Genomic DNA, 56,383 nt, shown 5'->3' with positions numbered 1-56,383 from the left:
CACGTAACTGGAAGCTGGCAGATGCGGTGTATTTAAACCCAGAGCGCCCTGAAATTAAGGACGCAACGGGCTAACAACTGGAGGACCAAGGCGACAGGTACCTTGACACGTACCGAACGCCCCAAAAGTAACCAAAAGGTCTTGCCCCACCATTCGGTGCCTCGCCCAGGCTCGGCATGCCCTCACTCCGGCATTGCTCCGGGGGCCCGCCGCCATCGGCCATCCATGGCCGGGGGCGGCTACCGCGGCATCCTTGCCGCGGTGCCCCCTGCACAATACCTGCGTTCGGCCTCTGGGAAAGGGGCAGACAGATCAAGATCAAAAGCCAAAGCAACAGCAACAGCAACAGCAACAGCAACAGCAAGATCAACAGCTTCGCGAGCAGGCTCGCTCCCACAGTTGGACTGGGTACATCCGGGGGAAGATTGGTCGGTTGACAGGCCGCCATCGCAGCGATGCGGCGACCCGACAAGCCAGCTCCCACAAAAAATCAGAGCACATCCGCTCTGCTTTTCACCACTCAACAGGTCGAGCGTTAGCTCGCCTGCAGCTTTTGATCTTGACGCACCGCCCCCTCGAGAGGCTTCGTTCCGGTTCTGCGCAGTGGGCAACCCGGCATGGATGCCGGGTTAGCCGCCCCCGGCCATGGATGGCCGATGGCGGCGGGCCCACGGAGCAGGACCGGAGCGAGGGCATGCCGAGCCCGGGCGAGGCACCGAACGAAAGGGGCAAGAGCCCTTTGGTTACTTTGGGGCTTTTCCAAAGTGACTCGCTGTAAGAGCGAAACCGCCAGCCGCCGTTACCGCAGCAACGGATATGCACCCAAACCCCAAACCCCAAACCCCAATCACCCCTCCGAATACCTCCTCATTCACCCACAACCCATATCCCCTCCAGTTAACAAAACATAACGTGGCGTCGATTGTCAGACCTTTCCAAACCCCGATAGGATAAGCCAGCTTCCGAAGGGGCGCTCTGGATTGCGGGTTTCAGGACTATGCTTCTGAATAGGGCAATCCCGGCGAGCACCCCTTACGGCGCCCTGAAAGGTTGAACGACCTAACAATAATAATGGGGGAAGGTCTATGAGTGAGCCTGTCATGGGTGTGAGTATTTGCCGCCCGCTGGCGTTACGCAGGTTCGCGTTGCTGGCTACAGCGCTCTCGCTGTTGAGCTGTGCCGTACTTTCGGCGCCTGTGTTGGCCGCCGCCGCACCAGCCTCCGACGTGGTTTATTCCGTTGAATCCGCCAAGGCCAGCAAAGGCCTGATGCTCGATGTCGTGCACGCCGGCAAACGCCTGGTGGTGGTCGGCGATCGCGGGCACATTCTGTATTCCGACGACCAGGGCGCGACCTGGACCCAGGCCAAGGTGCCGACCCGGCAACTGCTGACGGCAGTATTTTTTGTCGATGACAAACACGGCTGGGCCGTCGGCCATGACGCGCAGATCCTCGCCAGCGAAGATGGCGGCATCACCTGGACCAAACAATTCGAAGACCTGAAACGCGAATCGCCGCTGCTCGACGTCTGGTTCAAGGACGTCAACAGCGGCTTTGCCGTGGGCGCTTACGGTGCGTTGCTGGAAACCACCGACGGCGGTAAAAACTGGGAAGACGTCAGCGACCGCCTCGACAACGAAGACCAGTACCACCTCAACGCCATTGCGGCGGTCAAGGATTCCGGCATTTTCATCGTTGGCGAGCAGGGCAGCATGTTCCGCTCCAGCGATGAAGGGCAGACCTGGGAAAAGCTTGAAGGCCCGTACGAAGGTTCGCTGTTCGGCGTGATCGGCACCGCGCAACCGGCCACGTTGCTGGCCTACGGGTTGCGGGGCAATCTCTACCGCTCCACGGATTTCGGCAGCACCTGGGAGCAGGTCGAGCTCAAGGCTGCACGGGGCGCGCTGGAGTTCGGCCTGTCCGGCGCCACGCTGCTCGACGACGGCTCCATCGTGATTGTCGGCAACGGCGGCAGCATCATTCGCAGCAGCGACGACGGCGAAACCTTCAGCGTGTTCAACCGCCCGGATCGCATCTCCGTCTCGGCGGTCACGGCGGCGGGCAACGGTAATCTGATTCTGGCAGGCCAGGGCGGCGTTCGCGTCACTTCGCCAACGGGCGCAGAGAATGGAAAAAACGGGTCGTCCAAATGAGCCGGGCAAATAATAAGAAGGCGGGTCTATGACATCCTTAAGCACTCCTCATCAGGACAAGGCGACGTTTCTTGAACGCCTGATCTTCAACAACCGCCCGGCGGTGATCGTCATCTGCCTGCTGGTCAGTGTTTTCCTGTTCTGGCAGGCGACGTTGATCCGGCCGTCCACCAGTTTCGAAAAAATGATCCCGCTCGAGCATCCGTTCATTGAAAAAATGATGGAGCACCGCAACGATCTGGCGAACCTGGGCAATACGGTACGGATTTCCGTGGAAGCCACTGATGGTGACATCTTCTCCAGGGAGTACATGGAGACCCTGCGCCAGATCAACGACGAGGTGTTCTACATCTCCGGCGTCGACCGTTCCGGCCTCAAGTCGCTGTGGAGTCCGAGCGTGCGCTGGACCGAGGTGACGGAGGAGGGCTTCGCCGGTGGTGAAGTGATCCCCCAGAGCTATAGCGGCTCCCAGCAAAGCCTCGACCTGCTGCGCAATAACGTGCTCAAGTCCGGGCAAGTCGGGCGGCTGGTGGCCAACGACTTCAAGTCGAGCATCGTCGACATCCCGCTGCTGGAGTCCTACCCGGACCCGCAGGACCAGGGCAAGTTGCTGGCACTGGATTACCGCAAGTTTTCTCACGAACTTGAAGACAAGATTCGCAACAAGTTCGAAGCCCAGAACCCCAACGTGAAGATCCACATTGTCGGGTTCGCCAAGAAGGTCGGCGACCTGATCGATGGGCTGGTCATGGTGGTGATGTTCTTCGGCGTCGCTTTCGTCATTACCCTGATTTTGCTGTACTGGTTCACCAACTGCATGCGCAGTACCGTGGCGGTGTTGAGTACGACGTTGGTAGCGGTGGTCTGGCAGCTCGGCCTGATGCACTTCTTCGGCTTCGGGCTCGACCCGTACTCGATGCTGGTGCCGTTTCTGATTTTCGCCATCGGGATTTCCCACGGCGTGCAGAAAATCAACGGTATCGCCTTGCAGTCCAGCGAGGCGGAAAACGCGCTGACGGCAGCACGCCGCACATTCCGCCAGCTGTTCCTGCCGGGGATGATCGCGATCCTCGCGGATGCGGTGGGCTTTATCACGCTGCTGATCATCGACATCGGGGTGATTCGCGAACTGGCCATCGGCGCGTCGATCGGCGTGGCGGTGATCGTGTTCACCAACCTGATCCTGCTGCCGGTAGCCATTTCCTACGTCGGTATCAGCAAACGCGCCGTCGAGCGCAGCAAGAAAGACGCGCACCGCGAGCATCCGTTCTGGCGCCTGCTGTCGAACTTTGCCAGCCCGAAAGTCGCACCGATCTCCATTGCCCTGGCGCTGATCGCCTTCGGTGGAGGCCTCTGGTACAGCCAGAACCTGAAAATCGGCGACCTCGACCAGGGCGCGCCGGAACTGCGTCCGGACTCGCGTTACAACAAGGACAACAGCTTCATCATCAACAACTACTCCACCAGTTCCGACGTGCTGGTGGTGATGGTCAAGACCAAGTCTGAAGGTTGCTCGCGCTATGAGGCCATGGCACCGATCGACGAGCTGATGTGGAAGATGCAGAACACCGAAGGCGTGCAGTCAGCGATCTCGCTGGTGACCGTGTCCAAGCAGATGATCAAGGGCATGAACGAGGGCAACCTGAAATGGGAAACCCTGTCGCGCAACCCGGACGTGCTGAACAACTCCATCGCCCGTGCCGATGGCTTGTACAACAACAATTGCTCCCTGGCGCCGGTGCTGGTGTTCCTCAATGACCACAAGGCCGAAACCCTGGACCGCGTTGTGCATTCGGTGCAGGACTTCGCCAAGGAGAACAACAAGGAAGGCCTGGAATTCATCCTCGCCGCCGGTAACGCCGGGATCGAAGCGGCCACCAACGAGGTGATCAAACGCTCCGAGCTGACCATTCTGGTGCTGGTGTACATCTGTGTCGCAACCATGTGCATGATCACCTTCCGTTCCTGGGCGGCGACCTTGTGCATCGTGCTGCCGCTGGTACTGACCTCGGTCCTTGGCAACGCGTTGATGGCGTTCATGGGCATCGGGGTGAAAGTCGCGACCCTGCCGGTGGTGGCACTGGGCGTGGGGATTGGCGTGGACTACGGGATCTACATCTACAGCCGTCTGGAAAGCTTCCTGCGTGCTGGCCTGCCGCTGCAAGAGGCGTACTACCAGACGCTGAAGTCCACCGGTAAAGCCGTGCTGTTCACCGGTCTGTGCCTGGCGATCGGCGTGTGTACCTGGATCTTCTCGGCCATCAAATTCCAGGCCGACATGGGCCTGATGCTGACCTTCATGCTGCTCTGGAACATGTTCGGCGCGTTGTGGCTGCTGCCAGCGCTGGCGCGGTTCCTGATCAAACCAGAGAAACTGGCGGGGCAGAAGGGCAACTCGCTGTTCGCTCACTGACCGGTCGCTGAAACAACAAAGCCGCAACCAAGGTTGCGGCTTTTTTTCATCTCAAACTTCACATCAGTCCCTGTGGGAGCGGGCTTGCCCGCGATTGCGGCGGATCATTCAGCATCTATATCGACTGACACTCCGTAATCGCGGGCAAGCCCGCTCCCACAAGGTTCAGTGGTGGTTATGAGGGATCGGTGCCGAGCACCACATTCAGTGCACTGCGCGCATCGTCGAGTTGCACCAGCGTCGCATGCCGCGCGCCCAGCGCATCACGATTCTCGATGGCGGTCAGGATCGCCTTGTGCCGCGGCAACGCCAGTTCGTGCAGATTCGGCCGTTGGTTGGAGTGCTTCAAGGCTTCGGCAATCGCCACCGACAACATGTTGCACAGGTTTGCCAGCAAGTCGTTGTGGGTCGCGTCGGCGATTCGGCTGTGGAAATCCAGGTCTGGTTGCAGCAAGGCTTCGGGTGTCGGCGCCGCTTCCATGCGTTGGTAGGCTTCACCGATGGAGGCGATGTCTTCCTCGGTGGCGAACTGCGCGGCCAACGCGGCGACGGCCGGTTCGATGATGCTGCGCACGCTGGTCAACAGATCAAAGAATTCATTTTGCGGGCTGCTTTGCATCAGCCAGTGCAGCACGTCCGGGTCAAGCATGTGCCATTCCTTACGCTGCTTGACCACCGTGCCGACCCGCGGACGGGAATACACCAGGCCCTTGGCGACCAGCACTCGGGTGGCTTCGCGCAGGACTGGCCGGCTGACCGCGTATTCCTCGCACAACAGGGCTTCGGCGGGCAGTTTGTCATCCGGCTTGAAACGTCCCGAGACGATCTGCATGCCCAGTTCCTGGACGATGCGCGAGTGCATGCTTTTGCGGTCGGAGGGTTTGCGGTAATCCATGGGGAACGGCGCGATCCTGTGCGATGGAGGTGCTGCGCATGATAGCAGGCGCGGCGAGGACGGTCGCCAGAGCAAGCACGGTCCTGAGTCAGATGAAGATCAATATGTGGGAGCGGGCTTGCCCGCTATGGGGCCATCACGTTTAACATTGATGGCGACTGATCCACCGCTATCGCGGGCAAGCCCGCTCCCACAGGGGTTGTGGTGATTAGTGAGAGTGACGCGGTACTTCGGATCCTCGGCACCCCACGAGGAAGTCGAAGTCGCAGCCCTGATCCGCCTGCAACACATGGTCGATGTACAGCTGGCGATAGCCGCCCACCAGCAACTGTTGCGGCGGTTGCAGGTCGGCCATGCGCGCCGCGAGTTCGGCATCGGGGATGTCCAGGTGCAGACGGCCGCTGGCACAGTCGAGTTCGATCCAGTCACCTTCCTTCACCGCCGCCAAAGGCCCGCCGGCGGCGGCTTCCGGTGCCACATGCAAGACCACCGTGCCGTAGGCGGTGCCGCTCATACGTGCATCGGAGATCCGCACCATATCGGACACGCCCTGGGCCAGCAGCTTGGCCGGCAACCCCATGTTGCCGACTTCGGCCATGCCCGGATAACCCTTGGGGCCGCAGTTCTTCATCACCAGAATCGAGTTGGCATCCACGTCCAGCTCCGGATCGTTGATCCGCGCCTTGTACATGTCGAAGTTCTCGAACACCACTGCACGGCCACGGTGTTGCATCAATTCGGCACTCGCGGCGGAGGGCTTGAGCACCGCACCCAGTGGCGCCAGGTTGCCGCGCAACACACAGATGCCGCCGTCGGCGCGGATCGGGTTGTCGAGGGTGCGGATTACTTCGTCCTGGCCGTAAATCGGCGCGTCCCTGGTGTTCTCGCTGATGGTTTTGCCGTTGACGGTGAGGGCGTTCGGGTTCGGAATCAGGTTGGCTTCGCCGAGGCGACGCAGCACCGCGGGCAAGCCGCCGGCGTAGTAGAACTCTTCCATCAGGAAGCGCCCGGACGGTTGCAGATCGACGATGGTCGGCATGCCACGACCGATGCGGGTCCAGTCATCCAGGTCCAGCTCGACACCGATGCGCCCGGCGATGGCTTTCAGGTGGATCACCGCGTTGGTCGAACCGCCGATGGCAGCGTTCACCCGGATGGCGTTTTCGAAGGCTTCCTTGGTGAGGATTTTCGACAGTTTCAAATCTTCGCGAACCATCTCCACCGCGCGCATGCCGGACATGTGAGCGAGTACATAACGGCGCGCATCGACCGCCGGAATCGCCGCGTTGTGGGGCAGGGAAGTGCCGAGTGCTTCGGCCATGCAGGCCATGGTCGAGGCCGTGCCCATGGTGTTGCAGGTGCCGGCCGAGCGCGACATTCCGCCTTCGGCCGCAAGGAAATCATCGAGGGTGATGGTGCCGGCCTTGACCTGTTCGCTGAGCTGCCAGACCACCGTGCCCGAGCCGATGTCCTGGCCCTTGTGTTTGCCGTTGAGCATCGGCCCACCGGTGACGACGATCGCCGGCACGTCGCAGCTGGCCGCGCCCATCAGCAGCGCCGGGGTGGTTTTGTCGCAGCCGGTGAGCAGCACCACGCCATCGATCGGGTTACCGCGAATGGCTTCCTCGACGTCCATGCTCGCCAGGTTGCGGGTGAGCATGGCGGTGGGGCGCAGGTTCGATTCGCCGTTGGAGAACACCGGGAATTCCACCGGGAAGCCGCCCGCTTCGATCACTCCGCGTTTGACGTGCTCCGCAATCTGGCGGAAATGCGCGTTGCACGGGGTCAGTTCCGACCAGGTGTTGCAGATGCCGATGATCGGCTTGCCGTGGAACTGGTGGTCGGCGATGCCCTGATTCTTCATCCAGCTGCGGTACATGAAGCCGTTCTTGTCGGCAGTGCCAAACCATTGGGCGGAGCGCAGGGTGGGTTTCTTATCAGACATGATCGGCTCTCTTATTGTATGACTATATTGTTCTAGCTATGGCGTAACATAAGCGCTATTCCGGGTGTTTGGAAGTGTTGTTGGTTAAATAGTATTACTATATAGTTGATTTCAACGGAGGGATGGCCCTGGTGGTATTCCGTGAGAGGCGTCCCCCGAGGTTCTATAACAACAACAATCGGAGACCGAACTCATGAGCCAGGAACTGCGGCTTATCCGTCGCATCACGCTGAAACTGATTCCCTTCCTGATCCTGCTGTACCTGATCGCCTATGTGGATCGCTCCGCCGTAGGGTTCGCCAAGCTGCACATGGGCGCTGACATCGGCCTGGGCGACGCGGCTTATGGGCTCGGTGCCGGGCTGTTCTTCATTGGCTACTTCCTGCTGGAAATCCCCAGCAACCTGATGCTCGACCGCTTCGGCGCTAGGCGCTGGTTCGCGCGGATCATGCTCACCTGGGGCGCCATCACCATCGGCATGGCGTTCGTCCAGGGACCGAACAGCTTCTATGTGATGCGCTTTCTGCTCGGCGCGGCCGAAGCCGGGTTCTTTCCGGGCGTTCTGTACTACATCACTCAATGGTTCCCGATTCGTCATCGCGGCAAGATTCTCGGGCTGTTCATCCTTTCCCAGCCTATCGCGATGATGATCACCGGCCCGGTGTCCGGCGGCTTGCTCGGCATGGACGGCATGCTTGGGCTGCACGGTTGGCAGTGGCTGTTCATCGTCATCGGTACGCCAGCGATCTTGCTGACCTGGCCGGTGCTGCGTTACTTGCCGGACGGCCCGCAACAGGTGAAATGGATGGACCAGACGGAGAAGGACTGGCTCACCGGCGAGCTGAAAAAGGACCTGGAGGAATACGGTCAGACCCGTCACGGCAATCCGCTGCATGCGCTGAAGGACAAACGGGTGTTGCTGCTGGCACTGTTCTATCTGCCGGTGACCCTGAGCATCTACGGCCTGGGTCTGTGGTTGCCGACGTTGATCAAGCAGTTCGGTGGTACGGACCTGGTGACCGGGTTCGTGTCGTCGGTGCCTTACATCTTCGGGATCATCGGTTTGCTGATCATTCCGCGCAGTTCCGATCGTTTGAATGATCGCTACGGCCATCTGGCGGTGTTGTATGTGTTGGGCGCTATCGGTCTGTTTCTCAGCGCCTGGCTGTCGGTGCCGGTGCTGCAATTGGCGGCGCTGTGCCTGGTGGCGTTCGCGCTGTTTTCCTGCACGGCGGTGTTCTGGACCTTGCCGGGGCGCTTCTTCGCCGGCGCCAGTGCGGCGGCGGGGATCGCGTTGATCAACTCGGTGGGCAACCTCGGCGGCTACATCGGCCCGTTCGTGATCGGTGCGCTGAAGGAATACACCGGCGATCTGGCTTCGGGGTTGTACTTCCTGTCCTGCGTGATGGTGTTCGGCCTGGTCTTGACCGGCGTGGTTTATCGGCTGCTGGAGCGTAAGCATGTGCTGCCGGCCGATGAATTTGCGGCCAGTGCGCGTGGGGCCACCCGCACCTGACACGAAATAAGCGCTCACCACCGACCCTGTGGGAGCGGCGGTGCGACGATTCGACTTGCCCGCGATTGCAATCTGCCTGGCACATCAATGGTGAATGTGCCGCCGTCATCGCGGGCAAGCCCGCTCCCACAGGGTCCTGCGTTGTTTTGAAGTTTTGCGTTAACTGGAGAAAATCATGCGTTTAGTTCAGTTCGAATTGAGTAACGGCGAACGCCGCGTCGGTGTGGTCGAGGACGGCCTGGTCCGCGAAGTGCAGAGTGCGCGCTCGGTGCGGGATCTGGCGCTGGCGGCGATCGAGGCGGGTGTCAATCTTGGGCAACAGGTTAAAACCCTGGGCCTGGGCATCAGTCACGACTATTCAGCGCTGCTGGCCAATCTGCAAATCCTGCCGCCGCTGGATCACCCGGACCCGGCGCACATGCTGGTCAGCGGCACCGGTCTGACTCATCTGGGCAGCGCTTCGGCCCGGGACAAAATGCATCAACAGGTCGGCGACGAAGCCGCCATGACCGACACCATGCGCATCTTCAAGTGGGGCGTGGAGGGCGGCAAACCGGCGGCAGGGCAGGCCGGTGTGCAACCGGAGTGGTTCTACAAGGGCGATGGCAGCATCGTCGTGCGACCGGGTAAACCGTTCCCGCTGCCGCCGTTCGCTGAAGACGCTGGTGAAGAACCTGAACTCAGCGGCCTCTATGTCATCGGCCACGACGGCAAACCGTATCGCCTCGGTTTCGCCGTGGGCAACGAGTTTTCCGATCACGTGATGGAGCGCAAGAATTACCTTTACCTGGCCCATTCGAAACTGCGCAGTTGCAGCTATGGCCCGGAACTTCGGGTCGGTGAATTGCCTCGGCATCTGGCAGGCACCAGCCGCATCCTGCGCGCCGGCGAGGTGCTGTGGCAGAACGAGTTCCTCAGCGGCGAAGCGAACATGTGTCACAGCCTGGCAAACCTTGAGTATCACCATTTCAAGTACAGCCAGTTCCTGCGCCCCGGCGACGTGCACATTCACTTCTTCGGCACCGCGACCCTGTCCTTCGCCGACGGCATTCGCACCCAACCGGGTGATGTGTTCGAGATCAGCCAGGCCGAGTTCGGCGCGCCGTTGATCAACGGCATTGCGCCCGTTGAAGCGGCGTTCGAGCCCGGCACCGTTGGCACACTTTAAGGAGACACCCATGACCCGGATTCTTGGTCACAACTACATTGGCGGTCAGCGCAGCGCTACCGGCACCGTCAAACTCCAGAGCGTCGACGCCAGCACTGGCGAGGCTTTGCCCCACGATTTTTATCAGGCCACCCTTGATGAGGTCGACGCCGCCGCGAAGGCTGCCGCTGCTGCGTACCCGGCCTATCGCAGCCTGAGCGCTGAGCGCCGCGCGCAGTTTCTGGATGCGATTGCCGATGAGCTGGACGCCCTGGGCGATGAGTTCGTGGCGGTGGTCTGCCGCGAAACGGCGTTGCCGGCGGCACGGATTCAAGGTGAGCGTGGTCGCACCAGCGGCCAGATGCGTTTGTTCGCCAAGGTGCTGCGGCGCGGTGATTTCTATGGGGCGCGGATCGATCGGGCGCTGCCTGAGCGCAAGCCATTGCCGCGTCCGGACCTGCGTCAGTACCGCATTGGCCTGGGGCCGGTTGCGGTGTTTGGTGCGAGTAACTTTCCGTTGGCGTTTTCCACGGCTGGGGGTGACACCGCTTCAGCCTTGGCCGCCGGCTGCCCGGTGGTGTTCAAGGCTCACAGTGGCCACATGGCAACTGCTGAATGGGTGGCTGACGCCGTGATCCGCGCCGCCGAGAAAACCGCCATGCCGGCCGGTGTGTTCAACATGATCTTCGGCGGCGGGGTGGGTGAAGCGCTGGTCAAGCACCCGGTGATTCAAGCCGTCGGTTTTACCGGTTCGCTGAAGGGGGGCCGGGCGCTGTGCGACATGGCTGCGGCACGTGCGCAGCCGATTCCGGTGTTCGCCGAGATGTCGAGCATCAACCCGGTGATCGTGTTGCCGCAGGCGCTGGAAACTCGTGCTGAAAGCGTCGCCCGTGACCTCACGGCTTCGGTGGTCCAGGGGTGTGGTCAGTTCTGTACTAATCCAGGGTTGGTGATCGGCATTCGTTCGCCGCAGTTCAGCGCGTTCGTGCAACAGGTGGCCGGGCTGATCGGCGATCAGCCGGCGCAAACCATGCTCAACGCCGGCACATTGAGCAGCTATGGCAAAGGCCTGCAGAAGCTTCTTGCACATCCGAACATCGAGCACTTGGCCGGCGGCCCACAACAAGGCAGTCAAGCCCAGCCGCAACTGTTCAAGGCGGAAGTGAGCCTGTTGCTCGATGGCGATGAAGTGCTGCAAGAGGAAGTATTCGGCCCGACCACGGTGTTCGTCGAAGTGGCGGATCAGGCGCAACTCAGTGCCGCGTTGAATGGCCTGCACGGACAGCTGACGGCAACCGTTATCGGTGAGCCGGCGGACTTCGAACGCTTTGGTGAGCTGACGGCATTGCTGGAACAGAAGGTCGGACGGATCCTGCTCAACGGCTATCCGACCGGTGTGGAAGTTTGCGATTCGATGGTGCATGGCGGGCCGTACCCCGCGACTTCCGATGCGCGCGGCACCTCGGTGGGCACCCTGGCCATCGACCGTTTCCTGCGCCCGGTGTGCTTCCAGAATTACCCCGACAGCCTGCTGCCGGAAGCGTTGAAGAATGGCAATCCGCTGCGCATCCAGCGCCTGGTCGATGGCAAGCCGTCCCGCGATGCTCTCTAACGGTGAGCGTAAACCCTGTGGGAGCGGGCTTGCCCGCGATAGCGATCTGGCAGTCACTGCGATGTTGGCTGTACTGCCGCCATCGCGGGCAAGCCCGCTCCCACAGGGACCAGTGGAACGATCCTTTAGTGCATGAGCTATCATTGCGGCTTTCCCATTCAAAGATTGACTGCCATGACTGCCGTAACCAACACCTTGATCGAAGCCCTTGAACACTGCGACATGTTGGAGATCGACGGGCTGCACGCCTTCGAATTTTCCCTCGATGAAGACGATAACCTGCACATCGAATGCATGGACGGTCGGGCGCTCAAGCGCTGGGAGTTCAGCGTGGCGCAGATCGCGGCGGCGACTTTCGATCCTGGCTTGAAGAGCTGGATCATCACCGGTGATTCCGGCGAGCACCGGCTGGTGCCCATGGAAGCGTTCGGCGGTGGTGACGACGACGAGGACGAAGCGAATGAGGATGCGTAACTTCTGGCCACTGTTGATCGCCGGCAGCGTTGGCGCGATGGGCGTGCAAGCAGCGCCGGTCGACAGCTACGAGTTGCTGGTGGGGTCGTACACCGCCGGCCAGAGCCAGGGGATTTATCGCCTGAACTTCGACAGCCGCACCGGGCAGATCGACGCCAAACCCCTGCAAGTGGTGAAGAGCGCCAACCCATCCTGGCTGACCGTGTCCAAGGATCAACAGCGCCTGTTCGCGGTCAACGAAAACGGCCCCGGTCAGGCCGATCCGGTAGGGCGTGTCAGCAGCTATGCGATCGACCCCAAGACCCATGAGCTGAGCCTGATCAATCAGGTGCAAACCCTGGGCAACGAGCCGACGCATTCGAGCGTCAGTGGTGATGCCAGCCATTTGTTTGTCAGCAACTACTCGGTGGCTGAAGACCCGGGTGGCACCCTGGCGGTGTTACCGGTGGGCGCCGATGGCACGCTCAAACCGGTGGTGCAGATGAGCAGTCACCCGTCCAGCCGGGTCAACCCCGAGCGGCAGATGTCGGCGCACGTGCATTCGGTGGTTTCTTCGCCGGATGGCCACTACGTGTTTTCCAATGACCTGGGGGCGGACAAGATCTTCGTCTATCGCTTCGACCCCAAGGCCAATCCGGAGCTGCCGCTGACCGCCGCCAAACCTGCATCCGTCCAGTTGCCACCCGGCAGCGGGCCGCGACACTTGCTGTTCAGCGCCGATGGCAAACACGCCTGGCTGACCATGGAAATGAGTGCGCAGGTGGCGGTGTTCGACTATAAGGACGGCAAACTCGAGCAAACGCAGTTGGTCGATCTGGCGGCGGGTCTGCCGACATCGGGCAAGGCTGCGGCTGCGCTTCACGCCTCGGTCGATGGCAAGTTCCTGTACGTCAGCAACCGTGGCACCGCCAATCAGTTGCTGGTGTTCGCCATCGACCCGGCCACCGGCCACCTCAAGGAGCTTCAACGCCGCTCGGTGGACGGTGATCACCCGCGCGAGTTCAGCCTCGACCCCAGTGGCAAGTTCGTGCTGATTGCCAACCAGAAGAGCAACCAGATTGTCGTCGTCGAGCGCGATGCCAAGACCGGTCTGTTGGGCAAAACCGTGCAGAAACTGCCGATGGATGCCCCCAGCGATCTCAAGTTTCTGCTGCGCCAATAGGCCGCAGGCCCCGGTTGATGGGGCCTGCAACCTTCTATTAATGAGACTGATATCGGCTAATGCTACAAAGCATTTCAAGGCGCCGACCCTCGGGAGTTAAGTTTGCTTCACGGCCCAACCGGGCAAGCAAACCAACTGAATCGAGGAATACCGCCATGAACTTCAATCTCTTCTCTGTCATCGCCGCTTCCGCTATCTCCGCGACCGTTGCGCTGCCCGCCAGTGCCAACGTTGAAATCAGCGACAAAAAATCCCACACCCAAAGCTACACCCAGAAATACCTGCAACAGAGCGCCAACTTCTACGCCGCGCTGGATCACAAAACCCAACACTGAAATGTCAGCCCTGCACCTTTTATGCAGGAGCGAAGTCACTTGCCGATCGACCTGTAAGGCGTCGAAAAGCCCCGAAGTGATGTCGCTCCTGCATAACGTGTTTACGACAGCATCATATTGCTATCAATGTATTGCTTGATATCACATGGCCATGAGTTTAAATTTGACGCTGATTTTTTGACTCCTTCCCCAATAAGGATCGACAGCATGGCGATGCGTCTGGCAGTGGTTCTCCTGTTTCTCTATTCCACCCCGATTCTGTCGGCTGCCGAGCCCGTTTCCAACGAGCCTGAGGCGGCCCGCGAGCGCTTGATGAGCTTTATCGAGGACTGAAACACGCTGGGTTCATGATCAATAAAACTGATAGCTACTATGCATAAAGGTCGCTAGTTATCTTCTGTTTTTTGATCGATTCTGTGGGCACTGAAACATGCCCACGGAGAACACCATGGCCAGCGCAATTCTCACTTCTGCCAAACACGGCGCGTACCTGGCCATTGGTCTTTACTTGGCCATGGTGTTGCTCGTCAGCCTTTCCACCCAATTGCAACACAGCCTTCAAGCACCGATTCAGGTCGCTTATCCCGGTATCCAGTTCGAACACCGCGCTCAAAACGCGGTGGTTGATGACGCCGACGTGGCGGGAGTGGCAGGGGCATGAAAGGACGCGGACTCTGGGTCATCGCCTTCCTGGCGTTCATGACCAATGGCGCTTCGTTGTTGGGGATCGGGCAGGGCTCGGCGGGGTCGGTGGCACGCGCCATCGAATGCAACCACAACATCGCCCACAACATCCAGACTGCCAAGGCCCTGGAGCTGCTGGCGGGTAATCCGCCGAGCAAATCCAATAGCGAATTCTTCGGGCCATTCCAGGTGGATTGCTCGGCGTTGGGGATGTGCTCGGTATTGGCCTGAATCCCCAGCATATGAGGTCAATTGTGGTGAGGGGGCAAGCCCCCTCGCCACAATGGAATGCTCTTACTTTTGTTTTGCCATCACGCCGGTAAACAACTCTGACTCCAGAAACCGCTGCAACCACGCCTGCAATCGCACATAAGGCGTCTGCCCAAACCACTCGCGATCCACATGGGCGAATTGCCGCACGAATGGCATCACCGCGATATCCGCCAGGCTGGGGTGCCCGGCCAGCAGGTAGTCGCGTCCCTCCAGCAATTCATCCAGTTTGCGCAAGAACACCTCGCCCTCGGCGCGATAAAACGCCATCGGCTGCTCGGGATAGCGTTCGGCGTACTTGTAGCGATTCAGGTGCACCTTGAACACTTGATCGTTCTCTTCGATCAGTGCGGCGCTGCGTTGCTGTCCTTGCGGATCATCCTTGAGCAACCAGTCCTGCGGATCGTTCTGCGCCAGCGCCCAGCGCATGATTTCCAGGCTCTCATCGATCACCCGCCCATCCACACTCAACACCGGCACTGTGCCTTTGCTCGACAGCGCGAGCATTTCGGCAGGTTTGGCCTTGAGGCTGACCTCGACGATATTCACCTCAACCCCTGAATAGCGCAGGGCCATGCGTGCGCGCATGGCATAAGGGCAACGGCGGAACGAATACAGCGTATTCATTTCACCTCCAGCGTACTCAGGCCGTTGCCTTGGCGGTGGACCTGAATCTGCACCGGAATCCGTTCATGCATTTCCTGCACATGGGAAATCACCGCGACCTTGCGCCCTTGCGCCTGCAAGCCGTCGAGGGCGTCCATGGCCAATTGCAGGGATTCCGGATCGAGGCTGCCGAAGCCTTCGTCGATGAACAGCGATTCGATTTTCAGCGTGCTCGACGCCATCGACGCCAACCCGAGCGCCAGGGCTAGTGACACCAGGAACGTTTCGCCGCCGGACAGCGAATGCACCGAGCGCAGTTCGTCGCCCATCTCGGTGTCCATCACCAATAATCCGAGCATGCTACCGCCACGTTTCAGGCGATAGCGCCGCACCAGTTGCCGCAACTGAACGTTGGCGTGATGCACCAGCAGGTCGAGGTTGTAGGCCTGGGCGATTTTGCGGAAGGTGTCGCCGGTGGCCGAACCGATCAGCGCATTCAAACGTGCCCAGCGCTGGTACTCGGCGTAGGCATTGGCGATCTGCTGCGCCAACGCCTGATTGGCGTTCTGCCGACGCTGATCCTCGGCTTGTTCGGCGCGCAATTCGGCGCAGCGGTGTTCGCTGGCGGCGAACAGGCTTTGCAGCTCGGCAAGCGCCGTGGCCAGTTGTTCGGCGTGCAGATTGCCGTTGTGCTGCGCCTGATGATCGAGCAAGCGCTGGTCCCGCTCCTGCAACAGCACCTTGGCTTGCTCGATGGCTTTCTCGCTTTGCTGCAACTGCTGGCGTAGTTCGCTGACCTGTTGATCATCGACGCTCAATAGATCTTCCAGTCCGCCGTCGTCCAGCTCTGGATGCTGCGCGCGCCAGTCGGCGATCTTGCCGCTCAACTCGCGGTCTTCGGTTTCCAGGGCCTGCGCACGTTCCTGCTGTGCCTTGAGCTCGGCGGCCAGCTGCACCAACCCCGTGCGCACGGTTTGCAGTTCCTGGTTGGCCGTCGCTTCGGCACTACGCGCCTGCTCGACGGCCTGATCCAGTTGCTGCTGCCACTGTTCGGCGCTGGCGTGTTCGCCCAGCAGCTGAGTCAGTTTTTCCTGGCAAGCCTGTTGCTGTCCGGCCAGCGCGGTGAACTGCTGTTGTGCGGTGTCCAGTTGCTGGGTGCGGGTCTGCTGTTGGTACTGTTCTTTGTCCAGCGTCTGCTGGCGTTGTTGCTGTTCACCGAGTTCATCGCGCTGCTGGTCGAGTTGTTCCAGGCGCTGGGCGATCTGCCGGTCGAGCTGCATGAAGGTCGCGGCGGGTTCGTTGCGCAACGCTTCGAGCGTCTCGGCTGGCAGCAGGGTGCTGAACGCCGTCAGTTCTTCGTCCAGGCGTTGGCAATCGCTGCTCAACTCGCGTTGCTGGTTGAGCAGGTGTTGTGTCGCCTGTTGGTTCGCGGCTTCGGCGCTGCGCAGTTGCTGCGCCAGGCGCGCGGCATCCTGTTGCAGGGTGAGCAGGGCGGTTTGCCGGTGTTCGTCTTGCGTGATGCTCTGGTTCAACTGACTGCTTTGTTGGGTCAGCCAGGCATCGCGTTTGCTTGCGTCCTGGGCCAGCAGTTGAGCGGACAGCGGGTGTGCTTCGAGGCTCGGTGTCAGGCCTTGTTGCTGAGTCGCGAGCTGTTCTTGCTGCTGTTTAAGCTCTTTCAGTTGAGCGATTATTCCGCTGTATTGTGCTCGCAGATCGATGACTTTTTCATTGAGTAGATCGACGGCTTTTTTGGCGTTCGCCTGCTCGTTTTCATCGTGACGACCCAAGCTTTGCAGTAGTGCTTCTGGCTGGTGGTAAGGGTGCTCGGCACTGCCACATACAGGGCAGGGCTGATCGTCCTGCAGTTGTTCGCGCAATTGTTCAACGCTTTCGCTGCGCGCAAGTCGCTGACGCTCCAGCAGTTCGCGGGTGACGGTCAGGGTCTGTTCGGCAACTGCCAATTCAGCCTTTGCTTCGCCACCTTCGCGGGTTAAGCGATCTCGTTCTTGCAGCGCTACCTGTTGCCGCTGTTGCAGCTCGGCGCCACGCTTGTCCAGTTCCTGCTGGCTGGCCCACAGTCGCGTCAGCTCTTCAAAAGCCCGCAATTGCTTGCGGTTGTCCTGAAGCAAACTGCCGAGAATCTGAATCTGCTCGGCCACTGCCTCGGGCTCGGCGCCGGCCTCTTTGTACAGCACCTCTAAGCTCTGGCGTTGTGTGGCCAGTTCCTCGGCAGCGCGGGCGGCGCTTTGCTCCAGAGCGGCCAGTTCGGCCTGACCCTTGTTCAGGCGATTGCCGATCAGCATCAGTTGTTGCAGACGATCGCGGTAGGCGCTCCAGGCATCGCTCAGCGGCGCCAGATGAGCACTTTGCTCAAGCTCCCCGGCAATCCGCTGCAACCGTTCGGCGACCTGTTTCTGCTGGTCGAGCAAACCCTGAATCGTGCCCTGACCCTGAGTGCAGGCCTGTTCCGCCTGCTGCTTGAGGTCGGCGCTGAGGGTGGCATCCTTGACCAGACGGGCGAGGGTGCTTTGCTCTTCGAAGGCCTGACGCAGCAGTGGCGCGCTGGCGGTGTGTTGGCTTTGCGCTTGGGTCAGCGCCGTTTGGGCGGTGCTCAGGCTCTGTTCGAGTTGAGTCTGTCGTTCGGTCAGCCCGGTTTGCTGTTGCGTGTGCTGCTGAATCTGCGCCGCCAGCGGTGTGAGCTGGGCGGTGAGTTCGGTCCTGCGTGCGAATTGATGCCGTTGTGGGGCCAATTGTTCCAGGCGGGTCAGCTTCAAGCGCTCGCCGGCCAGATTGTTCCAATCTTGTTGGGCGCAGTGCAGTTGCTCGGTGGCGCTCTGTTGCACGTCCTGCAACCGGCTCAGTTCCTTGAGCCAGGTGTGTTGCAACTCCAGCTGTTTGAGCTGTGCCTGCTGGACCTTGAGTTGCTGCTGGGCATCGTTGAAACGCTCATCAAGCTCGGCCCGAGCTTCGGGGGAAAGCGGCGTGACCCCGGTGGCCTGATCCTGCAACAGCTTATGGGCTTCGCGAGCTTCTTTGGTCTTGTCGAAGGCGCGGCGACCGAGGCGGGTGTACAGCGCCGTGTCGGTGAGCTTTTCCAGCAGCTCGCTGCGGTCGTTGTCGTCCGCCTTGAGGAAGGCGCTGAACTCACTCTGGGCCAGCAACACGGCGCGGGTGAACTGTTCGAAGTTCAGGCCCAGCGCGGCTTCGAGCTGAGCTTTGTATTCGCCTTTCTGGCTGGCCAGCAGTTGATCCTGATCGATGTCGCGCAGGCTCTGACGACTGGCTTGCAGTTTGCCGCCGGCCTTTTCCCGAGCGCGATTGGCCTCCCAGCGAGCGCGATAGCGGCGACCGTCGATGCCGACGAAATCCACTTCGGCATAGCCTTCACCGGTGCCACGACGCAGCAAGGTGCGCGGGTCGCCGGTGCCGATTTCGCCATCGGCGTCGGGGACCTTGGCATCGCGACCGGTGTTGTTCAGGCGCGGCACGGCGCCAAACAGCGCCAGGCACAGCGCGTCGAGCAGGGTGCTTTTACCGGCGCCAGTGGGCCCGGTAATCGCAAACAAGCCTGCACTGGCCAAGGGCTCGGCGGTGAAGTCGATCTCAAACGGCCCGGCCAGGGAGGCGAGGTTTTTCAGGCGGATCGCGAGGATTTTCATGGCTGCTCGCTCTCCATCTGCACGTCCTGCAACAGCTCGGCGAAGTCCTTGAGCGTTTGCTCGTCGACCTCGCTGCCGTAGCTGTCCTGCCAGGCACGACTGAACAGTTCCTGGGGCGTGAGCTGATCCAGTTCGATCAAAGTGGCGCCGTCATCGACGCCCTCACGGCTGCCGTTGCCGGCGTATTCGGCGGCAATCCGCACCAGCCGCACGGCCTTGCCCTGCAGGGCCGTTTCCACTTGGTGGCGCAGGTCCGGCTGCGGTTCGTCGAGACGCACCCGCACTTCCAGCCACGGCTGGCGCTGGATATCGGCCAGCAGGTCGATGTCGGGCAGGTCGGCCAGTTGCAGCAGGACCTCCGCCAATGGCGCGGGGCCGAGGCGTTGCAAATGGACGGAACGCGGAATCAGACGTGGTTCGACGCTGACCAATGTTTCGCCATCGAGTTGAATGTCGAGGATCTGATGCTGGTAATTGATCTCGGAGAATGACAACGGAATCGGCGAGCCGCTGTAGCGGATGCGTTCTTCGCCGTTGACCTTCTGCGGTTTGTGCAAATGCCCCAGGGCTACGTAGCTGATACTCGGTCCGAACAGGCCGGCGGGCAGGGCTTCGGCATTACCGATGATCAGGCTGCGCTCTGAGTCTTCCGACACCGAGCCGCCGGCCATGTGCGCGTGGCTGATGGCGACCAACGCCTGGCCCGGTTTGCGCTTGGCGTTGGCCGCTTCGATCAGCCATTCGTGAACCTGACCGATGCCGCGCAAGTAGTTATCGCCCAAATGCGCGCCGGTCACTTCGGCGGGGCGCAGGAACGGCAGGGCCAGGCACCAGGCAACGATTTCGCCGCTGGCATCAGGCAACGGCAGCAACAGGCGTTCGGCATCCAGTTGACCGTCATCGAGCCACAGCACGCGACCGAGGGCGTGGGTGCGCAAGCGCCGCATCAACGGCGCGGGCAGTTCGATTCGTGAGCCGGAGTCGTGGTTGCCGGCGATCATCACGATGGTCAGCAAAGGCTGCTGTTCGTGGGCGCTGACGATGAAGTCGTAGAGGCGTTCCTGGGCTTTGACCGGCGGGTTGACCGTGTCGAAGATATCGCCGGCGATCAGCAGCACATCGGGCTGATCCAGCTTCAGTTGCCGCAGCAGCCAGTCGAGAAAGCAGGCGTGCTCGAAATCGCGCTCCTGGCCGTGGAGGTTCTGCCCAAGGTGCCAGTCGGAGGTGTGAAACAGACGCAAGGCGTACTCCGCAACAAAATAAGGTGATGGCCGCGAGGAAAATGATGGCGGCTAAAGAGGGGAGAGTTTACTGGCAAAAGGTCGGGAATGTAGAAGGCTGCGATCTTTTGATTTATTTGGGATAGAGCGGTGGCAACCCAGTATCGCCAACCAGGTCTTGAACCCCTTCGGCCGTCGGGATTGCACGAATCGCGCGCCAGAGATCCTCGCCTTGCCAGTACTGGCCGGTTTCGCTGTAGAGCGCGCCATTCAGGCCATCGAGGGCATCGGACAGCGGCACGAAGCGCGCGGCCATGTCGGCCAGGGTTTCCGGCTGTTGCCGGGCCCAGGCGTCGAGGGCCTGCCGGGTGGCGTGGGGGTCGTTGGCCTGGCAGGCGCGTTTGAGGTCGTCGAGCAGGGTGCGTGGGCTCGGGCCGGTCTGCGCCGCCCGCAGGATCGCCGGTTGCGAGCGGGCGCGCCACCAGAGGCCGAAGCCCAGCAGGGTGGTGCAGGCCAGGATCACGGTGCTGAGCTTCCACCACAGGGCTTCGCTGGTGGCGCCGGGCATCACCTGCGGGCCTCCCGCCGGGGTGTCGACGATCAGGCTCGGGTTGCTCGCCACTTGCAGCGTGCGGGCCGGCAGGCTGCTGTGCTCCAGGTGATCCTCGAAGGTGTTCCACCAGACCACTTCAACGCTCGGCAAATCAATGGCGCCGGTGCGGGTCGGCACCAGGGCTTCGCGGTCCTCGCGACTGCCGATCAAGCCGCGTTCGCCGCTCTGGTTGCTCAGCACCGGTTGATCCGGGTAGCGCCGCAGGCCGTTGATTTCGGTGGCGGGCAACGGTGGCAGTTGGGAACTGGCGAGGCCTTCGGCGTTCAAGGTCAGGCTGCGGGTCAGCGAATCGCCGACCTGCGCATGATCCGGTTCCGGGCTCCAGCTTTCGCCGAGGCTCAGGCTGCGGGCCGGCAGCCAGGGAACATCGGCTGGGTAAGTAGCGGGTTTGGCCTTGACCGTCAGCGGGATCTCGGCGGAGCTGACGCGCATCAGCTTGCCCGGTTTCGGCCCTTGGGGTGTTGCGTCCTGGGACGGCTGGGTATCGACCGGCGTGGCACTGAACATCTGCGCCGGAATGGTCAATACGCCGCTGTGCTGCGGGTAGATCGCGTAGCGCATTTCGATCACGCCATGGCGCAAACCGTTGATGGCTTTCTCGTAGGTGCGCGGCTCGCCCAGCTGTTCGATGCGCGCATCGGGAATCTGCAACGGGGTCAGGCTGCTGTCGTCATACAGGGCGACTGAATGGTAAATGCGCAAGGTCAGGATCGCCTGAGCCTGCACATAGACACTGCTCTGGTCGAGGCTGGCTTCGATGAACACCGATGCCAGGGTGTTGCGGATGTTCTGGGTTTCACTCTCGATCACCTGCACGGTAATCGGCTGGCTCTGGGCGTCGCCCAGTTGCAGCGACGGAATCACCACGCTGCCGTTCTGCCGGGGCAGCAGGGTGATGATCCAGCGGGTGGTCGCCTGAGTGTTGCCGTTGAGGGTATTCAGTTGGTTGACCTGGCGGGTGCCGCGTACTTCGAACAGCGGCTCCAGCGGCGCCAGGTCGGGTTTGCCAAACTGGGTCACGTCGTTGGATTCCAGGGTCAGTTCGACCGTCTCCCCGGAGTTCAGGCGACTGCGATCGACACTGGCGACCAGCCCCGCCGCCTGGGCCTGAACGGTGCAGAGCAACAGGGCGGGCAGCAGTGCGAGCAAGAAGGCGGTGAAGCGGGTCATCGAGTTTTTCCCTGATCCTGATGTTGTTGCTGTTCGTACCAGAATTTGCGTCTGAGCAGTTCTCCGGGGTCATCCGGGATCTTGCGCAGCCATTGCTCCAGCGCCTGGCGCTGTTCGCCTTCGAGCCTGTCGCTGGCCGGTCGCCGTGGTGGCCTGGTGCTTTGTTCATCCTCCAGCTCGCTGCCCGGGACTTCATTGGCGCCCGGTTGCGGTGGCGTCGTGGTCGGCTTCTCGGCGTCCGGGGTGGTTTGCTCGGCGTCGGCTTTCGGCTCGCCATTGCTGGGTTGGGTGGCGCTGCCCGGCGGTGGTTCCTGGGTGATGGTTTCAGTTTTGCCATCGGCGGTTTTTTCCGGCTCGACAGGCGGCGCTGAGGTTTTCTGCTTGAGCAGGCTTTCCACCAGTGCCTTGTTGGTCAGGGCCGGGCGCATATCCGCTTGAAGTTCCAGTGCTTGTTCGTAAGCATCCAGCGCTGCTTCCAGTTCACCACTTTTGGCCAGGGCATTGCCACGATTGTAGTGGGCGTGCGCATCGTTGCCTTCGGCAAACCGCTGGGCGGCGCCACTGAAATCGCCGGCCTCATAGAGCGCCACACCCTGCCATTGCGGATCTTCGAAATGCAGTGCGGCCTCGGCCGGGCGTTTTTGTTTGAGCAAATGCAGGCCCTGCTGATCGGGTCGCAACCACAAGTCTTCGAAATCGAAGGCGTAACTGGGTTGTGGCAGCAGGAACAGCAGCGGCAGGCAGAACAGCCAACCGCGGCGTCCGGCGCAGGCGGTCAGCAATAACAGCGGCAACAGCAGCCAATACCCCTGATCGGCCCAGGTGTCGAGACGCAACGTCTGGCCGTCGTTACGCAGATCCCGAGGGCCGTCGAGCAGACCGAGGCCGCGCAGGTCGGCATCGTCCAGGCGCGCCTGGCGATAACGTCCGCCCACGCCATTGGCAAAGGCTTTCAGGCTGGGGCCGTCCAGACGGGGCACCAGAATCGCGCCCTGGTCATCCTTGAGGAAACTGCCGTCGTCCTGCGCGACCGGCGCGCCTTCGGCGGTGCCGATACCGAGCATCAGAAATTGCGTGGACTTGTCGTCCAGCGCCTGACGAATCCCTTGACGCTCCTGTTCCGTCAGCGACGAACCGATCAGCAGGACCCGGCCCTGGCCGAGGGCGCCCTGATCCAGCAGCGCCAGGGCCTTGGTCACCGCCAGATCGGCACGATGACCGGCCTGAGGCATCAGCGACGGCTTGAGCGCATCCAGCAGATTGCGGCTGGTCGACAGGTCATCCGACAGCGGCACCAAGGTGTGAGCGCTGCCGGCGTAGACGACGATGGCGGTCTGCGCATCGCTGCGGTTTTGCAGCAGGTCGAACAGTTTGCGCCGGGCCTGTTCCAGCCGGTTCGGCGCAACGTCGGTGGCGAGCATTTCCGGGGTCAGCTCGAGCAATACCACCAGCGGGTCGGCGGGTTTCTGGCTGGTTTGTTCCACTCGCTGCCAACCTGGCCCGAGCAGAGCCAGCACGGTCAGCACCCAGGCCAGGCCCAGGGCAACCCACGGCAGTTTGCTTTCGCGACCGCTGCCACCACTGAGCAACGCGGCATGGAAGGCCGGTGGCAGAATCATTTGCCAGCGGCCGGCGCGTTTCTGCCGGTGCCAGAGTTGCCAGAGCAACCAGCCCAGCAACGGCAACAACAGCAGCCACCAGGGGCGGAACCAGTGCGGCCAGAGGGCAATCATCGACGCCTCCGCAGACGCAGGCGTTTGAGCCGCTGACGCCAGTCGGGCAGTTGCTTTTGCAGAAACCGCTCTTTTGTAAACAGCTCCTTGGTAAACAGCCGTTGCAACGGGTTATCCGGCCAGCGCTCGCGGATCACCAGCAGCATGCTCAACAGCAGCGCCATCGCCAACGGCCAGTGATACAACGCCTGGGCCGGGCGGGCCTGAGTGGGTTGCTGGGTCACCGGTTCCAGTTTGTCGAGGGTGCGCTTGATCGCCTGCAATTCCTGGCCGTCGTGGGCGCGGAAATACTGGCCACCGGTGGCTTCGGCGATGGCTTTCAAGGCGGGTTCGTCGAGGTCCAGGCTCGGGTTGGTGCCCAGGAAGCCCAGGGTGCCGCTTTGTTCCGGATCGGCACCGATACCGATCGGGTAGATTTTCACGCCTTCATTAGCCGCCAGGCGTGCGGCGGTCAGCGGATCGATTTCGCCGCCGTTGTTGGCGCCGTCGGTGACCAGAATCAGCACGCGGCTTTGTGCCGGGCGCTGGCGCAGGCGTTTGAGGGCCAGGCCGATGGCGTCGCCGATGGCGGTGTTCTTGCCGGCGATGCCGATCCGCGCTTCGTCGAGCCACACCCGCACGGTGTGTCGGTCGAAGGTCAGCGGCGCTTGCAGATAGGCCTGACTGCCGAACAGGATCAACCCGACGCGATCGCCGTCGCGACTTTCGAGAAAATCACCGAGCAAATGCTGCACCAATGACAGTCGGCTGACGTCTTCGTCCTGCCACTGCATGTCGGGAAAATCCATCGAGCCGGACACGTCCACCGCCACCAGCAGGTCGCGGCCACTGGCGGCAATCGGTAGAGGGTCGCCGAGCCATTGCGGGCGCGCCGCGGCGATCAGCAGCAACAGCCACAGCAAAATGAACGGGGCTTGCTGGCGCCAGGCCGGCAGGTTGGCCCGGGCGCGGCGGCGAGCGAGGCCTTCGAGGTCGCTGAGGAAGCTGACCTTGAGCGCCGGCTCGCCACTGTCGGCCACCGGCAGCAGCACCCGCATCAGCCAGGGCAGCGGCAGCAGGGCAAAGATCCACGGCCAGGCGAACTCAAACATGTTTGCGAATCCAGGTGTCGACGGCTTGAGTCAGGCCGGCGATGGCTTTGTCGTCGAGTTTGCATTCGGGTTTGTAGGCGCCTTCCACCAGCACCATCCAGCGCGTGAGGCCGGCGGCCGGGCAGCGGTTGTCGAGGAACGCCAGCCATTTGCGCCCGTTAAGAGTATGGCTCTGGCTGTAGGGGTAATGGTTGCGGCACAGGCGTTTGAGCAAGCCGTTGAGTTGCTGCAGCCAGGCACCGGCCGGGGCGCCGTCGTAGGGCTTGGGCATCCGGGCGAGCTCGGCCAGGGCGGCGAGACGCACCGGGTCCAGCGGTTGTTCGGCGCGCACGACAGGGCGCTTGTTCGGGATGAAACGGCGCAACTGCCACAGGCCGAAACCGATCAATGGCAGCAATAACAGCAGCAGCCACCAGCCCGGCGCCGGTGGCCAGAAGCCGATCGGTGGCGGGGAAATCAGCGGTTGCAGTTGATCGAGGCTGCTCATCGACCTTTCCCCGGACGTTGTGGGTTCAGGTATTCGCGCAATTGCTCGACCATTTCGCTTTGGGTGCTCAACGGCATCAGCAACACCCGCAGCTTTTGCGCCAGCAGCTCCCAGCGGTCGATGCGCGCTTCCGCTTGTGCGCGATAGGCCTGGCGCAAGTCGAAATTCAGCGTGTCGAGTTCCAGCTGCGCACCCCGTTCCGCGAAGCGTAAAAGCCCCGCGGCGGGCAGGGCGTGATCCAGCGGATCGGACACGGGCAGCAGCAGCAGGTCGCAATGGCGCGACAACAGGCTCAGTTGCTGCTCGGCACCGTCCGACAACGCGCGTTCGTCGCAGATCACGATCACCAGGCTGCCGGGGCGCAATACTTCCCGGGCGCGGCGCAAGGCAATGCCGAAGGCGTCGCGGTCCGGCTCGCGTTCGGTGTGCAGCGACTGATTGACCCGCACCAGCCGGTTGAGCAATTGCAGCAGGCTCTGTTTGCTGCGTCGCGGTTTGATCTCGTAGTGCTCGTCGTCGCCGAACACCAGCCCACCGACCCGGTCGTTATGGCCCAACGCGGCCCAGCCAATCAGGCTCGCCGCCTGGGCGGCGAGCACCGACTTGAACATCAGCCCGGAGCCAAAAAACAGCCGGCAGCTCTGTTCGACCATGATGAAGATCGGTCGCTCGCGTTCTTCATGGAACAGCTTGGTGTGCGGTTCCTGGGTCCGGGCGGTGACACGCCAGTCAATGCTGCGCACGTCATCGCCGGCCTGATAGACCCGCACCTGATCGAAGTCCACACCGCGCCCGCGCAGTTTTGAGTGGTGCAGGCCGATCAGCGGGCTGCGCTGGCTCGGCGTGGAAAACAGCTGGACTTCGCGCACGCGATGGCGCATCTCGATCAGCTCGGCGAGGCTGACACGGATGCCCGGCTCGGGCGGCAGGAGGGCGTTCATGGGGGTCAAGCGACGGCTACGACGTCGAGAATCCGCTGGACCACCCGGTCCTGGTCGATGCCAGCGGCTTCGGCTTCAAAGGAAAGAATGATGCGGTGGCGCAACACATCGAACAGCACCGCCTGAATGTCTTCCGGGCTGACGAAGTCGCGACCGGCGAGCCAGGCGTGGGCACGGGCGCAACGGTCGAGGGCGATGGAGCCGCGCGGGCTGGCACCGTAGGCGATCCATTCGGCCATTTCCGGGTCGAACTTGGCCGGGATGCGTGTGGCCATGACCAGTTGCACCAGGTACTCCTCCACGGCGTCGGCCATGTACAAACCGAGAATTTCCTTGCGCGCGGCGAAGATCGCCTGCTGGCTGACCCGGCGTTCGGGTTTGGTTTCACCGTGCAGCGCTTCGCCGCGGGCCTGTTGCAGAATCCGGCGTTCGACGGCGGCGTCGGGGAAGCCGATTTTCACGTGCATCAGAAAGCGGTCGAGCTGGGCTTCGGGCAACGGGTAGGTGCCTTCCTGCTCGATGGGGTTTTGTGTGGCCATGACCAGAAACAGCGGCGACAGCTCGTAGGTGCTGCGCCCGACACTGACCTGGCGTTCGCCCATGGCTTCGAGCAGGGCCGACTGGACCTTGGCCGGGGCACGGTTGATTTCGTCCGCCAGCACCAGGTTGTGGAAGATCGGGCCTTGCTGGAACACGAAGCTACCGGTTTCCGGGCGATAGATTTCCGTGCCGGTGATGTCGGCCGGCAGCAGGTCGGGGGTGAACTGGATGCGATGGAACTGTGCTTCGATGCCTTCAGCGAGCTCTTTGATGGCCTTGGTCTTGGCCAGCCCCGGAGCGCCCTCGACCAGCATGTGGCCGTCGGCGAGCAAGGCGATGAGCAAACGCTCGATGAGTTTTTCCTGGCCGAGAATCTGCGTTGAAAGAAAGGTTCGCAGCGCGAGCAGCGCTTCACGATGTTCCATCGATGACTGTTCCTGGAAAGGGTGACCGAAGACGTTCGAATAACGCCAGGGCTAGGGGCGTTACTTTAATCCATCGCGGGGGGCGCCGACTAACGGCATTTTGTGCAAAGTGCGGGAATTGTTGGGTAAATCTGTTGGAAATTTGTAGGCGAGGGACAGGGTGGTGATCTGGCTGGCCTCATCGCGAGCAGGCTCGCTCCCACAGGTGACCGGGTTCTCATATGAAAATGCGATCAAATGTGGGAGCGAGCCTGCTCGTGATGAGGCAGGTTCAGGCACCCGAGATTCCAAGGCTTAGAGCTGGCTGATGTAAGTGCCGGTACCTTTAAGGATGTTCTGCAAGGTCTCTTCCACTTCAGCCAGATCGCCAGCATCGGTACTGTGCAGGATTTCCAGCGAATCATTGCCATCCAGCGCATCGGCGTCCACGGCGGCGATTTCGATCAGCAGGCGGTCAGGGCTGAGGGTGACTTTCACGCCATCCAGGGCCGAAGGCTTGTCGTGGAAGATGATCTCCAGCTCGTCCTCATCGGGAAAGCGGCTCATCAGGAACAGTTCGCCCTCGGCACTGGTGCAGCAGAGCATGGCCAGATTGTCTTCTTCGTCATCGCACGGGTTGACGATCAAGAGGTCGGTTGTCATTTGCATGGGAAAATCCTGGCTCGGCGAGCGTGGTGAACGCGACAAAAGACAATTCTGCCAGCCCTCGGAAATTTCTGCTCGACTGAGTGTCAGAGGATGTGTTGTGAATATCCGATGCGTTCCAGTCATTTCTGGTACGCAAGTGCCGTAAAACCGGGCATAAAGCCCCCATTTTCCTGCACGACTGCTAGTGTTGTTCGAGGCACATGCCGCGAGTTACGTACCGATGACCGAATATGTCGCAGCGCTGCAAGCACGGCCCTTGCCGCACTCGTTAAGCTGCGCAACGGATGAGCACCCGTAAGGGCATTGTCGATGGCTGCGATGGTAGCTTCGAGAGGGTAGCCCGGCAGTTGTTTTTGCAGATGCCCATTCAATGGAAGGTGAATGTGACCTGAGTGTCTCGTCCAGCTTCACCCACCTGTCATTCTGTTTCCTCTGCCCGAGATTCAGGAACAGGGTGACGGATTGCCCCGAAAGGGGTTTGCACGCGACGCTTCCATCAATAACAAGCCCAAGCGGAGTACCACAGATGGCGTTCTTCACCGCAGCCAGCAAGGCCGACTTCCAGCACCAACTGCAAGCGGCACTGGCGCAGCACATCAGTGAACAGGCACTGCCACAAGTGGCGCTGTTCGCCGAACAATTCTTCGGCATCATTTCCCTCGACGAGCTGACCCAGCGTCGGTTGTCCGACCTCGCCGGCTGCACCCTTTCTGCGTGGCGCCTGCTTGAGCGCTTCGATCACGCGCATCCGCAAGTGCGCGTCTACAACCCTGATTACGAACGCCACGGCTGGCAGTCGACCCACACCGCGGTTGAAGTGCTGCATCACGATCTGCCGTTCCTGGTGGACTCGGTGCGTACCGAACTGAACCGCCGCGGCTACAGCATTCATACCTTGCAAACCACTGTGTTGAGCGTGCGTCGCGGCAGCAAGGGCGAGCTGCTGGAAATCCTGCCCAAGGGCACCCAGGGCGAAGGCATTCTGCAAGAATCGCTGATGTACCTGGAAATCGACCGTTGCGCCAACACGGCCGAACTCAATGTCCTGACCAAAGAGCTGGAGCAGGTTCTCGGTGAAGTCCGCGTCGCGGTCGCCGATTTCGAACCGATGAAAGCCAAGGTCCAGGAGATGATCGAAGGCATCGACAACAGCCAGTTCATCGTCGACGCCGACGAAAAATTCGAAATCAAGAGCTTCCTGGAATGGCTGGTGGGCAACCACTTCACCTTCCTGGGCTACGAAGAGTTCGTGGTGGGCGAGGACCAGAACGGCGGTCACATCGAATATGACCAGAACTCGTTCCTCGGCCTGACCAAGCTGCTGCGTGCCGGCCTGACCGTCGATGACCTGCGCATCGAAGACTACGCCGTCAACTACCTGCGCGAACCGACGCCGCTGTCGTTCGCCAAGGCTGCACACCCAAGCCGTGTACACCGTCCGGCCTACCCGGATTACGTGTCGATCCGCCAGATCGATGCCAATGGCAAGGTCATCAAGGAATGCCGTTTCATGGGCCTGTACACCTCGTCGGTGTATGGCGAAAGCGTGCGGGTCATTCCTTACATCCGTCGCAAGGTCGAGATCATCGAACAGCGTTCGGGCTTCCAGGCCAAGGCTCACCTGGGCAAGGAACTGGCCCAGGTGCTTGAAGTGTTGCCGCGCGACGACTTGTTCCAGACCCCGGTGGACGAGCTGTTCACCACCGTGATGTCGATCGTGCAGATCCAGGAACGCAACAAGATCCGCGTGTTCCTGCGCAAAGACCCGTACGGCCGCTTCTGCTACTGCCTGGCCTACGTGCCGCGAGACATCTACTCCACCGAAGTGCGCCAGAAGATCCAGCAAGTGCTGATGGATCGCCTGAAAGCCTCTGACTGCGAGTTCTGGACCTTCTTCTCCGAGTCCGTGCTGGCCCGTGTGCAATTGATTCTGCGCGTCGACCCGAAGAACCGTCTGGACATCGACCCGGTTCTGCTGGAAAAAGAAGTGGTGCAGGCCTGCCGCAGCTGGCAGGACGACTACGCGAGCCTGGTGGTCGAGAGCTTCGGCGAAGCCCAGGGCACCAACGTGCTGGCCGATTTCCCGAAAGGCTTCCCGGCCGGTTACCGCGAGCGTTTCGCCGCCCACTCGGCTGTGGTCGACATGCAGCACCTGCTGAGCCTGAAAGAATCCAATCCGCTGGTGATGAGCTTCTATCAGCCACTGGGTCAGGTCTCCGGTCAGCGCGAGCTGCACTGCAAGCTTTATCACGCCGATACCCCGCTGGCGTTGTCCGACGTGTTGCCGATCCTGGAAAACCTTGGTCTGCGCGTGCTGGGTGAGTTCCCGTATCGCCTGCGCCACAACAGCGGCCGTGAGTTCTGGATTCACGACTTCGCGTTCACCGCCGCCGAAGGCCTGGAACTCGACATCCAGCAACTCAACGACACCTTGCAGGACGCCTTCGTCCACATCGTGCGTGGCGATGCCGAGAACGATGCCTTCAACCGTCTGGTACTGACCGCCGGCCTGCCATGGCGCGATGTGGCGCTGCTGCGTGCTTACGCCCGTTACATGAAGCAGATCCGTCTGGGCTTCGACCTGGGTTATATCGCCAGCACCCTGAACAACCACACTGACATCGCTCGCGAGTTGACCCGGTTGTTCAAGACCCGCTTCTACCTGGCGCGCAAGCTGGCCAGTGACGATCTGGAAGACAAGCAGCAACGTCTGGAACACGCGATTCTGGCGGCACTGGACGATGTCCAGGTGCTGAACGAAGACCGCATCCTGCGTCGTTACCTGGACCTGATCAAAGCGACCCTGCGGACCAACTTCTACCAGACCGACGCCAACGGTCAGAACAAGTCCTACTTCAGCTTCAAGTTCAACCCGCACCAGATTCCAGAGCTGCCGAAGCCGGTTCCGAAGTTCGAAATCTTCGTTTATTCGCCTCGCGTCGAAGGCGTGCACCTGCGTTTCGGCAACGTGGCTCGCGGCGGTCTGCGCTGGTCCGACCGTGAAGAAGACTTCCGCACCGAAGTCCTGGGCCTGGTAAAAGCCCAGCAAGTGAAGAACTCGGTCATCGTGCCAGTGGGTGCGAAGGGTGGCTTCCTGCCGCGTCGCCTGCCACTGGGCGGCAGCCGTGACGAGATCGCGGCCGAGGGCATCGCCTGCTACCGCATCTTCATCTCGGGCCTGCTGGACATCACCGACAACCTGAAAGACGGCGCGCTGGTACCGCCGGCCAACGTCGTGCGTCATGACGACGATGACCCGTACCTGGTGGTGGCGGCGGACAAGGGCACTGCGACCTTCTCCGACATCGCCAACGGCATCGCCATCGACTACGGCTTCTGGCTCGGCGACGCCTTTGCGTCCGGCGGCTCGGCCGGTTACGACCACAAGAAGATGGGTATCACCGCCAAGGGCGCGTGGGTCGGCGTACAACGCCACTTCCGCGAGCGCGGCATCAATGTTCAGAAAGACAGCATCACTGTAGTCGGTGTCGGCGACATGGCCGGTGACGTATTCGGTAACGGCCTGTTGATGTCCGAGACGTTGCAACTGGTGGCCGCGTTCAACCACCTGCACATCTTCATCGACCCTAATCCGGAGCCTGCCAACAGCTTCGCCGAGCGTCAGCGCCTGTTCGACCTGCCGCGTTCGGCCTGGTCGGACTACGACACCAGCATCATGTCCGAAGGCGGCGGGATCTTCTCGCGCAGCGCAAAAAGCATCGCGATTTCCCCGCAGATGAAAGAGCGCTTCGACATTCAGGCTGACAAGCTGACCCCGACCGAACTGCTGAACGCCTTGCTCAAGGCGCCGGTAGACCTGTTGTGGAACGGCGGTATCGGTACTTACGTCAAAGCCAGCAGCGAAAGCCACGCCGATGTCGGCGACAAGGCCAACGATGCACTGCGCGTGAACGGCAACGAACTGCGCTGCAAAGTCGTGGGCGAGGGCGGTAACCTCGGTATGACCCAATTGGGTCGTGTCGAATTCGGCCTCAATGGTGGCGGTTCCAACACCGACTTCATCGACAACGCCGGTGGCGTGGACTGCTCCGACCACGAAGTGAACATCAAGATCCTGCTGAACGAAGTGGTTCAGGCCGGCGACATGACCGACAAGCAACGTAACCAGTTGCTGGCGAGCATGACCGACGAAGTCGGTGGTCTGGTTTTGGGCAACAACTACAAGCAGACTCAGGCACTGTCCCTGGCAGCCCGTCGCGCCTTGCCGCGAATTGCCGAATACAAGCGTCTGATGAACGATCTGGAAGGTCGCGGCAAGCTGGATCGCGCCATCGAGTTCCTGCCGGCCGAAGATCAACTGGCTGAACGCGTCGCGGCGGGCCATGGCCTGACCCGTGCCGAGCTGTCGGTGCTGATCTCCTACAGCAAGATCGACCTCAAGGAAGCGCTGCTCAACTCCCTGGTGCCGGACGACGACTACCTGACCCGCGACATGGAAACCGCTTTCCCGCCGACCCTGGTGAGCAAGTTCTCCGACGCCATGCGCCGTCACCGTCTGAAGCGTGAAATCGTCAGCACTCAGATCGCCAACGATCTGGTCAACCACATGGGCATCACCTTCGTTCAACGACTCAAAGAGTCGACCGGCATGAGCCCGGCGAACGTGGCAGGTGCTTATGTGATCGTGCGTGACATTTTCCATCTCCCACACTGGTTCCGTCAGATCGAGGCCCTGGACTACCAGGTCTCCGCTGACGTGCAACTGGAGCTGATGGACGAGCTGATGCGTCTGGGCCGCCGTGCTACACGCTGGTTCCTGCGCAGCCGTCGCAATGAGCAGAACGCTGCCCGTGACGTCGCACACTTCGGTCCGCACCTGGCGGCGTTGGGCCTCAAGCTCGACGAACTGCTGGAAGGCCCTACCCGCGAAGGCTGGCAGACCCGTTATCAGGCTTACGTCGCGGCTGGCGTACCTGAGTTGCTGGCGCGCATGGTTGCAGGCACCACTCACCTGTACACCTTGCTGCCGATCATCGAAGCTTCGGATGTGACCGGCCAGAACGCAGCGGACGTGGCCAAGGCCTACTTCGCCGTGGGCAGCGCGCTGGACATCACCTGGTACCTGCAACAGATCAGCGCCCTGCCGGTTGAAAACAACTGGCAGGCCCTGGCCCGTGAAGCGTTCCGCGATGACGTCGACTGGCAACAACGTGCGATCACCATCTCTGTCCTGCAACAGGGCGACGGCACCCAGGACGTGGAAACACGCCTGGCGCTGTGGATGGAAGAGCACGAAGGCATGATCGAACGCTGGCGCGCCATGCTGGTGGAAATCCGTGCCGCCAGCGGCACTGACTATGCCATGTATGCGGTGGCCAACCGTGAGTTGCTGGACCTGGCGTTGAGCGGTCAGGCGGTGGTGCCTGCCAATGCCAATGCCAACGCGACTGCCAGCGCCGAGCTGGAGCCGGTTGCCTGATCAGGCGTTGAATGAAAAAGCCCCGTCTCGAAAGAGATGGGGCTTTTTTTTGTCTGAAGGCTTTGTGGTAATCGACTTCGATCATCAAGGCTTTTTTGCCGGGGGCGTTTTTCAGCATCTGGTCCTGCAGGATGGTGACTTTTTCTGTCGGGGCTGCGGTTTCGTGGGCGAAAGCCGAGGCTGAAACGCACAGCGTCAGGGCGGCGAGAGGGGCAGCAAAAAAACGAAGCGCATTCATGGTTGATTACCTGAGGTGGTGAGTCGTCAGGGACCACAGTAGGGCGCGCTATCGGGCAATCAAACAGCCAGTTTTCGGGAAGGTGAGGGGGCCAATCACAGAGCGCCGCAGGGCTAAAGGGCGATGAACTGTGGCGAGGGAGCTTGCTCCCGCTGGGTTGCGCAGCGGCCCCCAAAACCGCTGGACGCGCAGGACCAGGCAGACTGCGTTCGCCGGATTTACGTCTGCTGCGCAGACGAGCGGGAGCAAGCTCCCTCGCCACAGGTGTTTGTCAGACGATTGGAAAACTGTCGAAGTCGACGGCGTTGGCCAGTCGGTTGTCGATCAGGCCGATAAAGCCTTGCGCTTCAGGGCAGTTGAAATGCGCCTGCATGGCCGCTTCCGATTGCCAGCGAGCGCTGACCGTCCAGCAGGTGTCGTCCTCGGGGCAGCGGTCGACCATGTAGGAGTCACAGCCCGGAAGTTCGCGCAGGGTATCGACAATCTTTTGCAGTTGCTGACCCAGTTCGTCCGAGCGGCCGGCGGCAGCCTGCACCTTTACGGTGTTGATCACTTCGTTGGGCATTGTTCACACTCCTGAATCAGGCCGGACGAATCCTGCTCATTGAGGGATAACGCCCATCAAGGATAGGCCTGCCCCCCCAGGCCGCCAATAGCCAATCGCTGGATAAAGCCGCAGACCAATCTGTCAGCCGACCTGCTGCAGAATGTCCCGCAAACGGTCCAGGGCGATGTCGATGTCCAGGGTTTCGATCGCCCCGAACCCCAGGAAAAGCCCGGCCCGTGGCGCTTGTTGGTAATAGAAACCGTCCAGGGCATAGAGCCCCACTTCGACTTTTTTTGCCAATTCGATCACCAATGGAATATCCACCGGCACTTTGCACAGCACCGCCATGTGGAACCCGGCCGTGGTCGGCACCGCCTCGAACCACGGCGAAAGGTCGCCCGCCATGCGCGCCAGAATCCGCTCCCGGCGCCCGGCGTAGATCGTATGGCAGCGCCGGATGTGCTTGAGCAGGCAGCCCTCGGCGATGAACTTGGCCAGCGCCCATTGGGGCAGGGTGGAGGTGTGCATGTCGGTGAGCTGTTTGGCGCGGATCACCGCTTCGAGAATCGCCGGCGGCAAAATCGCATACCCGAGCCGCAACTCTGGCAACAGGGTTTTCGAGAAGGTGCCGACGTAGGCAACGATGCCGCGCTGATCCAGGCTTTGCAGCGAGTTGGTGGGCCGGCCTTCGTAGCGGAATTCGCTGTCATAGTCGTCCTCGATGAGGATCGCCCCCAGTTCGTGGGCGCGCGCGAGCAGGGCTTCGCGCCGGGCCTGGCTCATGGGCATGCCCAAGGGGAACTGGTGGGACGGGGTGACGTAAATCAGCCGGGTGCCATCGGGAATGTGCTCGACCTGAATGCCTTGCGCATCCACCGGTACGCCGACCACCGTCGCGCCATGGGTTGCGAATAACAGACGAGCGGGCGGGTAACCGGGGTCTTCCATGGCCACGAGGCTGCCCGGTTGGGTCAACACCCGGGAAATCAGGTCCAGCGCCTGCTGCGCGCCGTTGCACACCACCACGTCCTCGTCCTGACAATTGACCCCACGGGAAAACGCGATGTGCCGCGCGATCGCATTGCGAAGCGCCGGCAAGCCTTCGGGCAGGCTGTAGAAGCCCTTGGAACCGGCAATCTGGCGCAAGGCATGGGAAGTGCAGCGGCGCCAATCGTCCTGCGGAAACTGGCCTTTCCCGGTGGCGCCACCGATGAAATCGTAACGCAGCGAGCCTTCCAGCGTCGGGTGGCGCAAGAATGTTGGCAGGTTGCGCCAGCTTTCAATGACCTCAAAGCTGGCCAGCTCCGAATGACTCTGCTTGCGGACGATTTTCGCCGCCCGGGCATTGACGTAAGTGCCTTTGCCGATCACCCCGGTGAGGAAGTTTTCGTAGGTCAGTTGTGCATACGTGTCGGAAATGGTCTTGCGCGAAATTCCCAGTTGTTCAGCCAGCAAACGGCTGGGCGGCAGCTGCGTCCCGGCTGCCAGACGGCCGGACTCGATGGCGCTGCGCAGTTGCCGGTACAACTGGCCTGCCAGGTCCTTGCGGCCGTTGATGACAACATGAAGTTCCATACCGGCGGGGCTCCTGGGCGTTGAGGCGACTGTGCGTCGCGCCAGATTACCCGCATGCACGGCCGTGCAGAAGTTGCGTGGGCGAAAAACCTCCGATTGGCCTTTTACCGGGCGGTCCACGGCTTTTTCGTCGAATTGGACCTGTGACGATCGTGGGGCAGCCTCTACCTTGGAGTCACCTATCCTATCCGCGAGGTCGCCCCATGAACTCCCGCCTGGACTACTACAACGCATCGCCCAAAGCGATGAAAGCCATGATCGCCATGGAGGCCTTGACCCGCGACCTGAGCATCGAGCCGGCCTTGTTGAACCTGATCAAAATCCGTGCCTCGCAGCTTAATGGCTGCGCCTTCTGCACCGACATGCACTCGGTGGACGCGCGCCGTTTCGGCGAGACCGATCGCCGGCTGTATGCGGTCGTGGTCTGGCGCGACAGCGGCTTCTTCAGCCCTCGGGAGCGGGCGGCCCTGGCCTGGACCGAAGCGGTGACCCTGCTTGCGGAAAGCCATGTGCCCGATGACGTTTACGCACTGGCCCGGGCGCAGTTCAGCGAAGGCGAACTGGTTGACCTGACTATGGCCGTCAGCACCATCAACAGCTGGAATCGTCTGGCAGTGAGTTTTCGACAAGCGCCCGGCGGTTGATTCAAGCCCGCTCCCACAGGTTCCGCGCCTTGGACGGCTGATCCGTTTTTTCCGGCTGTCACATCAGGTTCATGAACGGTCAGCAGGATGAACGCTCAAGGACAGATCGACAGACAGGGAGTCATCAATGTCATTCATGGAATCCACCGGGCGTCAGGGCGTGGCCGAGTACCGTTGGCCGGTAGAACAGAACCCATCCTTGCACTCACGGATAGCCGGAATCGATCCGCTGCTGGTGCAGTCTTTCAGGGTCAGCGCCCGTTGCGGCTGTTTCATGCAAGCGGCCCGCAGCCTCAACATCAAGTCGACCCAGTTGCGTAAACATTTGGCGCAACTGGAAGCACAACTGCAGTGTTCGCTGTTCAGCCATTCGGGCAATGGCTTTGCCCTCAGCCGCGACGGTTTGCAGCTTCAGGCGCAGTTGATTGCCCTGGCCCATGAACGCGATTTGCCGGTGATCGAACAGCCATTGATTCGCTTGGCCGTCGCCGAGTCAATCTTGCATGACATCCTCGGGCGCGACCTGGTCTCGCTGCTGCGGCGCAATGCCAGCGTGCGCCTGGACATCATCTCCCTGGATAGCGAACTGTCCCTGCAAGCCATCAGCGCCGATGTGGTGGTGTGGCTGGCGGGCACCGATTCGCCGTTGCCAGGCCCCAGTTTCGCCGTCAGCGAGCCCCGGCGACTCGCGCGGCTGGACTATCTGCCGCACATCGCCAAGCGTTATTCGCGGGTCGCGGCCCGGCCGGACAGCCTGGGTGACTTGGCCGATTTCATGTTGGTGCAATGGCAGCAGCACCGCCAGGTCGCCGCCTTCGGGCCGTGGAACAGTCTGCTGGAGCAGCGCCTGGCGGGGGTGGTGCAGTTGCATTCCTATGAGCTGATGCTGGAGATGATCCGTTGCAGCGCCTGCATCGGTTTGCTACCGCACTACATGAGCCAGTTCGACCGGGGGTTGTTGGCGTTGCCCGGGCTCTTCCACCAACCGATGCAGCGCCAGGTGTGGATGGCGGTCAATGCCGACTCCCGGAATGAGGCCGAAGTGCAGGGGATCGTCGAGCTGATCCACAACACCTTCAGTGAGCGGCGGGAGTGGTTTGAGTAGCCTGCCATCAAGATCAAAAGATCGCAGCACTGCGGATCCAGAATTGACACAGATCCATGTGGAAGCGGGCTTGCTCGCGAAAGCGGTTATTCAGTCGACATGGATGTTGAATGACACACCGCATTCGCGAGCAAGCCCGCTCCCACATTTCGATCTCGCCACTCATGGGGATCGCGGTTTAGAGTGATCGGCCACACACCGATCAAGGACGAACACCGCCATGCCCGACCACGACCCCGCCATTCACCTCGAACGTTTCAACGAATCCCACATCGAGGGCATCACCGCGCTCTACAACGATCCGGCCGTGGCCCGGCAGGTGCTGCAAATGCCGTTTCAGTCCACCGAGGTCTGGCGCCAACGCCTGATGGCGGACAACGAACGCGCGGTGAAACTGGTGGCGCTGCACCAGGGCTCGGTCATCGGCAACATTGGCCTTGAGCAGTTTTCGCGAATCCGTCGCAGCCACGCCGGCAGCTTCGGCATGGGGGTCGCCGTGGCGTGGCAGGGCAAGGGCGTCGGTTCGAAACTGCTGGCAGCAGCGCTGGACATCGCCGATAACTGGATGAACCTGCAACGGGTCGAGCTGTCGGTGTACGCCGACAATGAAGCCGCCATCGGGCTGTACCAGAAATTCGGCTTCGAGACCGAAGGCCTGTTTCGCGATTACGCCGTGCGTGACGGTCGGCTGGTCGATACCCTGAGCATGGCGCGCCTGCGTCGCACGCCCTCGGCTCAATGCCAGTAATTTGAGCGACGAAAATCCTGTGGGAGCGTGGCTTGACTTGGCCGGCATCAGGCCAAAGCCGATTGAGTCAGTCGCCCAACGCGAACGCCACCGCCGCCTGTGCGTGCAGCTCGGTGGTGTCGAGCAAGGGCAGGGCGCTGTGTTCGGGTTTGATCAGCAGGCCGATTTCGGTGCAGCCGAGGATGATGGCCTGGGCGCCGCGTTCGGTCAGGGATTCGATCACCCGTTGATAGACCCGGCGTGAGGCCTCGCTGATCAGCCCGACGCACAACTCATCGTAGATGATCCGGTGCACGGCCTGACGCTCCTCGGCCTCCGGCACCAGCACCGTCAGGCCTTTGGCCGTCAGACGCTCCTTGAGAAAGTCCTGCTCCATGGTGAATGCAGTGCCCAGAAACCCCACCCGCAGCGCACCGGCGTCCAGTGCCGCCTGACCGGCCGGGTCGGCAATGTGCAGGAACGGAATATCGATCGCCGTCTGAATCTGCCCGGCCACCTTGTGCATGGTGTTGGTACACAGCACCACGCACTCGGCACCGCCAGTCTCCAGCCGTCGCGCGGCATCCACCAGAATCGCCGCCGCATCGTCCCAGCGCCCGGCGTGCTGGGCCTGTTCGACAGGGCCGAAGTCGACGCTGTACATTAGCAATTTCGCCGAACGCAATGGCCCCAGGCGATCGCGTACTTGCTGGTTGATGAGGCGGTAATATTCGGCGCTGGACTCCCAGCTCATGCCGCCGATAAGGCCGATGGTGCGCATGTCGTGCTCCTGTGAATGGCAAACCCTTGCAAGAGAGTGTCCAGTGGATCCTTGTACCGATCTATCAGGAAATTTCACATGCCCGGTGTGCTGAGCCAGTACCTGCCGGGCGGCAAAGTCTGCTTGCAACTCTTGCCCCGTGCGGCGTACAGCGCCCGTGATCCGGCACAGTCGCAAACCCTCGGGGTGACGCTGGAGCGTCAGCAAGGCGTGCACGCGATCGATTCTGACCGACGGACGGATTTCGATACCTGGCCAGGTGTATTGGCGTACACGCCGGTCGGCGTGGAAGTGTTTTCCGAATCGGCCACCGGTGGTGAGTATCTGCTGATGCGGCTGAACGAGCCGTTTGCCTGCGAACAGTTACCCACCGTGGCCCATCGCGTGCAGTCTTGCGGCAATCGACGTGCGCTGGCCTTGGCGCGAGAGGTACGGCGTCAGTTGCTCGCCACGCAACCCGACGTGCTGGCCCTTGAGCAATGTGCCGTGGCTCTGGTGGGTGTAGCGAATGCGAAAACCGATACAACGCAGCGTGCCACGCCGAAGGCCTTCGCCCGAGTCATGGAGCAGATCGCCGAGCAGTTCCAGCAACCTCTGACACTGGAACAATTGGCTGCCACCTACGGGCACAACGAACTGCGTTTTCTGCGCGATTTCACCCGGGCTATCGGCCTGACGCCCCACGCTTACCTCATTGAAGTGCGACTTCAGGCGGCACGAAGGATGATCGAACGCACTGATCTACCCTTGGCCGCTATCGCGCTGGATGTCGGCTTCGCCCATCAGTCCCACATGGGCAGTGCCTTTCGCAAACACTTGGCCATGACCCCCCGCCAATACCATTTACGCTTTTAGTCGTACGCCTGTGGCGCGCATCTGCCATGCTCAAAGTCCGCAGCACCGCTTCAACCAAAGGAACACCGCAATGGATGACGTACAGCAACTGGGCGAGATGCTTCGCCACTACGCAGAAAGCGAAGCGCACAAGAAGCAACTGTTTGAGTCGCAATCGGCCGTGTGGGCGACGCGCATTGGTGAGTTGTTCGATCAGATCCAGCAGTGGCTGGCACCGGTCCTGGCGCCGAACCTGCTGGAGGTGAGCCGCGAGGCGTATGTCGCGTCCGGGTCGAGCGTGCCGGTCGAGACGTCGACGTTCAAGACCGAGAAACTGAGCATCGTCATCGCTGGCAAACCGGTGGAGTTCGTGCCGGACGTAATGGGCGTCGGCGGGCAGATTTCATTGGCAGTGATGGGGTTGACCGCGGCGCGCTATGGCAGCATTTCGCTGGTATGCCTGCCACCTTCCAACAGTTGGCAATGGCGCAAGACCAATGGCTTGAAAGACCCGGATACCTTTGCCTTCGATGCGAGCTTCCTGGCGCAGCAGCTGCAGAGTCTGATTCCACGCGAGCGGAGTTAATGCCCATGTGATCGACACTCAACCCTGTGGGAGCGGGCTTGCCCGCGATTGCGGAGTGTCAGTCGATACAAATGTTGAATGTTAAACCGCCATCGCGGGCAAGCCCGCTCCCACAGTGGTTTGGGTGTGCCTCAGATTTCGAGGTTGCCCCAACCCGGCTTCACCTCTTCCGGTGCCACCGCTTTCACGGTTTTGCCCGTGGCCAGTTCCACCCGCCGCGCCACCTCGGGGTCATCGGCAAACGGAATCAGGCTGGCATCGTCCAGGCTCTCAGCCGTCTGGTGTTTCAGGCAATATTCCACTGCGAGCCAAAGCCCAAAAACACCCAATAGATTCAACACCATCTCGATCATGTCAGGCTCCTTGCCTCAGGCAAACTGCGCTTCAAGTTCGGCCATCTTCACGTCCGCCACCCGCACCGTGCGCCACACGTTGTAGGCCATCAGCAACATGCCGCTGAGGAAGAACACCCCGCCGACAAAGCGCACCACAAACCCCGGATGACTGGCCTGCAAGGCTTCGACGAACGAGTAGGTCAGCGTGCCGTCGTCGTTGATCGCGCGCCACATCAAACCCTGGGTGATGCCGTTGACCCACATCGAGGCGATGTACAGCACGGTGCCGATGGTCGCCAGCCAGAAGTGCAGGTTGATCAACGGCACGCTGTGCATTTGCGTGCGGCCGAAGACTTTCGGAACCATGTGGTAAATGGAGCCGAAGGTGATCATCGCCACCCAGCCGAGCGCGCCGGCGTGAACGTGGCCGATGGTCCAGTCGGTGTAGTGGGAGAGGGCGTTGACCGTTTTGATCGCCATCATCGGCCCTTCGAAGGTCGACATGCCGTAAAAGGCCAGGGACAGCACCAGAAAGCGCAGGATCGGGTCGGTGCGCAATTTATGCCAGGCGCCCGAGAGCGTCATCATGCCGTTGATCATCCCGCCCCAGCTCGGCGCCAGCAGAATCAGCGACATCGCCATGCCCAGCGACTGCGCCCAGTCCGGCAGCGCGGTGTAGTGCAAGTGGTGGGGGCCGGCCCAGATGTACAGGGTGATCAGCGCCCAGAAGTGCACGATCGACAAGCGATAGGAATACACCGGCCGCCCGACCTGTTTCGGCACGAAGTAATACATCATCCCGAGGAAGCCGGTGGTGAGGAAGAACCCCACCGCGTTGTGCCCGTACCACCATTGCACCATGGCGTCGGTGGCCCCGGAGTACACCGGATACGACTTGAACCAGTCCACCGGAATCGACAGGTGATTGACCATGTGCAGCATGGCGATCACCACGATGAATGCACCGAAAAACCAGTTGCCGACGTAGATGTGATGGGGCTTGCGTTGCACCACGGTGGTGAAGAACACGATGGCATAGGCGACCCAGACCACCGTCATCCACACCGCGCCGGAGAACTCGATCTCGGCGTATTCCTTGGTGGTGGTGTAGCCCAGCAGCAGGGTGATCAGCATCACCACGATCACCGATTGCCAGCCCCAAAAGGTGAATGCGGCGAGCTTGTCGGAGTACAGCCGTACCTGGCAGGTGCGCTGCACCGCGTAATAACTGGCGGCGAATTGCGCGCTGCCGGCAAAGCCGAAAATCACCAGGCTGGTGTGCAGCGGGCGCAAGCGGCCGAAGGTGGTCCACGGCAGGTCGAGGTTCATCTCGGGCCACACCAGTTGCGAAGCGATCCATACCCCCATCGCCATCCCGACGACACCCCATACCACGGTTGCCACGACGAATTGGCGGACGACCTTATAGTTATAGGGCTGTCCGATTGTTGCTGTGCTCATGGTCAGTTCTTCCACGGTTGCAAAGTCTTGCCAGGCCACCCGGTCTGGCATGCCATGAACTGTAGAAACCCCATCGGAAACAAAACAGTCTCAGAAAAACCGAGTTTATGCGGATCAGATGCGATGCGATCCTGCGGCCATACGCCGCATTCTGATACGGTTTTTTAGTGTTTAGCTGAATCTGTAACGTGCTGCGCTGCTGCCGCATAGTTGCAACCTCGAAAACGAGCCGCAGAGCCTGATGCCGACCAGTTAAGGCGCAGACCTTGTGGGAGCGAGCCTGCTCGCGATAGCGGACTGACAAGCAGCACATGTGTTGAATGTGCAACCGTCATCGCGAGCAGGCTCGCTCCCACATGGATTGCGGTATTCAAATCCTTGACTGACTGGCATTAGCCGAAGGGCCCGATAATCCTGATGAGGTGGCAGCCACATGTATCAGTACGATGACTATGACCGGGCGCTGGTGTTCGAGCGTGTTGCGCAGTTTCGCGATCAGGTCGAACGTTTTATCGCCGGGGAACTGAGTGAAGAAGAGTTCCTGCCCCTGCGTTTGCAGAATGGCCTGTACATGCAAAAGCATGCCTACATGCTGCGCGTGGCGATTCCCTACGGCACGCTGAGCGCGAATCAAATGCGCACCCTGGCGAGCATCGCCCGGGATTACGATCGTGGTTACGGCCACTTCACCACCCGGCAGAACATGCAGTTCAACTGGATCGAACTGACCCAGGTGCCGGACATCCTCGAACGCCTGGCCCAGGTGGAAATGCATGCGATCCAGACCTCCGGCAACTGCGTGCGCAACATCACCACCGAAGCCTTCGCCGGCGTCGCGGCGGACGAACTGATGGACCCGCGTCCGCTGGCGGAGATCCTGCGGCAATGGTCGACCATCAACCCGGAATTCCTGTTCCTTCCGCGCAAATTCAAGATCGCCATCTGCTCGGCGAAGCAGGATCGCGCGGCGATCATGATGCATGACATCGGTCTTTATCTTTATCGCGATGATTGCGGGCAAATGCTGTTGCGGGTGATCGTCGGCGGCGGGCTGGGGCGCACACCAATCCTCGGGTTGCAGATTCGCGAGGGCTTGCCGTGGCAGCACCTGCTGTCTTACGTCGAGGCGGTGCTGCGGGTCTATAACCGCCATGGGCGGCGCGATAACAAGTACAAGGCACGGATCAAGATCCTGGTCAAAGCCTTGGGTATCGAAGCCTTCGCCAAGGAAGTGGAGGAAGAGTGGCAATACCTCAAGGACGGCCCGGCGCAGTTGACCGATGTCGAATATGAGCGTGTCGCCAGTGCCTTTGTGCCACCTGACTACCATTCACTGGCCGATACCGACCTGGACTTCGGCACACGCCTGGCCGAGCACCCGGCGTTCGCCCGTTGGGTGGCGCGTAACGTTCAGCCGCATAAGGTGCCGGGATACGCCAGCGTGGTGCTGTCGACCAAACCGGGCACTGCCTCGCCACCGGGGGATGTCACCGCCGAGCAAATGGAGGCGGTGGCCCAGTGGTCCGAGCAGTTCGGTTTTGGCGAAATCCGCATCGCCCATGAACAGAACATCGTCCTTCCGGACGTGCCCAAGGCTGACCTTTATGCTCTGTGGTATCAGGCCTGCGAGCAAGGCCTGGGGAGCGCCAACATCGGCTTGCTGACTGACATCATCGCTTGCCCCGGCGGCGACTTCTGCGCCTTGGCCAACGCCAAATCAATCCCCATCGCACAAGCGATTCAGGCGCGCTTCGAGAATCTGGATTACCTGCATGACCTGGGCGATATCAGCCTGAACATCTCTGGCTGCATGAACGCCTGCGGCCACCACCACATCGGCAACATTGGCATTCTTGGGGTCGATAAGAACGGTAGCGAGTGGTACCAAATCACCCTCGGCGGCGCCCAGGGCAAGGACAGCACGTTGGGCAAGGTCATCGGCCCGTCCTTCAACGCCGCCGAAGTGCCCGATGTCATTGAACGGATCATTGGCACCTTCGTGCGCTATCGCGAGAGCGAGGAGCTGTTCGTCGATACCTTGGCGCGCATCGGCCTGGAGCCGTTCAAGGAACGGGTTTACCCGAAAGTGCTGGAGGTGTCGGCATGAACAATCTGCTGCGCGTACGAGAGGGTGTCGCCGAGTGGGTGCGCGACGACCCATGGCAATTGATTCGTGAAACTACGGATGAGTTGCCGGGCGGACCGCTGATACTGCCGTTACCCCGCTGGCTGGCGCTTAATGCCGACACCACAACAGCGCTCGAAGGCGTCTGGCTCGGCCCTGATGACGAAGTGACAAACCTGGTGCCGTGGTTTCCCGACCTGCCGCTGATTGCCCTGGATTTCCCGAGTTTTCGCGACGGACGCGCCTATAGCCAGGCTTATCTGTTGCGTACGCGTTTGGGTTGGCAGGGCGAATTGCGCGCGATCGGCGATGTACTGCGCGATCAACTCAGCCACATGCGCCAATGCGGCTTCGACAGTTTTGCCGTGCGCGAAGACAAGTCCGCTGAGGATGCGCTCAAGGGATTGGCGGGGATGAGCGTGTTGTATGGGCGTTCGGTGATTGAGCCGCGGCCGTTGTTTCGGCGGCGTTGAAGATCCCGATACCCGTCAGTCAAGCCCGCTCCCACAGGTTTCGCACCTTAACCGACTGGGACGGGGCCCTCACCATAGGGATCTTCCTTGTCCGGGTATTTTTGCTTGGGGCAGTGATGGCATTTTGGTAGAGTCCGGGCCTCATAAGGAGTCGGTAAAGAAAGGAGTCTGGTTTGGGCGCGGGCAAGAAGATTTTAGGGCTGATAGCGCTGTTGCTGATGCTGGCCCTGTGGGGCGGTTACTTTTATGTGTTGAAAGAGAACCGTAACGGCCAGCTCGGGGACATCTTCGACAGCTACGCCTGGTGCGGCACGCCGCCGGCCAGCGATACCGGCGGGTCAGGCAAGGATCAACTGTCGCTACGCATCACCAACAACGTTCACGGCGAGTTCATGCTCTCGGGCGCGGTGGTTGTCTCTGAACGAACCTTTGATCGTTATGACCTCGGCCGCAACGAACTGCGGCTGCGCATGGAACCGATGCAGTTGTTCTACAGCATCCCACCGATTTTCATGGAACAGGTCAAGATCAAACCTTTGAGTCGCAACCTGTCTTCGGTCAACAAAAGTGCTTACGCCGAACTTGAGTCCAGACCCATCGGCGTCCAGGGGCGGGCGACGGACTTTCCGTTCGACACCTACCGCTACGGCTACAAGCCGGTGTTGTACATCCTCAAGGGCAATGAACGCACTGACCTGACGTTCAGGCACATCACCACCAATATGGAGATGTCCAACACCTTCACACCCATCCAGAAGTACAACCGTGTCGAGTACATCAACGAGAAAAACTCGCTGATCAGCGAGGACGACTACAAGCCCTACGGCGCCAACGAATGCGCGTTCAGCGTCGAGCGCAAAGGCTCGTTCAAGGTGATTGTGCTGCTGTTGTTGCTGGTGATGTGCCTGCCGTTGCTGCATGTGTTCTATCGCGACGAGCCGGGCATCGATTTTCTCGCGACGCTGGTGAGTATCGGTGCGATCCGGGTGTTTCTGGTGGGGCCGCTGAACGACTTCCAGCTGTACACCATCGACTTCCTGTTCGGCGCCGTGATTATCCTGGTGGGCACGGTGTCGTTGATCAAGGCGATGCGGGCCAACAGTCGACGGGAGTTGGCCGCGAAAAGCGGGTCTTCGTGGTGATTGACGAGACTTTTGCGGATCAGGCTCCGTGTTGTTTGAGCTGATGTCTTCGCGGGCTTGCCCGCGAAGGGGCCTTTGAATATTGCCGCATTGTGATTTTTGATACAAAAACCGGGCATTAGCTATACCTGTAACTCCCGTAGGCAATACCGTTGCCGTCCTTCTGACAGGAGTTAAAGCATGAAGCTTGCGTTAATGATGAGCACACTGTGCATCGCCTCGATCGGGGTGGTGGGTTGCGCCAGCAAAGTCGTCGAGCCAGACCAGTACTCCGGCTTTCTCAAGGACTACAGTCAACTCAAGGAAGCCAAATCGCCATCGGGCGTCGTGGTGATGCGCTGGGTCGATCCCAAGCTCAACATCAACAAATACACCAGTGCCTACATCGAGCCGACCCAGATCTATCCAAAACCGCAACCGACAGTGAAAATCCCTCAGACCACGCTGAACGGTATCACCAGCTACTACGATCAGGCGCTCAAGCGCGAACTGGGTAAATCCCTGCCACTGGCCAGCGGCCCCGGCCCTGGCGTGATCGTGGTGCGTGCGGCGATTACCGCCGTCAGCAGCAAGACCGAAGGCCTCAAGCCTTATGAAGTGATCCCGATCGCCCTGGTAGCGGCGGCAGTCAGCACTGCCAGCGGCATACGTGATCAGGAAACCAATCTGGCCACCGAAGCGGTGTTTCTCGATGGCAGCACCAACAAAGTCATCGCCCAGGTGGTGCGCAAGGGCACCGGCAAACCGCTGGAAAACGAAGCTCAGGTGATGAAGGCCGATGACGTGAAAAACGTGATCGATGGTTGGGCTTCGGACTTGAATCAGTCGTTTGTCAAGTCCAAGTAAAGCGGGTTTATTGTTCGCGCAAGATCGTTCCCAGGCATGGGAACGATCAATCGCTTTGGCTATCCCCCTGGATATCGGCCGGTGTGACGGTGAGCGCAATCGGCGCCGCATGACTTTGCACTGTCTGAGCCCCGACACCACAACTTGCGAAAAACGCCATCAGGCTGAATGCTGCAGCGCGAAGCAAACCATTCATAGACGTTTCCTCATTTTCTGAAGGTGACATTCAGTCCGGCCAACAGCGTGAAGGGTGGCTGGCCATTGCCGCCGAAACCAAGGGGAATGCAGTGGTCGTTTTTCAAATGGCGGCTTTTTTACTCTAGCAGGTGGTTGGCGCGTCAACCGTCTGATCATGCCGCTCTTTTATCGAACTAATCCCTTCGTTTCAGCGGAAGAAAGTAGGCGGCCCATCCGATGGCCATCGACGCCAGATTGGCGCCATCGCGCAACAGCAAGCTGCCCGCAGCACGCCGTACTTCCTTCGAGCTGACGCGGCCACGGGCGATGTCGAGGCGGGCAAAACTGTGCATGTGGCGAATGACATCGAACGCCATGAGCCCCGATGCCGCCAGGAAATAGAAGATCCGCTGCCAATAGGGTATGCCCAGCGCCCGCGCCAGATCCGTGGTGACGTGCTGGTGGGCGACTTCTTCTGTGCAGTGCCACCGCCATAGGCGTGTCTGCGGCGACTCCTTGACCGAGAGCAAGCCGTTTCTACGCAAGGCGGCGGTGGACATGACGGCCGTCACGTGCTCGAACGCGGCAGCCAACGCCAGTTGCGCCTTGAGTGACAATTTCGATCGAAGGGCCTCGAGATCCTTTTCGATCATGTGCTCGAACTTCTTGACTTCAAACCCCTGGTTTTCCAGTTGCTGGTTGTACAGCCTGTGCGCTCGCTGATGGGACCGCTCCTCTGCCACGAAACTGCGCGAGCGTTCGGCAAGCGCCGACGTTTGTTGCAAGCGCAGAGCGGATGACTCCACCACCGAAATCACGAATTGTTCACCGGCAGGCAGCAGTACCGAACAGGCATCGAACAGGTAGGTTTTGATCGATGTGTCGTTCCAGAATGGCTTGAAGAGGGCGGCTTCGCCGCTATTGTCGCGTTCCACAGTGTTGATGCGGTGCCTGTCCTCGGCAGTGTTTGTGTGCCGTGGTTCGATCGTTGTGTTTGTCATCGCTTACTTCCAGAGTCGGGGGCCGAGTCGCATCCAGGTCGCAAAGAAGGTGGGTAGGTCTGTCACGCTGCCTGGCTTGCTTTTGGCCAGAACTATCGATTGAGCGTGCGCATGGAACCAGCGGGTCGCCGGCGCGTCATGGTGAGTGCGATGCAGCGAGCGATGCAGGACAAGCCAGGACAGTGGCTTTGGCAGATACAAATCCGTCGTGATTTCAGAGGGCGCGCGGCGCAAGCCTTGAGCCGAGATTGATACGCCATAGTGCTCGGCCTGCGTCAGCCAGAAATCCAGCCAGGCAAAAATGCAATACGGAAGCAGATAGGCGCATACGACTTGTCGAGGCACCTCATAGATGCCTAACGCCAGCACCGCGACGAATACGACGATCAAGGCGTTGTTCCAGCGCCAGCGCCAGATCGCGCGCGGGGGCGTGTAGCGTCGGGAAATAATATTGGTGGTGACGGTAATCCATAGTTGCTCCACGGCACCCAGCAGGCTGATCAGGCGTGTTCGCCATGTCTGTTCGTACATCAGCCCTTCGGGATCATCGGCCTGGCAGGTTTTGCGATGGTGTTCGAGGTGAAAGTAGCGGTAGCCCACGAAGTTGGCGGCGAAAATGGCCGCCGCGAACACACCCACTGCATCATTGAGACGCGTGCCAACGAGGAACTGACGATGCACAGACTGATGCTTGATCTCCTGAACACCAATCATCAGGATCGCCTGGAGCACTATCAGCGGAGCAATGGCCAGCCATCCGAACGCCTCGTGCGCAGCCAGCCAGGCGATCGCCGCCGTATTCAAGACACACAGTGCCAGGAACAGATAGCTGGGCAGGTTGGAGCGCGATGAATGAAAGGCGGCCTGTAGCAGCTGCCGAAGGCTGCGTTCGGCTGCGAAGCAGTCGCAAGTCCTGCTTGCACGGTTTGTCTGCAATACCGCAGCGCCTGACTTTGCAACCGCTTCGCAGCCGGACGCAGCCTGGCGGCAGCTGCTACAGACACTACCCAAAGGTTTTGCTTGCTTAAACATTCGACAGCCTCCTCAGACCCGAGCCAAAGTAAGAAAACGCCAGCCGCCAGAAACGCCTGTCGCGGCCGAACGCAGGTGCTGCGTTTTCTACTGTTAGAGAGGCGTTCACAAATACACGAAGAGCAGTTTTTTCATGCGCTGCAGCCAAGGCAGCGGGACTCTCTTCCAGATAAAGGAAAGGCCGGAGAGTGGCACTTTACCCAGGATCAGCACGCCGAAATCCAGCGAAGGCTCATGGGGGAAGTAGTTGTCCTTGATGGCGACGATCTTGCGAAAGCCTTTTTTGAAGTAATACCGCAGTTGCGGATCCAGCGGCAGGCCCTTGTGTTCACCTCGCACATACTGCGCTACCGGAATATCGGGATTCTTCGAGATCCAGTTACGAAGACCCGGGACCGGCGAACCAAGATAGATGTCTGACCATCCCGCCTTCAGCGCATGGGGCCAAAAGAACTCGAAAATCGCTTGCGCCGCTTTTGGATCAACACTGCTCAGGCTGATGCCAAACAGCACACCGGTTTTTGCGGACTCATCGCCATGCTGCTTTCTCGCACAGTCTTGCCAAGTCGGGCACTTGCTGATGATGTCGTGCCGGGTGGGTTTCATGAACAACGACGCCAGCGCTGTCCCCGTGCGCGTGCAAAAAGCGCCGATACTCAATGCAGGGAAGGAGGCGACCCGGGATGCCAGCATGGAGACATCGGCGCGCTGATCGCTTTCCCATTTCCTTTGCTCTAGTTCAAGCAGCGAGGGAATATCCGTTGGAGATAAAAATCGAACGTTGATCTCAACGTCATTAGAGAGCCTGTAAACCCCTGCTTTATTTTTATCCACCCAACTATCAGGGGGCTTTGGAATTCCGTTTTTTAAAGCTGCTTCCATTTCGATAACAGGCAACATCGCGTATTCGGCTCGCAGATTGATGAGGCGTTAATCAATCCGCACTAATGTATTGCGCCTATGTGAACGTCTTATGAAGGGAACAAGAAACATCGAGTGAGCCTTGGCTTGCCTGCCAAACACAATCTCCTGTGGGAGCGGGCTTGCTCGCGAAGTGGGATTGTCAGTCAACATCATTGTTGAATGTTGAACCGCGCGTAGGAGCAGCCTTCGGCAGCTCCTACGGTATGTCAGGTGTTTCAGGTGTGCTTCAGCACTTCTTCGCCTGCGCGCGCACTCGCTCTTCCTGCTCCCGCAATTGCGGTGTGAACTCGGCACCGAAATCTTCGGCTTCGAACACCTGGCGAATCTCGATCTCGGCTTCTGTACCCGGCATCGGGTTGGGGCAGCGCTTGACCCACTCGATCGCTTCCTCTTTCGACTTAACCTGCCACAGCCAATAGCCGGCGATCAGCTCTTTGGTTTCGATGAAAGGGCCGTCGATCACTGTGCGTTTATCTCCCGAGAAACGCACACGGGCGCCTTTGCTGCTGGGCTGCAGGCCATCGCAATCGATGAGGATGCCGGCCTTGGCCAGCTCCTCGTTGTAATTGCCCATCGCGGTCATCAGTTCTTCGCTGGGCATCACGCCGGCCTCGGAGTCGGGGCTGGCTTTTACAATGATCATGAATCGCATGGTCTTGTCTCCGTTGGATTTGAGTGACTCACTGCCTAGTCGAATGGCCAGGCGCCAAATCGACAACGCGGCTAAAAGAGATCGCTAAGAACCGGCCTGATACCCCGTGTCCCTGTAGGGGGATAGGTAGGATTTTAGTGTAATGGTAGTCTGCGAGTTCTCTGGCCATTGCAATGCCACTGCCTATGCCCGTCCTGGAACTCACCACCCTGATCCCCGACCGAACGCCCTCACAAGTCCTGGACTTCTGCCTGGAAGGCCTGAACTTCCCGAAGATCTTCCCGGAACGGGTCACACCGTTGGGTGATATCGACCTGAACAGCCTGCGCATCGAAGCCGGCCGTCAGTTCCGTTTTCGACACTGGATGTTCAACGTCATCCCGTCGAACTGGACGGTGGTGATCCGTGAAGTCAGTGACACTCATTTTATCGATGAAATGCTCAAGGGGCCGCTGCGTGCCTTTCGTCATGAACACCGGGTGGCGGCGGGCGAGGGCGGTACGCTGTACACCGACCGTGTGACCTATGCGGCGATTGGCGGTGCTTTGAGTGAAGGGTTGCTGGTGAATGCCTACATGCGGCGGATTTTCGTGGCGCGGCACCGCAATATGTTGCGGTTGCTCGGATAGCAATCCTGTGGGCTTTTGTGGCGAGGGAGCTTGCTCCCGCTGGGTCGCGAAGCGGCCCCAGAAGCTTTGCGACTGCTGCGCAGTCGAGCGGGAGCAAGCTCCCTAGCCACACAAGCCCGCTCCCACAGGGTTATGCAGTGTTTGTAAGCTTTGTTGGGATGCTTGTATCCAGTTTGCGCGACAACACATCACAATTTGTGTCTGGGCATAGGTCGTCAGACAATTTCGTGGTTAACTTCGGCCTCGTCAAAACTCTCTACAACAACGTTCAGAAGGACTCCGTTCATGGCTCAAGTCACTCTTAAAGGCAACCCGGTTCAAGTCAACGGCCAATTGCCACAAGCCGGTTCCAAGGCGCCAGCCTTTTCCCTGGTCGCCGGCAATCTGTCCGACGTGACCCTGGCGAGCTTCGCCGGCAAGCGCAAAGTGTTGAACATCTTCCCAAGCATCGACACCCCAACCTGCGCCACCTCCGTGCGCAAGTTCAACGCCCAGGCCAACGACGTGGCCAACACCGTCGTATTGTGCATCTCCGCTGACCTGCCGTTCGCCCAAGCCCGCTTCTGCGGCGCCGAAGGCCTGGAAAACGTGCAGAACCTGTCGACCCTTCGCGGTGCCGAGTTCATCGAGAACTACGGCGTGGCGATTGCCGATGGTCCGCTCAAAGGCCTGACCGCCCGTGCCGTCGTGGTGCTGGACGAAAACGACAACGTGCTGCACAGCGAACTGGTCAAGGAAATCGCTGAAGAGCCGAACTACGATGCAGCACTTGCCGTTCTGAAATAAGTCTACTTTTACAATTGTTAACGGCCTAGGGGGCGTTCTCAGTTAATTTCCCCACCGCGTTGTCGCCTTAAAGCGGGCCAGGCAAGGCGCAGGCCGCTGGGAATGGTTGTTCCCTTTCCAAGGCCTGCAAAGCAGCCTGGCCCGCTTTAAGGCACAACCCGAAGGGCCGGGCCTGCTGTTGTGCAGGGCTGCGTTGCTCGAAGCTTATTTGGAATGACCAAACCACGCTTCTCGCGCCTTGCCCTGCACAACAGCAGACCCGGCGCGGCGGGGTAATTGATTGAGAACGCCCCCTCTGTCCAGGCCGTTTTCATTTGTGCTTCAGTGTCTTAGATAAACCTCCTGTTACGTAAGCCAAAGGTAAATTGCCGGTAAAGGCGCTTTGCTTAATACCCGCCAGTGCTTATCGTTCAGCCTCCCGTAGAAATAAGCGCACGCGCCCAATGGTTGATCATTCCATGCAATCCTCCGCTTCCCGCAATCCCCGTCACTGGCTGTTCGGCCTGCTGGTCCTGTTGGTCATCGCCGGCCTGTGCTGGAAATTCTGGCCCGCAGGCAGCAGCCCGAAGGAGAGCGCAGGGCAGAAAGCCGTTGCCGGGCACACCGGTCGGTCGGGGGGGATGCGTCCGGGGTTCGGCGGGGCGAGCGGGCCGGTCCCGGTGCGGGTGGCGCCGGCGGTCAAAGGTGACTTTCCGCTGTATTACAAGGCGCTGGGCACAGTCACGGCGCTGAACACCATCAATGTGCGCAGCCGCGTCGGTGGCGAACTGGTCAAGGTCTATTTCGAGGAAGGGCAAATGGTCAAGGCGGGCGACCTGCTGGCCGAGATCGACCCGCGTCCGTACCAGAACGCTTTGCTCCAGGCCGAAGGCACCTTGTTGCAGAATCAGGCACAACTGAAAAACGCCCAGGTCGATGTTGAGCGCTATCGCGACCTGTACCGCGAAGACAGTATCGCCAAGCAAACTCTGGACACCGCCGAAGCCTTGGTCGGCCAGTACCTGGGCACGGTCAAGACCAATCAGGCGGCAGTCAACGACGCCAAGCTCAATCTGGAGTTCACCAAGATCCGCGCCCCGATCGCCGGGCGTGTGGGCCTGCGTCAGCTGGACGTCGGCAACCTCGTCACGGCCAACGACACCACGGCGCTGGTGATCATCACCCAGACCCAACCGATCAGCGTGGCGTTTACCTTGCCGGAAAACAGCCTGGACGTCGTGCTGACCCGCTATCGCACCGGCGCCAAACTGCCCGCCGAAGCCTGGGACCGTGGTGATACCAAATTGCAGGCCACTGGGGTGTTGCAGAGCCTGGACAACCAGATCGACGTCACCACCGGCACTCTGAAATTCAAGGCCCGCTACGAGAACCGCGATCAAGCGCTGTTCCCCAATCAGTTCGTCAACGTCCACCTGCTGGCCGACACCCTCAAAGACGTGGTGCTCGCGCCTTCGGCCGCTATTCAGTTCGGCACCAACGGCACGTTCGTGTATGCCCTGGACGGCGACAAGAAGGTCAAGATCCGTCAGTTGAAAGTCGGCGCCAGTGACGGTGAAAACACCGTGATCACCGAAGGACTGTCCGTCGGTGATCGAGTGGTACTGGAAGGCACCGACCGCCTGAAGGACGGCAGTGAAGTGGAAGTCGTCAACGACAGCAAGGATGTGCCGACCACCCCGACCGAACACCTGCAAGGCAAGTCGGCCGCCACTGCACCTGACGCGACGGCCACCGACAAGGCGAAAAAGGGCGGCGCATGAGCATCTCGCGGCTGTTCATCCTTCGCCCGGTCGCCACGACCCTGAGCATGCTGGCCATTATTCTGGCCGGCGTGATTGCTTATCGGCTGCTGCCGGTGTCGGCATTGCCCCAGGTCGATTACCCGACCATTCGCGTCATGACGCTCTATCCCGGCGCCAGCCCGGATGTCATGACCAGCGCCGTGACCGCGCCGCTGGAACGTCAGTTCGGGCAGATGCCCGGCCTGACCCAGATGGCCTCGACCAGTTCCGGTGGCGCCTCGGTGCTGACCCTGCGTTTCAGCCTCGACATCAACATGGACGTCGCCGAGCAGCAGGTGCAGGCCGCGATCAACGCCGCGACCAATTTGCTGCCCAAGGACTTGCCGGCGCCGCCGGTGTACAACAAGGTCAACCCGGCGGACACCCCGGTGCTGACGTTGGCTATCACCTCCAAAACCATGCTGTTACCCAAACTCAATGATTTGGTCGACACCCGCATGGCGCAGAAAATCGCCCAGATCAGCGGTGTCGGCATGGTCAGCATCGCCGGCGGTCAGCGTCAGGCAGTGCGCATCAAGGTCAACCCCGAAGCGCTGGCAGCCAACGGCCTGAACCTGTCGGACGTGCGCACGTTGATCGGCGCCTCCAACGTCAACCAGCCCAAGGGCAACTTCGACGGCCCGACCCGGGTGTCGATGCTCGACGCCAACGACCAACTGACGTCACCCAAGGACTACGCCAACCTGATCCTCGCTTACAAAAATGGCGCGCCGTTGCGGCTCAAGGACGTGGCGCAAATCGTCGACGGCGCCGAAAACGAACGCCTCGCCGCATGGGCCAATGAAAATCAGGCGGTATTGCTGAATATCCAGCGTCAGCCTGGGGCCAACGTCATCGAAGTGGTCGACCGGATCAAGGCCTTGCTACCGAGCATCACCGACAACCTACCGGCCGGCCTCGACGTCACGGTGCTCACTGACCGCACCCAGACCATCCGCGCCTCGGTCACCGACGTGCAACACGAATTGCTGATCGCCATCGCGTTGGTGGTGATGGTCACATTCCTGTTCCTGCGGCGGGCCAGCGCCACGATCATTCCGTCGGTGGCCGTACCGCTGTCGTTGATCGGCACCTTCGGCGTGATGTACCTCGCAGGGTTCTCGGTCAACAACCTGACCCTGATGGCGCTGACCATCGCCACCGGTTTCGTGGTGGACGATGCGATCGTCATGCTGGAGAACATTTCCCGATTCATCGAAGAGGGCGACAGCCCGCTGCAAGCCGCGCTCAAGGGCGCCAAGCAGATTGGCTTCACCCTGATTTCCCTGACCCTGTCACTGATCGCGGTGCTGATTCCGCTGCTGTTCATGGCGGACGTGGTGGGGCGCTTGTTCCGCGAGTTCGCGATCACCCTGGCGGTGGCGATCCTGATTTCCCTGGTGGTATCCCTGACCCTGACGCCGATGATGTGCGCGCGGTTGCTCAAGCGTGAGCCGAAGGAGGAAGAGCAAGGTCGTTTCTACCGAGCCAGCGGCGCGGCAATTGATTGGATGATCGCGGCTTACGGGCGCAAGTTAAAGTGGGTTCTCAAGCATCAACCGCTGACGCTGCTGGTGGCTATTGGCACCCTGGCATTGACCGTGTTCCTGTACATGGTGGTGCCCAAGGGCTTCTTCCCGGTGCAGGACACCGGGGTGATCCAGGGGATTTCCGAGGCACCGCAGTCGATTTCCTTCGCTGCGATGAGCGAGCGCCAGCAGCAACTGGCCAAGGTGATCCTCGCTGACCCTGCGGTCGAGAGCCTGTCGTCCTACATCGGGGTCGACGGCGATAACTCGACGCTCAATAGCGGTCGGCTGCTGATCAACCTCAAATCCCACAGCCAGCGCGACCTGAGTGCCACCGAAGTGATCGCGCGCCTGCAACCGGAACTGGACAAGCTGATCGGCATTCGCCTGTTCATGCAGCCGGTGCAGGACCTGACCATTGAAGACCGGGTCAGTCGCACGCAGTACCAGTTCAGCATGTCGTCGCCGGATGCCGAGTTGCTCAGCCTGTGGAGCGGGCGTCTGGTGGAAGCGCTGGCCCAACGGCCGGAACTGACCGATGTCGCCAGTGACTTGCAGGACAAAGGCTTGCAGGTTTATCTGGTGATCGACCGCGATGCGGCGTCGCGGGTCGGCGTATCCGTGTCGAACATCACCGACGCGCTGTACGACGCCTTCGGGCAGCGGCAGATTTCCACCATTTACACCCAGGCCAGCCAGTACCGCGTGGTGCTGCAATCGCAGTCCGGCGAGAAGATCGGCCCGGATGCGCTGAACCAGATTCACGTCAAGACCACCGATGGCGGGCAGGTGCGCCTGTCCAGCCTGGCGCATGTCGAGGAGCGGCAGGCGCAACTGGCGATCACCCACATCGGCCAGTTCCCGGCGGTGATGATGTCATTCAACCTGGCGCCCGGCGTGGCGCTGGGGCATGCGGTGCAGATCATCGATCAGGTGCAGAAAGACATCGGCATGCCGATTGGCGTGCAGACCCAGTTCCAGGGCGCGGCCGAAGCGTTCCAGGCGTCGCTGTCGAGCACCTTGCTGCTGATTCTGGCGGCGGTGGTGACCATGTACATCGTGCTCGGCGTGCTCTACGAGAGCTACATTCACCCGATCACTATCCTCTCGACCTTGCCCTCGGCGGCGGTCGGCGCCTTGCTGGCGTTGCTGTTGAGCGGCAATGACCTGGGGATGATCGCGATCATCGGCATCATCCTGCTGATCGGTATCGTGAAAAAGAACGCGATCATGATGATCGACTTCGCCCTCGAGGCTGAACGTAATCAGGGCAT

General features: G+C 60.7%; 46 protein-coding genes and 1 pseudogene (1 of these 47 running past the window's edge). 25 read left to right on the top strand and 22 right to left on the bottom strand.

Annotated elements, in window-relative coordinates; translation table 11 throughout:
* The first annotated feature begins 1,085 nt into the window (after window positions 1-1,085).
* Both AACY49_RS20915 and AACY49_RS20910 read left to right on the top strand, forming a co-directional pair.
* A complete protein-coding gene (locus AACY49_RS20915; protein ID WP_258696058.1) occupies window positions 1,086-2,153 on the top strand; it encodes a WD40/YVTN/BNR-like repeat-containing protein in 1,068 nt (355 codons plus the stop codon).
* Between the two features lie 28 nt (window positions 2,154-2,181).
* Complete coding sequence (locus AACY49_RS20910; protein ID WP_320390811.1) at window positions 2,182-4,566, top strand: efflux RND transporter permease subunit; 2,385 nt, start codon at window positions 2,182-2,184, stop codon at window positions 4,564-4,566.
* 175 nt (window positions 4,567-4,741) lie between these two features.
* Here the strand turns inward: AACY49_RS20910 and AACY49_RS20905 are convergent, their stop codons facing one another.
* Together AACY49_RS20905 and AACY49_RS20900 are read right to left on the bottom strand one after the other, a co-directional pair.
* A complete protein-coding gene (locus AACY49_RS20905) occupies window positions 4,742-5,461 on the bottom strand; it encodes a FadR/GntR family transcriptional regulator (protein WP_258696056.1) in 720 nt (239 codons plus the stop codon).
* 208 nt (window positions 5,462-5,669) lie between these two features.
* Window positions 5,670-7,406 (bottom strand): IlvD/Edd family dehydratase, encoded by a 1,737-nt coding sequence (locus AACY49_RS20900; protein ID WP_339526136.1) that lies wholly within the window; start codon window positions 7,404-7,406, stop codon window positions 5,670-5,672.
* A 193-nt stretch (window positions 7,407-7,599) separates the two neighbouring features.
* On the opposite strand from AACY49_RS20900, the gene AACY49_RS20895 reads away from it, so the two are divergent.
* The 9 genes from AACY49_RS20895 to AACY49_RS20855 all read left to right on the top strand — a co-directional run bounded on the left by AACY49_RS20895 (window position 7,600) and on the right by AACY49_RS20855 (window position 14,567).
* On the top strand, window positions 7,600-8,922 hold the full coding sequence (locus tag AACY49_RS20895) for an MFS transporter (protein ID WP_339526134.1): 1,323 nt from the start codon (window positions 7,600-7,602) through the stop codon (window positions 8,920-8,922).
* A gap of 175 nt (window positions 8,923-9,097) precedes the next feature.
* On the top strand, window positions 9,098-10,090 hold the full coding sequence (araD1, locus tag AACY49_RS20890; protein ID WP_339526132.1) for an AraD1 family protein: 993 nt from the start codon (window positions 9,098-9,100) through the stop codon (window positions 10,088-10,090).
* Window positions 10,091-10,100: 10 nt separating this feature from the next.
* Window positions 10,101-11,681, top strand: coding sequence for an aldehyde dehydrogenase (NADP(+)) (locus AACY49_RS20885; RefSeq protein WP_339526130.1), 1,581 nt, complete (start codon window positions 10,101-10,103; stop codon window positions 11,679-11,681).
* Window positions 11,682-11,855: 174 nt separating this feature from the next.
* Window positions 11,856-12,155 (top strand): DUF5629 family protein, encoded by a 300-nt coding sequence (locus AACY49_RS20880; protein WP_339526128.1) that lies wholly within the window; start codon window positions 11,856-11,858, stop codon window positions 12,153-12,155.
* Entirely contained in the window at window positions 12,148-13,317 is a 1,170-nt protein-coding gene (locus tag AACY49_RS20875) for a lactonase family protein (RefSeq protein WP_339526141.1), read from the top strand. Before AACY49_RS20880 ends, AACY49_RS20875 begins: the two co-directional genes overlap by 8 nt.
* Before the next feature lie 155 nt (window positions 13,318-13,472).
* Entirely contained in the window at window positions 13,473-13,652 is a 180-nt protein-coding gene (locus tag AACY49_RS20870) for a hypothetical protein (protein WP_019650041.1), read from the top strand.
* Between the two features lie 207 nt (window positions 13,653-13,859).
* Window positions 13,860-13,985 carry a hypothetical protein gene (locus AACY49_RS20865; RefSeq protein ID WP_258696050.1) on the top strand — a complete coding sequence of 42 codons (126 nt, stop codon included), beginning with the start codon at window positions 13,860-13,862 and terminating at the stop codon, window positions 13,983-13,985.
* Window positions 13,986-14,100: 115 nt separating this feature from the next.
* Window positions 14,101-14,313 (top strand): hypothetical protein, encoded by a 213-nt coding sequence (locus AACY49_RS20860; protein ID WP_339526123.1) that lies wholly within the window; start codon window positions 14,101-14,103, stop codon window positions 14,311-14,313.
* Entirely contained in the window at window positions 14,310-14,567 is a 258-nt protein-coding gene (locus AACY49_RS20855; protein WP_258696048.1) for a hypothetical protein, read from the top strand. The genes AACY49_RS20860 and AACY49_RS20855 overlap by 4 nt, the downstream gene beginning before the upstream one ends.
* A 63-nt stretch (window positions 14,568-14,630) precedes the next feature.
* Here AACY49_RS20855 and AACY49_RS20850 read toward each other — a convergent pair whose 3' ends face one another.
* From AACY49_RS20850 to AACY49_RS20805, 10 genes are all read right to left on the bottom strand, one after another.
* A complete protein-coding gene (locus AACY49_RS20850) occupies window positions 14,631-15,233 on the bottom strand; it encodes a glutathione S-transferase (RefSeq protein ID WP_258696047.1) in 603 nt (200 codons plus the stop codon).
* The gene (locus tag AACY49_RS20845; protein WP_339526120.1) at window positions 15,230-18,871 is read right to left on the bottom strand and encodes an AAA family ATPase; all 3,642 of its coding nucleotides are present in this window, start codon (window positions 18,869-18,871) and stop codon (window positions 15,230-15,232) included. The genes AACY49_RS20850 and AACY49_RS20845 overlap by 4 nt, the downstream gene beginning before the upstream one ends.
* Window positions 18,868-20,112, bottom strand: a complete 1,245-nt coding sequence (locus AACY49_RS20840) for an exonuclease SbcCD subunit D C-terminal domain-containing protein (RefSeq protein WP_339526118.1) — start codon at window positions 20,110-20,112, stop codon at window positions 18,868-18,870. Before AACY49_RS20840 ends, AACY49_RS20845 begins: the two co-directional genes overlap by 4 nt.
* 112 nt (window positions 20,113-20,224) lie before the next feature.
* Window positions 20,225-21,874: a BatD family protein gene (locus tag AACY49_RS20835; protein ID WP_258696044.1), complete on the bottom strand. Its 1,650-nt coding sequence runs from the start codon at window positions 21,872-21,874 to the stop codon at window positions 20,225-20,227.
* Complete coding sequence (locus tag AACY49_RS20830; RefSeq protein ID WP_339526116.1) at window positions 21,871-23,607, bottom strand: VWA domain-containing protein; 1,737 nt, start codon at window positions 23,605-23,607, stop codon at window positions 21,871-21,873. The genes AACY49_RS20835 and AACY49_RS20830 overlap by 4 nt, the downstream gene beginning before the upstream one ends.
* Window positions 23,604-24,698 (bottom strand): vWA domain-containing protein, encoded by a 1,095-nt coding sequence (locus AACY49_RS20825; protein WP_258696042.1) that lies wholly within the window; start codon window positions 24,696-24,698, stop codon window positions 23,604-23,606. The genes AACY49_RS20830 and AACY49_RS20825 overlap by 4 nt, the downstream gene beginning before the upstream one ends.
* Window positions 24,691-25,185 (bottom strand): DUF4381 domain-containing protein, encoded by a 495-nt coding sequence (locus tag AACY49_RS20820; protein ID WP_038984065.1) that lies wholly within the window; start codon window positions 25,183-25,185, stop codon window positions 24,691-24,693. The genes AACY49_RS20825 and AACY49_RS20820 overlap by 8 nt, the downstream gene beginning before the upstream one ends.
* A complete protein-coding gene (locus AACY49_RS20815) occupies window positions 25,182-26,126 on the bottom strand; it encodes a DUF58 domain-containing protein (protein WP_320390798.1) in 945 nt (314 codons plus the stop codon). The genes AACY49_RS20820 and AACY49_RS20815 overlap by 4 nt, the downstream gene beginning before the upstream one ends.
* A 5-nt stretch (window positions 26,127-26,131) precedes the next feature.
* Window positions 26,132-27,091, bottom strand: coding sequence for an AAA family ATPase (locus AACY49_RS20810; RefSeq protein ID WP_258696040.1), 960 nt, complete (start codon window positions 27,089-27,091; stop codon window positions 26,132-26,134).
* Between the two features lie 294 nt (window positions 27,092-27,385).
* On the bottom strand, window positions 27,386-27,739 hold the full coding sequence (locus AACY49_RS20805) for a hypothetical protein (RefSeq protein WP_339526113.1): 354 nt from the start codon (window positions 27,737-27,739) through the stop codon (window positions 27,386-27,388).
* Window positions 27,740-28,265: 526 nt separating this feature from the next.
* On the opposite strand from AACY49_RS20805, the gene AACY49_RS20800 reads away from it, so the two are divergent.
* Window positions 28,266-33,179 carry an NAD-glutamate dehydrogenase gene (locus AACY49_RS20800; RefSeq protein ID WP_339526111.1) on the top strand — a complete coding sequence of 1,638 codons (4,914 nt, stop codon included), beginning with the start codon at window positions 28,266-28,268 and terminating at the stop codon, window positions 33,177-33,179.
* 67 nt (window positions 33,180-33,246) lie between these two features.
* Here the strand turns inward: AACY49_RS20800 and AACY49_RS20795 are convergent.
* The 3 genes and pseudogenes from AACY49_RS20795 to pdxR all read right to left on the bottom strand — a co-directional run.
* Window positions 33,247-33,417, bottom strand: a pseudogene (locus AACY49_RS20795) (cupin domain-containing protein); the annotation flags it as partial.
* A gap of 271 nt (window positions 33,418-33,688) precedes the next feature.
* Window positions 33,689-33,982, bottom strand: coding sequence for an antibiotic biosynthesis monooxygenase family protein (locus AACY49_RS20790; protein WP_258696037.1), 294 nt, complete (start codon window positions 33,980-33,982; stop codon window positions 33,689-33,691).
* A 123-nt stretch (window positions 33,983-34,105) separates the two neighbouring features.
* On the bottom strand, window positions 34,106-35,539 hold the full coding sequence (gene pdxR, locus AACY49_RS20785) for a MocR-like pyridoxine biosynthesis transcription factor PdxR (protein ID WP_258696036.1): 1,434 nt from the start codon (window positions 35,537-35,539) through the stop codon (window positions 34,106-34,108).
* 203 nt (window positions 35,540-35,742) lie between these two features.
* Here pdxR and AACY49_RS20780 point away from each other — a divergent pair, with 203 nt between their 5' ends.
* The 3 genes from AACY49_RS20780 to AACY49_RS20770 all read left to right on the top strand — a co-directional run bounded on the left by AACY49_RS20780 (window position 35,743) and on the right by AACY49_RS20770 (window position 38,036).
* Entirely contained in the window at window positions 35,743-36,183 is a 441-nt protein-coding gene (locus AACY49_RS20780; RefSeq protein WP_258696035.1) for a carboxymuconolactone decarboxylase family protein, read from the top strand.
* A gap of 127 nt (window positions 36,184-36,310) precedes the next feature.
* Window positions 36,311-37,288: a LysR family transcriptional regulator gene (locus tag AACY49_RS20775; protein WP_258696034.1), complete on the top strand. Its 978-nt coding sequence runs from the start codon at window positions 36,311-36,313 to the stop codon at window positions 37,286-37,288.
* A gap of 220 nt (window positions 37,289-37,508) precedes the next feature.
* Window positions 37,509-38,036 (top strand): GNAT family N-acetyltransferase, encoded by a 528-nt coding sequence (locus AACY49_RS20770; protein ID WP_258696033.1) that lies wholly within the window; start codon window positions 37,509-37,511, stop codon window positions 38,034-38,036.
* 67 nt (window positions 38,037-38,103) lie between these two features.
* Here the strand turns inward: AACY49_RS20770 and AACY49_RS20765 are convergent, their stop codons facing one another.
* Window positions 38,104-38,796 (bottom strand): aspartate/glutamate racemase family protein, encoded by a 693-nt coding sequence (locus tag AACY49_RS20765; RefSeq protein ID WP_339526107.1) that lies wholly within the window; start codon window positions 38,794-38,796, stop codon window positions 38,104-38,106.
* Between the two features lie 78 nt (window positions 38,797-38,874).
* Between AACY49_RS20765 and AACY49_RS20760 the strand changes: the two genes are divergently transcribed.
* Window positions 38,875-39,651, top strand: coding sequence for an AraC family transcriptional regulator (locus AACY49_RS20760; protein WP_339526106.1), 777 nt, complete (start codon window positions 38,875-38,877; stop codon window positions 39,649-39,651).
* Window positions 39,652-39,721: 70 nt separating this feature from the next.
* Complete coding sequence (locus AACY49_RS20755) at window positions 39,722-40,216, top strand: hypothetical protein (RefSeq protein ID WP_339526105.1); 495 nt, start codon at window positions 39,722-39,724, stop codon at window positions 40,214-40,216.
* Between the two features lie 131 nt (window positions 40,217-40,347).
* Here the strand turns inward: AACY49_RS20755 and AACY49_RS20750 are convergent, their stop codons facing one another.
* Together AACY49_RS20750 and ccoN are read right to left on the bottom strand one after the other, a co-directional pair.
* On the bottom strand, window positions 40,348-40,569 hold the full coding sequence (locus AACY49_RS20750) for a cbb3-type cytochrome c oxidase subunit 3 (RefSeq protein ID WP_258696029.1): 222 nt from the start codon (window positions 40,567-40,569) through the stop codon (window positions 40,348-40,350).
* Window positions 40,570-40,584: 15 nt separating this feature from the next.
* Window positions 40,585-42,012 carry a cytochrome-c oxidase, cbb3-type subunit I gene (gene ccoN, locus AACY49_RS20745; protein ID WP_339526103.1) on the bottom strand — a complete coding sequence of 476 codons (1,428 nt, stop codon included), beginning with the start codon at window positions 42,010-42,012 and terminating at the stop codon, window positions 40,585-40,587.
* Window positions 42,013-42,445: 433 nt separating this feature from the next.
* On the opposite strand from ccoN, the gene AACY49_RS20740 reads away from it, so the two are divergent.
* The 4 genes from AACY49_RS20740 to AACY49_RS20725 all read left to right on the top strand — a co-directional run bounded on the left by AACY49_RS20740 (window position 42,446) and on the right by AACY49_RS20725 (window position 46,598).
* A complete protein-coding gene (locus AACY49_RS20740; RefSeq protein ID WP_339526101.1) occupies window positions 42,446-44,119 on the top strand; it encodes a nitrite/sulfite reductase in 1,674 nt (557 codons plus the stop codon).
* The gene (locus AACY49_RS20735; protein WP_258696026.1) at window positions 44,116-44,610 is read left to right on the top strand and encodes a DUF934 domain-containing protein; all 495 of its coding nucleotides are present in this window, start codon (window positions 44,116-44,118) and stop codon (window positions 44,608-44,610) included. Before AACY49_RS20740 ends, AACY49_RS20735 begins: the two co-directional genes overlap by 4 nt.
* 173 nt (window positions 44,611-44,783) lie before the next feature.
* Window positions 44,784-45,752 carry a hypothetical protein gene (locus tag AACY49_RS20730; RefSeq protein ID WP_258696025.1) on the top strand — a complete coding sequence of 323 codons (969 nt, stop codon included), beginning with the start codon at window positions 44,784-44,786 and terminating at the stop codon, window positions 45,750-45,752.
* Window positions 45,753-45,932: 180 nt separating this feature from the next.
* Window positions 45,933-46,598: a DUF3313 domain-containing protein gene (locus tag AACY49_RS20725; protein ID WP_339526100.1), complete on the top strand. Its 666-nt coding sequence runs from the start codon at window positions 45,933-45,935 to the stop codon at window positions 46,596-46,598.
* Between the two features lie 371 nt (window positions 46,599-46,969).
* Here the strand turns inward: AACY49_RS20725 and AACY49_RS20720 are convergent, their stop codons facing one another.
* From AACY49_RS20720 to AACY49_RS20705, 4 genes are all read right to left on the bottom strand, one after another.
* Complete coding sequence (locus AACY49_RS20720; RefSeq protein ID WP_339526099.1) at window positions 46,970-47,776, bottom strand: metal-dependent hydrolase; 807 nt, start codon at window positions 47,774-47,776, stop codon at window positions 46,970-46,972.
* Window positions 47,777-47,779: 3 nt separating this feature from the next.
* Entirely contained in the window at window positions 47,780-48,808 is a 1,029-nt protein-coding gene (locus AACY49_RS20715) for a fatty acid desaturase family protein (RefSeq protein WP_339526098.1), read from the bottom strand.
* A gap of 105 nt (window positions 48,809-48,913) precedes the next feature.
* A complete protein-coding gene (locus AACY49_RS20710) occupies window positions 48,914-49,708 on the bottom strand; it encodes a hypothetical protein (protein ID WP_258696020.1) in 795 nt (264 codons plus the stop codon).
* 250 nt (window positions 49,709-49,958) lie between these two features.
* Window positions 49,959-50,384 (bottom strand): YciI family protein, encoded by a 426-nt coding sequence (locus AACY49_RS20705; protein ID WP_258696019.1) that lies wholly within the window; start codon window positions 50,382-50,384, stop codon window positions 49,959-49,961.
* Between the two features lie 185 nt (window positions 50,385-50,569).
* Here AACY49_RS20705 and AACY49_RS20700 point away from each other — a divergent pair, with 185 nt between their 5' ends.
* The 4 genes from AACY49_RS20700 to AACY49_RS20685 all read left to right on the top strand — a co-directional run.
* A complete protein-coding gene (locus AACY49_RS20700; protein WP_258700736.1) occupies window positions 50,570-51,013 on the top strand; it encodes a polyketide cyclase in 444 nt (147 codons plus the stop codon).
* 285 nt (window positions 51,014-51,298) lie between these two features.
* On the top strand, window positions 51,299-51,799 hold the full coding sequence (gene tpx, locus AACY49_RS20695; RefSeq protein ID WP_320390781.1) for a thiol peroxidase: 501 nt from the start codon (window positions 51,299-51,301) through the stop codon (window positions 51,797-51,799).
* A 443-nt stretch (window positions 51,800-52,242) separates the two neighbouring features.
* Complete coding sequence (locus tag AACY49_RS20690; protein WP_258696017.1) at window positions 52,243-53,559, top strand: MdtA/MuxA family multidrug efflux RND transporter periplasmic adaptor subunit; 1,317 nt, start codon at window positions 52,243-52,245, stop codon at window positions 53,557-53,559.
* Window positions 53,556-56,383 carry the 5' portion of an MdtB/MuxB family multidrug efflux RND transporter permease subunit gene (locus AACY49_RS20685; RefSeq protein ID WP_339526097.1) on the top strand. The gene runs 277 nt beyond the window's last position, so only the first 2,828 of its 3,105 coding nucleotides appear in the window; the start codon lies at window positions 53,556-53,558; its stop codon lies beyond the right edge, outside the window. Before AACY49_RS20690 ends, AACY49_RS20685 begins: the two co-directional genes overlap by 4 nt.

Origin of the sequence: Pseudomonas sp. EL_65y_Pfl2_R96 (assembly GCF_963970905.1) — a bacterium.
Classification (GTDB): domain Bacteria; phylum Pseudomonadota; class Gammaproteobacteria; order Pseudomonadales; family Pseudomonadaceae; genus Aquipseudomonas.
This window is presented reverse-complemented; position numbering and strand designations above follow the sequence as displayed.

Coding starts and splice junctions, on each gene's coding strand:
- AACY49_RS20915 (WP_258696058.1), top strand. CDS start 1,086: ATGAGTGAGCCTGTCATGGGTGTGAGTATTTGCCGCCCGCTGGCGTTA.
- AACY49_RS20910 (WP_320390811.1), top strand. CDS start 2,182: ATGACATCCTTAAGCACTCCTCATCAGGACAAGGCGACGTTTCTTGAA.
- AACY49_RS20905 (WP_258696056.1), bottom strand. CDS start 5,461: ATGGATTACCGCAAACCCTCCGACCGCAAAAGCATGCACTCGCGCATC.
- AACY49_RS20900 (WP_339526136.1), bottom strand. CDS start 7,406: ATGTCTGATAAGAAACCCACCCTGCGCTCCGCCCAATGGTTTGGCACT.
- AACY49_RS20895 (WP_339526134.1), top strand. CDS start 7,600: ATGAGCCAGGAACTGCGGCTTATCCGTCGCATCACGCTGAAACTGATT.
- araD1 (WP_339526132.1), top strand. CDS start 9,098: ATGCGTTTAGTTCAGTTCGAATTGAGTAACGGCGAACGCCGCGTCGGT.
- AACY49_RS20885 (WP_339526130.1), top strand. CDS start 10,101: ATGACCCGGATTCTTGGTCACAACTACATTGGCGGTCAGCGCAGCGCT.
- AACY49_RS20880 (WP_339526128.1), top strand. CDS start 11,856: ATGACTGCCGTAACCAACACCTTGATCGAAGCCCTTGAACACTGCGAC.
- AACY49_RS20875 (WP_339526141.1), top strand. CDS start 12,148: ATGCGTAACTTCTGGCCACTGTTGATCGCCGGCAGCGTTGGCGCGATG.
- AACY49_RS20870 (WP_019650041.1), top strand. CDS start 13,473: ATGAACTTCAATCTCTTCTCTGTCATCGCCGCTTCCGCTATCTCCGCG.
- AACY49_RS20865 (WP_258696050.1), top strand. CDS start 13,860: ATGGCGATGCGTCTGGCAGTGGTTCTCCTGTTTCTCTATTCCACCCCG.
- AACY49_RS20860 (WP_339526123.1), top strand. CDS start 14,101: ATGGCCAGCGCAATTCTCACTTCTGCCAAACACGGCGCGTACCTGGCC.
- AACY49_RS20855 (WP_258696048.1), top strand. CDS start 14,310: ATGAAAGGACGCGGACTCTGGGTCATCGCCTTCCTGGCGTTCATGACC.
- AACY49_RS20850 (WP_258696047.1), bottom strand. CDS start 15,233: ATGAATACGCTGTATTCGTTCCGCCGTTGCCCTTATGCCATGCGCGCA.
- AACY49_RS20845 (WP_339526120.1), bottom strand. CDS start 18,871: ATGAAAATCCTCGCGATCCGCCTGAAAAACCTCGCCTCCCTGGCCGGG.
- AACY49_RS20835 (WP_258696044.1), bottom strand. CDS start 21,874: ATGACCCGCTTCACCGCCTTCTTGCTCGCACTGCTGCCCGCCCTGTTG.
- AACY49_RS20830 (WP_339526116.1), bottom strand. CDS start 23,607: ATGATTGCCCTCTGGCCGCACTGGTTCCGCCCCTGGTGGCTGCTGTTG.
- AACY49_RS20825 (WP_258696042.1), bottom strand. CDS start 24,698: ATGTTTGAGTTCGCCTGGCCGTGGATCTTTGCCCTGCTGCCGCTGCCC.
- AACY49_RS20820 (WP_038984065.1), bottom strand. CDS start 25,185: ATGAGCAGCCTCGATCAACTGCAACCGCTGATTTCCCCGCCACCGATC.
- AACY49_RS20815 (WP_320390798.1), bottom strand. CDS start 26,126: ATGAACGCCCTCCTGCCGCCCGAGCCGGGCATCCGTGTCAGCCTCGCC.
- AACY49_RS20810 (WP_258696040.1), bottom strand. CDS start 27,091: ATGGAACATCGTGAAGCGCTGCTCGCGCTGCGAACCTTTCTTTCAACG.
- AACY49_RS20805 (WP_339526113.1), bottom strand. CDS start 27,739: ATGCAAATGACAACCGACCTCTTGATCGTCAACCCGTGCGATGACGAA.
- AACY49_RS20800 (WP_339526111.1), top strand. CDS start 28,266: ATGGCGTTCTTCACCGCAGCCAGCAAGGCCGACTTCCAGCACCAACTG.
- AACY49_RS20790 (WP_258696037.1), bottom strand. CDS start 33,982: ATGCCCAACGAAGTGATCAACACCGTAAAGGTGCAGGCTGCCGCCGGC.
- pdxR (WP_258696036.1), bottom strand. CDS start 35,539: ATGGAACTTCATGTTGTCATCAACGGCCGCAAGGACCTGGCAGGCCAG.
- AACY49_RS20780 (WP_258696035.1), top strand. CDS start 35,743: ATGAACTCCCGCCTGGACTACTACAACGCATCGCCCAAAGCGATGAAA.
- AACY49_RS20775 (WP_258696034.1), top strand. CDS start 36,311: ATGTCATTCATGGAATCCACCGGGCGTCAGGGCGTGGCCGAGTACCGT.
- AACY49_RS20770 (WP_258696033.1), top strand. CDS start 37,509: ATGCCCGACCACGACCCCGCCATTCACCTCGAACGTTTCAACGAATCC.
- AACY49_RS20765 (WP_339526107.1), bottom strand. CDS start 38,796: ATGCGCACCATCGGCCTTATCGGCGGCATGAGCTGGGAGTCCAGCGCC.
- AACY49_RS20760 (WP_339526106.1), top strand. CDS start 38,875: ATGCCCGGTGTGCTGAGCCAGTACCTGCCGGGCGGCAAAGTCTGCTTG.
- AACY49_RS20755 (WP_339526105.1), top strand. CDS start 39,722: ATGGATGACGTACAGCAACTGGGCGAGATGCTTCGCCACTACGCAGAA.
- AACY49_RS20750 (WP_258696029.1), bottom strand. CDS start 40,569: ATGATCGAGATGGTGTTGAATCTATTGGGTGTTTTTGGGCTTTGGCTC.
- ccoN (WP_339526103.1), bottom strand. CDS start 42,012: ATGAGCACAGCAACAATCGGACAGCCCTATAACTATAAGGTCGTCCGC.
- AACY49_RS20740 (WP_339526101.1), top strand. CDS start 42,446: ATGTATCAGTACGATGACTATGACCGGGCGCTGGTGTTCGAGCGTGTT.
- AACY49_RS20735 (WP_258696026.1), top strand. CDS start 44,116: ATGAACAATCTGCTGCGCGTACGAGAGGGTGTCGCCGAGTGGGTGCGC.
- AACY49_RS20725 (WP_339526100.1), top strand. CDS start 45,933: ATGAAGCTTGCGTTAATGATGAGCACACTGTGCATCGCCTCGATCGGG.
- AACY49_RS20720 (WP_339526099.1), bottom strand. CDS start 47,776: ATGACAAACACAACGATCGAACCACGGCACACAAACACTGCCGAGGAC.
- AACY49_RS20715 (WP_339526098.1), bottom strand. CDS start 48,808: ATGTTTAAGCAAGCAAAACCTTTGGGTAGTGTCTGTAGCAGCTGCCGC.
- AACY49_RS20710 (WP_258696020.1), bottom strand. CDS start 49,708: ATGTTGCCTGTTATCGAAATGGAAGCAGCTTTAAAAAACGGAATTCCA.
- AACY49_RS20705 (WP_258696019.1), bottom strand. CDS start 50,384: ATGCGATTCATGATCATTGTAAAAGCCAGCCCCGACTCCGAGGCCGGC.
- AACY49_RS20700 (WP_258700736.1), top strand. CDS start 50,570: ATGCCCGTCCTGGAACTCACCACCCTGATCCCCGACCGAACGCCCTCA.
- tpx (WP_320390781.1), top strand. CDS start 51,299: ATGGCTCAAGTCACTCTTAAAGGCAACCCGGTTCAAGTCAACGGCCAA.
- AACY49_RS20690 (WP_258696017.1), top strand. CDS start 52,243: ATGGTTGATCATTCCATGCAATCCTCCGCTTCCCGCAATCCCCGTCAC.